Origin of the sequence: Halioxenophilus sp. WMMB6 (assembly GCF_033283405.1) — a bacterium.
Lineage (GTDB): Bacteria > Pseudomonadota > Gammaproteobacteria > Pseudomonadales > Cellvibrionaceae > Halioxenophilus.
The window spans coordinates 980,415-1,038,085 of record NZ_JAWMQR010000001.1 but is presented as its reverse complement, the minus strand read 5'-3'; the positions used below and the strand labels follow the sequence as shown (position 1 = coordinate 1,038,085).

The 57,671-nt window shown below is 50.0% G+C and carries 44 protein-coding genes, 1 tRNA gene and 7 pseudogenes (2 of these 52 cut by a window edge); 28 read left to right on the top strand and 24 right to left on the bottom strand.

Annotation, left to right across the window (positions count from 1 at the left end; genetic code table 11):
* Positions 1-954, bottom strand: partial view of a MaoC family dehydratase N-terminal domain-containing protein gene (locus tag SBL51_RS04440; protein WP_317929483.1) — the 5' portion only. The gene continues 213 nt to the left of window position 1, outside the view; 954 of the gene's 1,167 nt are visible here — the first part of the coding sequence; it begins with the start codon at positions 952-954; its stop codon lies off the left edge, out of view.
* 41 nt (positions 955-995) lie between these two features.
* Complete coding sequence (locus SBL51_RS04435) at positions 996-2,663, bottom strand: class I adenylate-forming enzyme family protein (protein ID WP_317929482.1); 1,668 nt, start codon at positions 2,661-2,663, stop codon at positions 996-998.
* A 663-nt stretch (positions 2,664-3,326) separates the two neighbouring features.
* Here SBL51_RS04435 and SBL51_RS04430 point away from each other — a divergent pair.
* Positions 3,327-4,112, top strand: coding sequence for a sterol desaturase family protein (locus SBL51_RS04430; protein ID WP_317929481.1), 786 nt, complete (start codon positions 3,327-3,329; stop codon positions 4,110-4,112).
* Positions 4,113-4,210: 98 nt separating this feature from the next.
* On the opposite strand, the gene SBL51_RS04425 is transcribed toward SBL51_RS04430, so the two are convergent.
* From SBL51_RS04425 to SBL51_RS04405, 6 genes and pseudogenes are all read right to left on the bottom strand, one after another.
* Complete coding sequence (locus SBL51_RS04425; RefSeq protein WP_317929938.1) at positions 4,211-4,393, bottom strand: transposase domain-containing protein; 183 nt, start codon at positions 4,391-4,393, stop codon at positions 4,211-4,213.
* Positions 4,376-4,885, bottom strand: a pseudogene (locus tag SBL51_RS04420) (IS66 family transposase); the annotation flags it as partial. The pseudogene SBL51_RS04420 and the gene SBL51_RS04425, both read right to left, overlap by 18 nt.
* 83 nt (positions 4,886-4,968) lie before the next feature.
* Positions 4,969-5,613: an IS66 family transposase gene (locus SBL51_RS04415; protein WP_317929480.1), complete on the bottom strand. Its 645-nt coding sequence runs from the start codon at positions 5,611-5,613 to the stop codon at positions 4,969-4,971.
* Positions 5,614-5,789: 176 nt separating this feature from the next.
* Positions 5,790-6,071: pseudogene (tnpB, locus tag SBL51_RS23260) on the bottom strand (IS66 family insertion sequence element accessory protein TnpB).
* A 22-nt stretch (positions 6,072-6,093) separates the two neighbouring features.
* Positions 6,094-6,360, bottom strand: a complete 267-nt coding sequence (gene tnpA / locus SBL51_RS04410) for an IS66 family insertion sequence element accessory protein TnpA (protein WP_317929479.1) — start codon at positions 6,358-6,360, stop codon at positions 6,094-6,096.
* A 244-nt stretch (positions 6,361-6,604) separates the two neighbouring features.
* Positions 6,605-8,236, bottom strand: coding sequence for a GMC family oxidoreductase (locus SBL51_RS04405; RefSeq protein WP_317929478.1), 1,632 nt, complete (start codon positions 8,234-8,236; stop codon positions 6,605-6,607).
* Positions 8,237-8,643: 407 nt separating this feature from the next.
* On the opposite strand from SBL51_RS04405, the gene SBL51_RS04400 reads away from it, so the two are divergent.
* A complete protein-coding gene (locus SBL51_RS04400) occupies positions 8,644-10,038 on the top strand; it encodes an aromatic ring-hydroxylating dioxygenase subunit alpha (RefSeq protein ID WP_317929476.1) in 1,395 nt (464 codons plus the stop codon).
* Positions 10,039-10,114: 76 nt separating this feature from the next.
* Here the strand turns inward: SBL51_RS04400 and SBL51_RS04395 are convergent, their stop codons facing one another.
* Together SBL51_RS04395 and SBL51_RS04390 are read right to left on the bottom strand one after the other, a co-directional pair.
* Positions 10,115-11,191, bottom strand: a complete 1,077-nt coding sequence (locus tag SBL51_RS04395) for a hypothetical protein (RefSeq protein ID WP_317929475.1) — start codon at positions 11,189-11,191, stop codon at positions 10,115-10,117.
* A gap of 30 nt (positions 11,192-11,221) precedes the next feature.
* Positions 11,222-12,541, bottom strand: a complete 1,320-nt coding sequence (locus tag SBL51_RS04390) for an MFS transporter (protein ID WP_317929474.1) — start codon at positions 12,539-12,541, stop codon at positions 11,222-11,224.
* A 449-nt stretch (positions 12,542-12,990) separates the two neighbouring features.
* Here SBL51_RS04390 and SBL51_RS04385 point away from each other — a divergent pair, with 449 nt between their 5' ends.
* The 5 genes from SBL51_RS04385 (at position 12,991) to SBL51_RS04365 (ending at position 16,603) form a co-directional block, all read left to right on the top strand.
* On the top strand, positions 12,991-13,830 hold the full coding sequence (locus tag SBL51_RS04385) for a TauD/TfdA family dioxygenase (protein WP_317929472.1): 840 nt from the start codon (positions 12,991-12,993) through the stop codon (positions 13,828-13,830).
* A 149-nt stretch (positions 13,831-13,979) separates the two neighbouring features.
* Positions 13,980-14,297, top strand: a complete 318-nt coding sequence (locus SBL51_RS04380; protein WP_317929470.1) for a 2Fe-2S iron-sulfur cluster-binding protein — start codon at positions 13,980-13,982, stop codon at positions 14,295-14,297.
* A gap of 38 nt (positions 14,298-14,335) precedes the next feature.
* Complete coding sequence (locus tag SBL51_RS04375; protein ID WP_317929469.1) at positions 14,336-15,616, top strand: cytochrome P450; 1,281 nt, start codon at positions 14,336-14,338, stop codon at positions 15,614-15,616.
* A 312-nt stretch (positions 15,617-15,928) separates the two neighbouring features.
* A complete protein-coding gene (locus tag SBL51_RS04370; RefSeq protein WP_317929467.1) occupies positions 15,929-16,282 on the top strand; it encodes a hypothetical protein in 354 nt (117 codons plus the stop codon).
* Positions 16,283-16,291: 9 nt separating this feature from the next.
* Entirely contained in the window at positions 16,292-16,603 is a 312-nt protein-coding gene (locus SBL51_RS04365; RefSeq protein ID WP_317929466.1) for a transposase, read from the top strand.
* Between the two features lie 308 nt (positions 16,604-16,911).
* Here SBL51_RS04365 and SBL51_RS04360 read toward each other — a convergent pair.
* Positions 16,912-18,061, bottom strand: a pseudogene (locus SBL51_RS04360) (IS4 family transposase).
* 99 nt (positions 18,062-18,160) lie between these two features.
* On the opposite strand from SBL51_RS04360, the pseudogene SBL51_RS04355 reads away from it, so the two are divergent.
* Positions 18,161-18,735: pseudogene (locus tag SBL51_RS04355) on the top strand (IS5 family transposase); the annotation flags it as partial.
* A 216-nt stretch (positions 18,736-18,951) separates the two neighbouring features.
* Positions 18,952-19,248 carry a hypothetical protein gene (locus SBL51_RS04350; protein WP_317929465.1) on the top strand — a complete coding sequence of 99 codons (297 nt, stop codon included), beginning with the start codon at positions 18,952-18,954 and terminating at the stop codon, positions 19,246-19,248.
* A gap of 255 nt (positions 19,249-19,503) precedes the next feature.
* Here SBL51_RS04350 and SBL51_RS04345 read toward each other — a convergent pair whose 3' ends face one another.
* Positions 19,504-21,756: a TonB-dependent receptor gene (locus tag SBL51_RS04345; protein WP_317929464.1), complete on the bottom strand. Its 2,253-nt coding sequence runs from the start codon at positions 21,754-21,756 to the stop codon at positions 19,504-19,506.
* Positions 21,757-22,655: 899 nt separating this feature from the next.
* Here SBL51_RS04345 and SBL51_RS04340 point away from each other — a divergent pair.
* The 6 genes and pseudogenes from SBL51_RS04340 (at position 22,656) to SBL51_RS04315 (ending at position 29,058) form a co-directional block, all read left to right on the top strand.
* Positions 22,656-23,078: pseudogene (locus SBL51_RS04340) on the top strand (aldehyde dehydrogenase family protein).
* Between the two features lie 153 nt (positions 23,079-23,231).
* Entirely contained in the window at positions 23,232-23,480 is a 249-nt protein-coding gene (locus tag SBL51_RS04335; protein WP_317929463.1) for a hypothetical protein, read from the top strand.
* 85 nt (positions 23,481-23,565) lie between these two features.
* On the top strand, positions 23,566-24,405 hold the full coding sequence (locus SBL51_RS04330) for an alanine:cation symporter family protein (protein WP_317929462.1): 840 nt from the start codon (positions 23,566-23,568) through the stop codon (positions 24,403-24,405).
* A gap of 13 nt (positions 24,406-24,418) precedes the next feature.
* A complete protein-coding gene (gene ald, locus SBL51_RS04325; RefSeq protein ID WP_317929461.1) occupies positions 24,419-25,528 on the top strand; it encodes an alanine dehydrogenase in 1,110 nt (369 codons plus the stop codon).
* An 11-nt stretch (positions 25,529-25,539) separates the two neighbouring features.
* The gene (locus tag SBL51_RS04320) at positions 25,540-27,297 is read left to right on the top strand and encodes an amidohydrolase (protein ID WP_317929459.1); all 1,758 of its coding nucleotides are present in this window, start codon (positions 25,540-25,542) and stop codon (positions 27,295-27,297) included.
* A 48-nt stretch (positions 27,298-27,345) separates the two neighbouring features.
* Complete coding sequence (locus SBL51_RS04315) at positions 27,346-29,058, top strand: amidohydrolase (RefSeq protein ID WP_317929458.1); 1,713 nt, start codon at positions 27,346-27,348, stop codon at positions 29,056-29,058.
* A gap of 996 nt (positions 29,059-30,054) precedes the next feature.
* Here the strand turns inward: SBL51_RS04315 and SBL51_RS04310 are convergent.
* Positions 30,055-30,141: transfer RNA gene (locus SBL51_RS04310), tRNA-Leu, on the bottom strand.
* A 97-nt stretch (positions 30,142-30,238) separates the two neighbouring features.
* Positions 30,239-30,928: a hypothetical protein gene (locus SBL51_RS04305; protein ID WP_317929457.1), complete on the bottom strand. Its 690-nt coding sequence runs from the start codon at positions 30,926-30,928 to the stop codon at positions 30,239-30,241.
* A 239-nt stretch (positions 30,929-31,167) separates the two neighbouring features.
* Here SBL51_RS04305 and rnr point away from each other — a divergent pair, with 239 nt between their 5' ends.
* The 4 genes from rnr (at position 31,168) to SBL51_RS04285 (ending at position 39,619) form a co-directional block, all read left to right on the top strand.
* Positions 31,168-33,789, top strand: a complete 2,622-nt coding sequence (gene rnr, locus SBL51_RS04300) for a ribonuclease R (protein ID WP_317929456.1) — start codon at positions 31,168-31,170, stop codon at positions 33,787-33,789.
* 3 nt (positions 33,790-33,792) lie between these two features.
* Positions 33,793-34,530: a 23S rRNA (guanosine(2251)-2'-O)-methyltransferase RlmB gene (gene rlmB, locus SBL51_RS04295; RefSeq protein WP_317929455.1), complete on the top strand. Its 738-nt coding sequence runs from the start codon at positions 33,793-33,795 to the stop codon at positions 34,528-34,530.
* Between the two features lie 699 nt (positions 34,531-35,229).
* On the top strand, positions 35,230-36,432 hold the full coding sequence (locus tag SBL51_RS04290) for an efflux RND transporter periplasmic adaptor subunit (protein WP_317929454.1): 1,203 nt from the start codon (positions 35,230-35,232) through the stop codon (positions 36,430-36,432).
* Positions 36,419-39,619 carry an efflux RND transporter permease subunit gene (locus SBL51_RS04285; protein ID WP_317929453.1) on the top strand — a complete coding sequence of 1,067 codons (3,201 nt, stop codon included), beginning with the start codon at positions 36,419-36,421 and terminating at the stop codon, positions 39,617-39,619. The genes SBL51_RS04290 and SBL51_RS04285 overlap by 14 nt, the downstream gene beginning before the upstream one ends.
* Before the next feature lie 81 nt (positions 39,620-39,700).
* Here the strand turns inward: SBL51_RS04285 and SBL51_RS04280 are convergent, their stop codons facing one another.
* A complete protein-coding gene (locus SBL51_RS04280) occupies positions 39,701-40,534 on the bottom strand; it encodes a universal stress protein (protein WP_317929451.1) in 834 nt (277 codons plus the stop codon).
* A 149-nt stretch (positions 40,535-40,683) separates the two neighbouring features.
* Here SBL51_RS04280 and SBL51_RS04275 point away from each other — a divergent pair, with 149 nt between their 5' ends.
* Entirely contained in the window at positions 40,684-41,175 is a 492-nt protein-coding gene (locus SBL51_RS04275; RefSeq protein WP_317929449.1) for a GNAT family N-acetyltransferase, read from the top strand.
* A 24-nt stretch (positions 41,176-41,199) separates the two neighbouring features.
* On the opposite strand, the gene SBL51_RS04270 is transcribed toward SBL51_RS04275, so the two are convergent.
* Positions 41,200-41,469 carry a hypothetical protein gene (locus SBL51_RS04270; RefSeq protein ID WP_317929448.1) on the bottom strand — a complete coding sequence of 90 codons (270 nt, stop codon included), beginning with the start codon at positions 41,467-41,469 and terminating at the stop codon, positions 41,200-41,202.
* A 180-nt stretch (positions 41,470-41,649) separates the two neighbouring features.
* Between SBL51_RS04270 and pdsR the strand changes: the two genes are divergently transcribed.
* The 3 genes from pdsR (at position 41,650) to SBL51_RS04255 (ending at position 47,238) form a co-directional block, all read left to right on the top strand.
* Entirely contained in the window at positions 41,650-42,345 is a 696-nt protein-coding gene (gene pdsR / locus SBL51_RS04265) for a proteobacterial dedicated sortase system response regulator (RefSeq protein ID WP_317929447.1), read from the top strand.
* A gap of 95 nt (positions 42,346-42,440) precedes the next feature.
* Entirely contained in the window at positions 42,441-44,537 is a 2,097-nt protein-coding gene (locus SBL51_RS04260; protein WP_317929446.1) for an ATP-binding protein, read from the top strand.
* Between the two features lie 208 nt (positions 44,538-44,745).
* Positions 44,746-47,238, top strand: coding sequence for an ExeM/NucH family extracellular endonuclease (locus SBL51_RS04255; protein ID WP_317929445.1), 2,493 nt, complete (start codon positions 44,746-44,748; stop codon positions 47,236-47,238).
* 79 nt (positions 47,239-47,317) lie between these two features.
* Here SBL51_RS04255 and SBL51_RS04250 read toward each other — a convergent pair whose 3' ends face one another.
* From SBL51_RS04250 to SBL51_RS04240, 3 genes are all read right to left on the bottom strand, one after another.
* A complete protein-coding gene (locus SBL51_RS04250; protein ID WP_317929444.1) occupies positions 47,318-48,136 on the bottom strand; it encodes a substrate-binding periplasmic protein in 819 nt (272 codons plus the stop codon).
* Between the two features lie 281 nt (positions 48,137-48,417).
* On the bottom strand, positions 48,418-48,984 hold the full coding sequence (locus SBL51_RS04245; RefSeq protein WP_317929443.1) for an NnrU family protein: 567 nt from the start codon (positions 48,982-48,984) through the stop codon (positions 48,418-48,420).
* 94 nt (positions 48,985-49,078) lie between these two features.
* On the bottom strand, positions 49,079-49,942 hold the full coding sequence (locus SBL51_RS04240) for a hypothetical protein (RefSeq protein ID WP_317929441.1): 864 nt from the start codon (positions 49,940-49,942) through the stop codon (positions 49,079-49,081).
* Between the two features lie 139 nt (positions 49,943-50,081).
* Here SBL51_RS04240 and SBL51_RS04235 point away from each other — a divergent pair, with 139 nt between their 5' ends.
* Positions 50,082-50,456: a DUF3192 domain-containing protein gene (locus SBL51_RS04235; protein WP_317929439.1), complete on the top strand. Its 375-nt coding sequence runs from the start codon at positions 50,082-50,084 to the stop codon at positions 50,454-50,456.
* A gap of 88 nt (positions 50,457-50,544) precedes the next feature.
* Here SBL51_RS04235 and SBL51_RS04230 read toward each other — a convergent pair whose 3' ends face one another.
* Positions 50,545-51,570, bottom strand: a complete 1,026-nt coding sequence (locus tag SBL51_RS04230) for a patatin-like phospholipase family protein (RefSeq protein ID WP_317929437.1) — start codon at positions 51,568-51,570, stop codon at positions 50,545-50,547.
* Positions 51,571-52,128: 558 nt separating this feature from the next.
* Between SBL51_RS04230 and SBL51_RS04225 the strand changes: the two genes are divergently transcribed.
* Both SBL51_RS04225 and SBL51_RS04220 read left to right on the top strand, forming a co-directional pair.
* Positions 52,129-53,181 (top strand): hypothetical protein, encoded by a 1,053-nt coding sequence (locus SBL51_RS04225; protein ID WP_317929436.1) that lies wholly within the window; start codon positions 52,129-52,131, stop codon positions 53,179-53,181.
* Positions 53,182-53,228: 47 nt separating this feature from the next.
* Positions 53,229-53,684: a hypothetical protein gene (locus SBL51_RS04220; protein ID WP_317929435.1), complete on the top strand. Its 456-nt coding sequence runs from the start codon at positions 53,229-53,231 to the stop codon at positions 53,682-53,684.
* A 34-nt stretch (positions 53,685-53,718) separates the two neighbouring features.
* Here the strand turns inward: SBL51_RS04220 and SBL51_RS04215 are convergent, their stop codons facing one another.
* Complete coding sequence (locus SBL51_RS04215; RefSeq protein ID WP_317929433.1) at positions 53,719-54,099, bottom strand: hypothetical protein; 381 nt, start codon at positions 54,097-54,099, stop codon at positions 53,719-53,721.
* 443 nt (positions 54,100-54,542) lie between these two features.
* On the opposite strand from SBL51_RS04215, the pseudogene SBL51_RS23255 reads away from it, so the two are divergent.
* Both SBL51_RS23255 and SBL51_RS23250 read left to right on the top strand, forming a co-directional pair.
* Positions 54,543-54,741, top strand: a pseudogene (locus SBL51_RS23255) (transposase); the annotation flags it as partial.
* A gap of 165 nt (positions 54,742-54,906) precedes the next feature.
* Positions 54,907-55,054, top strand: a pseudogene (locus SBL51_RS23250) (IS5/IS1182 family transposase); the annotation flags it as partial.
* A gap of 162 nt (positions 55,055-55,216) precedes the next feature.
* Here SBL51_RS23250 and SBL51_RS04205 read toward each other — a convergent pair.
* The 3 genes from SBL51_RS04205 to SBL51_RS04195 all read right to left on the bottom strand — a co-directional run.
* The gene (locus tag SBL51_RS04205; protein ID WP_317929431.1) at positions 55,217-56,431 is read right to left on the bottom strand and encodes a DUF58 domain-containing protein; all 1,215 of its coding nucleotides are present in this window, start codon (positions 56,429-56,431) and stop codon (positions 55,217-55,219) included.
* A gap of 110 nt (positions 56,432-56,541) precedes the next feature.
* Positions 56,542-57,501: a MoxR family ATPase gene (locus SBL51_RS04200; protein WP_317929430.1), complete on the bottom strand. Its 960-nt coding sequence runs from the start codon at positions 57,499-57,501 to the stop codon at positions 56,542-56,544.
* Positions 57,502-57,520: 19 nt separating this feature from the next.
* Positions 57,521-57,671, bottom strand: the 3' portion of a protein-coding gene (locus SBL51_RS04195; protein WP_317929429.1) for a DUF4350 domain-containing protein. The gene runs 1,211 nt beyond the window's last position; 151 of the gene's 1,362 nt are visible here — the last part of the coding sequence; the start codon falls outside the window, past its right edge; its stop codon occupies positions 57,521-57,523.

Sequence of the window (57,671 nt, the reverse complement as noted above, 5' to 3'; positions counted from 1 at the left end):
GCCTGCTAAATAATCTAAAATGTAAGCTCCCATGGATGCTCCGTAGCCATAGCCACGTGGCATGCCTATGCGCTGGGCGTACTGCGTGAAAAGATGTCCTCTTGACGGGCCGTAATAAGCGCCGTCGGTTAGTTCAGGGTTTATTTTTTCCATGCGACCGTCCTGTTCATAACCGCCCATTTCGTCGACCCAGCCCAGATCGGCTACTTCTTCTAGACGTTCCATCGCACCCCATAAATTTGTTGGAAATGCCCGCCATTCGGTTGTTAAGCTAGGAATGGTATGTGGTCCAAATATCCGTGTTGGTAGTTTATCGCCGACATTTACGCTGGCTAGCAAACGCTTATTGTGGCCAAGATCGTGTAATGTTTTTATCCACTCAAATTTCTTCTCTTCAAGTTCTAGGAGTTGTTTTTGTGTCCATTCTGGCTCGTGTTCATCAGCGGCTGATTGTGATTGCATATCTCGAGCGACATTGGGGTTGTAGCGAATACCAGTTGATCTCTGTGTCGCGATTTTATCGCCTTGGTCGTTGTAGTAAACATTATCCCCGCGTTGAAAACAGGTCGGCCCAGCGAAACTAGTTTCCTTCACAACATAATCGACGGAATAGCGTTCGTTGTGAATCAAATCTCCGGGTTTTATATGCGGGCCGTAAAACCACCACTCATCGCCGCCAAAGATTAGATGTGAGTCTGGTATCTTGCCGCAGCATGCCGGTACAGCACCGTGACCATCGTCCATCGCTACAGCAAATGATTGTGGTGCAATTAGCCCGCTAAAACGGCTTTCTGCTGAGTAGTTTCGATCATAGTGGAGTCTATTGGGGTAGTGCATTGCTTGTGCCCAACGTCGGATGTCATTGGCACCCACTGGCTCGTAAGCTATTGCGTCACGCAGTCTTTTGCCCACATAGTTATCTAGATCTGAGGTATCTAACGTAGTCTTACTCATAACTGATTCTCTTTGTTGTTATGCCCTTTGTAGAAAGTTAACTAACTCGTCTGATGTAAGCGATTACCAGCGAGTTCACGAAGTGCAGAGGTTTTTATTTTATTACTACCGGTTTTTGGCAGATCACTCTCATCAAAAAAGAGAACTTTCCTGGGTATTTTGTAACCGGATAAATAGCTTTTGCAGAATGCCCGTACCTCATCGTCTTGAATGTTATGTCCTTCTTTGGCAACGACACACGAGACCACCAACTCTCCTAATGAATCATCCGGGATTCCAACGGTGTGACTAGTTTGCACAGAGGGATGCTGACAAATAATGCTGTCTATTTCAGTGGGCGAAACATTAGCACCACCAGTTTTTATTATGTCGCTCAAACGACCACTCCAGTATAGATAACCATCTCCAGTAAAATAACCAGCATCTGCCGTATGGATAAAGCCCTCACGATCGAACGTATCTTCCGGAGCGTATTTTAGGTAGCCGGGCGTGAGTGTAGGGCCCTTAACAATAATTTCGCCTGACTGGCCAATGGGTACAATGACACCTGTTTCGGGATCTACTATGCGAACAATATTACCCGGCAAAACTGGACCTTGACCTTCTCTTTCCATAGCTTTACCAGAAATGACGGTAACAAAGGTAAAGGTCTCGGTCATACCATAGCCATTGAAACCAGGCCATGTAATATTGGTGCTTGGGTGATCTCGAAATGGGCTGCCAGCAACGACCCGACGTAATTTAGAAAAATCCGCAGTCTCCCAAGATTTACAGTCTTTTAGCCTCGCTTCTTGGTGCGGCCAGGCAATTACGCTAGTAACGTTCTGCTTTTCTATTAATTCGATTGCAGCTTCAGGATCAAAGTAACGAAGCATAACGATGCAGCCACCTCTACATAGCGTGCCGAACGCCATAGCAAAATTTCCGGAAAAGAAATATCCGTTGGCATTCCAGGTTCGTTCAGTATCGGAAAACTCAAACATTTTAGCGGTTCGCCAGCATTGTAGAGTTGCCGCTCTATGAGTTTGCCGGATGGCTTTCGGTAGTGCTGTTGTACCAGAGGAGAAGAAAATCAAAGAGTCGTCTACAGGGTCTGCCGTACTAGCGGCGGCAGTTACTAGCTCATCGGGAAAGCCATCGCCAGTCGAAAGAAACTCTTCCCAATTTTGGGTGCCATGTGAAGCTTTAATTGGATCAACACATATCGCTGATCGTAGAAAAGGCAACTCTGGATCTAGTTGAAAGTTTGCGGTTTCACCAAAGAGAGTGGGGCTTACTTGTTTAAGATCACTGTTAAAGTCTCGAGATGCGATACCTGCTTCAAAGAAAAAATGGGCTACATCCGCAACTTTAAGTTGATATTTTAGTTCGGGTACAGTTGAGAAGGTATTTAACGCAACTACGGTGGCTCCAGCCATGGAGGCGCCGAATAAACAAAATAACCATTCGGGACGGTTACTTATCAGAATTCCTATGCGAGTGCCTTTCGTTACCCCTCTCGATAAGAGTGCCTTTGCGACTTGCTGTGACCTCTGTAGGATGTCTAAATAGCTCCAGCTGGTCTGGATGCCCTCAGGTGAAGTCCACGTTACAGCTTCGCGCTGTTCAAACCGCTGTGCCAATTCTTGTATAAATGACGGGAGCGTTATTGCGCCAATATCGTCTTCTTGGGCCAGAGGAATGCCGGTAAATTCTGATATCTGTTTCATAATTTATTATTACGTATTTAAAGCGCTGATATCGGTCTAATAATGGTCAAACCGAGTCGCTATTAGCCGTGTCTTAAAGCGTGCTAACAAAATGACGAACCATGCATAGAGTAAATGTAATTATCGATGGAAACAAGTCTAAGAGCTTGGATCTAAGTTACTTTATGTCTCCTGCCTCATGCTAAAAGCTGGTGTGATTTTCGGATTTCTAGTGAAGGGATGGAATAGAAATAAAAAACAGGAATAATAGATATAATTATTATTGCGTTTAGTTCTGATTCCTGAATTTGATTGTATCTTCTTGCCTTAAATAGTGGATGTTGGTAACTTTGCTACCATGATGACGAACAACGTCTGGTTGGGCACGCCCCTAGAGTGACTAGGGCAAAGTCCTATGCAGCAATTGCAGAATGATTCTAGGAAACCTCTGATTAAGTCAGAGGTTCCGCTGGCACAGGCATGTATCAAAAACGTCGACTATTTTAAGTCGTTGATTTTGTGAGAAAACTAAAGATCAGTATTTTAGTATTCGTTATCTGACTAAGTCATGGATGACTTGTTCAGAGCTTTCCTAGTATTAAGCGTGTATTGACGCGTTTTGTTTATAAGAGTCTGGCTATTTATTATCAATAGAAGAAAAATAGAATAATTGGAGTATTCGCGATGTTGGACATTTTATATTCGGTCTTTCTAGATACGGGTAACAATATACTGAGCACCTGGATTGGTGTATTCATTGTATGGACTAGCTTTGTAGCGCTATCTCGTATTTTTAGCCAAGTAAAAACTATCAAAATACAAAAGCGGAAATACCGATCGGTAACCTTCAGGCACGAAATTATGTGGTCAGCCATTAATATTGGTATTACAGGATTTGTGCTGACGCAGTTTGGCGCTCTTATGGTTGACAAGGGATGGTTAATTTCGAACCCTGAGCCTGCTGCTTGGTATGTGGTTGTTATTGAATTTGCACTCTATTTCTTTATATTTGATCTATACTTCTATGGCATACATTGGCTGATACACAAAGAGCCTCTCTATAAATGGATCCATAAGACTCATCATTTTTCCACTAGCCCTAATCCATTAAGTTCTTCTTCAATGACTCCAATAGAGGGCATCGCTGAAGGTTTTATCGTTCCGTTATTTATGACCGTATTTACTGTCCATGAAACAACAGCTATGTTTATTATTCCCTTTGCAACTTTGATGGGATTGTATGTCCACTGTGGTTACGAGTTTTTGCCTCGTTGGTGGTACAAAAGTCGTTTGACGAATTGGTTTATTACTCCGATGTTTCACGATCAGCACCATCAGTACTTTACCTGTAATTATGGGGCGTATACGACTATTTGGGATCGAGTGTTCGGTACAGTTCGTCCGCGCTTTGAGCAGGACTTCGATAAGTTAAAAGCTAGAGCTGTCAAAAACGAATTGCCTGCGTCATAAATTTTCATTAACTTTCAATCTGTAGGAGCCACTGAATAACTCGGTGGCTCCTTTTGCATTTCTATGTGTAGTAAGGTAAGCGAGGATCGAACCGCGCCCTAGCCAAGCGCTACCTTCCAAGGTAGCAAAGCTTCAATATCCTTAACGCTTTGCGCGTTGGGCAGCTCTTTAAAAATAAATCTAAAGTACTCGTACACATTGGGATTATTAGCTTTAGTCGTTTCAATGAGGCTGTATAAGTTTACACTGGTTTTGGCTGCTGCTTGGCTTTTGCTAAACAACCAGTTTTCCCTTCCGATTGTAAAGGGGCGGATAGCCGGCTCCGCAGGATTATTATTGATAGGATAATTACCGTTTTCCAGATGGCCAACCAAGCAATCCCACTGGTTATTTAAAAACGTTGACGCTTTACCCAGAGCTGTCGCCGGCAATACGGTGTTGAGTCCTTTATCATTCTAAGCCTTGAGCTTCTCGATAATTGCCGCCGCTTCTTTCTGGCGGATTCGATAACGTTCACCAGGCGGCTGGCCTTTGATGCGTTTTTCATTGGCGTCAAGCTTTTGGATAAATGCTAAAGCCTGATCGGCCTTACCGGTATTTTTCTGGATTTTTTGCGAGTCGACGAACTTGCGACGGGCATGCGCCCAGAAACCTAACCGTTGGATTTGATAGGTACCGCACGCTTTTTGATACCACTCGTAGCGGTCCACCATGATTGCATCGACTTGCTTAGTCAGCAGTTCTATGGGGACTGGTTGTCTCGGTAGTGGCATACCACTGCTGGCTGCATAATGAGGGTGGCCATTAACCATGAGTAGTTTTTGCTTGCTGCCGATTTGCCAGGCTCATCGAGCACTTACAGTGTGGTTTCATCCGTGTGGATCAGCGGTTGTTGTTGGCTGTGCTCAGTGAGTAGATTGATCAGTGGTTGAACTAACTCACTACACTTTACTATCCAGTTGACTAGATTGGTTCGATCTAATGCGATGCCAATGTGCTTAAACATTTCGTTTTGGCGATACAGTGGTAAGGTATCGGCGTATTTTTGCACGTCGATATAGGCAAGTAACCGCAGGCTGGCGATGCTTTTCTCGATGGGCTGCTTGGGCTTGGCCACTGTTACACTATGTTGCTCACAATAAGGACAAGCGTATTTTAAACGGCAATGCACAAGCACTTTGATTTGTGCTGGAATAATATCGAGCTGTTCGTGATCTTCGCTGCCAATAACTTCCAGAACAGTACCGTCTTTGGGACAGAGTTTTTCAGACTCAGGTAGGTCGTGAATGATCTCTTCACGGAGTAATTCAGCAGGGATGCTGAAGCGCGGGCCAGATTGTCGTTCGTGACTTTTTACCGTGGTGGTTTCGGCGACAACTTCAGGTTCGACTTCATTTTTAAGCTCTTCAGCTTTATTAAATAAGCCTAGTTGGTCAACCGATATCTTCTCAGATGAAGCAGCGTATTTCTGAGAGAGCAGCAGATCTATTTTCTCTTGCAATAAAGAGTTTTTAACACGTTATTTAGAGGTTTGTTCGCGTAAAAGGGATACTTATTTTTCTAGGTCTGCCACATCAGTCATGGCACCGAGTTTACTAAAACCTAAACTACATCTCGATAGTAAATTAGTGAATGAGGATTAATTTTAGTGATATTTAAGCCGCGCAGTAGTCAGTATCACTGTTCGTGATTTAAGGTAACGACATCAAAGTGCGGATCTTTGGGCCATTTAAACTTATCGCGCTCTAGGCGCTTCTGCCAGAGTGCAAAGCCCGTTGTGTCCCAGTACAACACCTTAAGCTGTCGCCGAGATTTATTGCAAAACAGGAACAGACTAGGCTAAGTAATGGGTAGCTGCATTGACTCAGCGACAATGACGGATAAGCCCTTAATCGACTTGCGGAAGTCAACCGGGGCTTTGTGTAGATATATCGGAATGTCACTGTGCCAATCAATCATGCCAAGGCTCGAATCAAATTAATTAGGTACGCCGATGGTACTGATCCGAGAGTTTGAGTTTAATGGCTCCGACTTGGAGTTCTATCTCACTGCTGGGTTGACTTGAGGTTACCCGGGTAGATTGAATAAAGGGCGTGGCCGTATTGGTGTGCGGCAGATGCTTACTGCGCTTTAGGATAAAGTACTTCAGATTGAGGTTGTGCTGTTTGCAAAACTCAGTCTGGGTAAGGCGGCTCGATTCGTACTGCGTAATCAGGGATTGCCATTGTTCGCGAGTGAGTCGAGACATGATACTACTCCGAATATGATTTGCTCGGAGGGGAGTTCATGATTAACGTCAGCGGTAGGGCCTGGTTGGTTTGGCGGTTACGTAGTAAGAGTCGAAAAGCGTCGATTCCTGATCTCAAGAAACAGTTATTCAGTGATTCCTTTAGGCAAAAAAAAGCCTTCAACGAAACTGCTAAGTTGAAGGCAATTGCCAAATGCAACTTGATGATAACTTTGTAGTTAGTGTAGGCTACATATTCCTTTTCTTAGTTAACTGCTAGGGAAGTTCTAGCTAAAGATTCCTGCTTGATAAATTCAGCCGCACGATAACCTATCAACATGCTTGGTGCGTTAGTTGCCGAAACCGGGACTGTGGGGATTACAGACGCATCTGCTATCCGTACATTAGTAAAACCCTTCAGCTTGAGGTCTGTCGCAACAGGTTTATCCGCTTCTGGTCCCATCGAGCAAGTGCCGCTAAAATGAAAAGTTGTCATGGTGGCATTGTCTAGCCAGCGATTAATTTTTTCTAAATCGTTACTGGCGACAGCTTTTGATAACAGTGTGGATCCCCAGTCTAATCGCAGAGGTGTTTGTTCTGACATTTTATGGGCCAGTTCCACGGCCTTAAGCATGGTTTCTCTGTCTGTAGGATCCTCGTAGTAGGCTACGTCAATATAGGCTTGATCATCTGGATTGTTTGATTTTAATTTTACTACGCCACGAGATTCCGGTTTTCCTAAGATGACAATGATGCCGTAGATGTTGGCAATAAACTTCTGTAGAGGAGGCAGTCGAAACAAAATATTAACGAGACCCCTCACTCCGAAACGGATGGGTCGTATATTGTGTAGTCTTTTGGGGAGAATCATTTTTGGCACCATTTTCTTCATGGTTTCCTGAATGACAGAGGGCACAGAAAAAAAGGTGTAGCAAACATCCGCTTGCCCTTCGGGTAAACTGGTATTTCGATTTATTCGATCAAAACCATAAAGCTGAGGGTAAAAAAAATCGATAGGCTTATTGGTTTTATAGAAAATGCAGACATTAGGGTGATCTTGTAGATTTTTACCAATACTTTCTATGTACTCCACCGCTGGAATGGAGAATTTCTCTAGCTCTTCACGGGGCCCAATACCCGACAGCATAAGTAATTTAGGTGTTTCTAAGGCACCGGCACAGAGAATGACTTCTTTATTAGCTGTGATGGTCTGTAGCGTACCACTATCCGTCACCTCTACCGCAGTAGCTGTCTTGTTTTCGTCGAAGACTATGCGCTGGACTTTTACCTCAGTTTTGACGGTTAGATCTGGAAGCTCTGATTCTCGCCCGTGAATAAAAGACATATACGAACTGCGACGCTCTTGTCCGCGAAAGTTCATGTCATTGTAACCAATATATCCTCTTAAATTTCCGTCGTTTAAGCTGTTTTTATGTTCGAATCCAAGCTTCAATGCCGAATTGATGCAGGCTTCGGTAAAGTTTGTAGGCTCACGATATTGAATGCCCAGTCGATTTTCCAAGGATTCAAAAAACGGTTTAATATCCGGCCACCTCCAGCCCTCTGGCCATTGTGAAAAATCACCCACATCGCCACGCGTGTAGACCATCCCATTAACTGAGCCCGATCCACCTAATCCAGTTCCCGTGCCACAGTAGGCTGGCTTTTTACTGGTGCCAGTTGGCTTGGCTGCGTCTCTGTCCCACATGGTGTTTTCATTGGAGAAGGTATATTTAAAGCCGTCCGTGGTTGTTATTTCTGGATTCTGTTGTGCGTTTTGGCCTGCTTCTAATAGTAAGATAGTACCTTGCTGCTCCTCAGCTAAACGAGCTGCAACTACGCAGCCGGCGGACCCGCCTCCAATAATGACGTAATCGTAGTTATTGTTAGTCGTCATACTTAGATTCCTAGTGTAGTGGGTCGCTAACTCCGTGGACAGCCAAATGCGTAGATAGCAGAGTATAAGTTTAGCCTGTCTCGATATTTATCGACTGTAGATTTACGTGAATTATAGACTCTATAGCCTCTATGGTGGTATTGTTCGTCATAATGGTAGCATGTGTCAAGAATGCTGATTAATGTCAATTCCCAGGGTGAAAATATAGTCGTTGTTTCCCATACCGAAAACAAATACATCGACTCGCTTGTAAAAAACGCTCGCAATTTCTCAACACCGTAATCGGTAATATTTATGAGGCTATCTAGTTTGTAAAACCATAGAGATTTATATTGTAAAGGTAGCCTGCAGACTTAGTAGCAACTAAATAAATAACAATAAAGCTCGCAAATAGGGGGAGTTTTCTCGTGAATGCAAAAACAGATAACACTAGTATGGCTTCAGATGTGCCATTCAAAATAACTGATCCGGCCAAAATTCCTGCGAAACGATATTACGATGAGGGTTTTTATAGCAAAGAGTGTGAAGAACTCTGGCCGCACGTATGGCAAATGGCATGCCGCCTTGAATTGATTCCAAATATAGGTGACTGGGTCGAATATAGAATATTGGATAAATCGATTATTGTTGTACGCTCAGAAGAAGGCGTCAAATCCTTCCATAACGCTTGTCGCCATCGAGGAGTACCCCTTACCCAGGAGAGTCACGGCAACTGTGGTCAGAGGGGGTTCACCTGTTCGTTTCACGGCTGGCGCTGGAATACAAAAGGCGAAAATACCTTTGTTTATGGCAAGCACCTGTTTGATGAGGCTTTGCTAGACCCCAAAGACCTTGCACTCCATCCTTGTCGTGTAGAGGAGTTTGGTGGATGTGCGTTTATCAATCTCGATGATAATGCGCCTTCACTTCGCGAATGTTTAGGCGAGCTCGCTGATCGCTTGGAGGCGCATGGTATTGATAATCTCCGCGCCGAGTGGTGGTTTGCAGCAGAGTTGCCGGCCAACTGGAAGGTTGCTATGGAGGCGTTCCAAGAGGGTTACCATGTGATGCGTACCCATCCACAGCTACAGCATGCCGCGCCTTCGCTTTATAACGCACGCTACGCGGGCTTAGGCGATGCAATCGATACACAAAAAAGCACCAAGCAGAATGTCGATGCTCAATTTGCGCATATGGAACGTTTGGGAAGAGGCATGGCCGGTATGGTGCATAGCAAAGAGGTCGAAATTGCTCGTCAATTGCTGGATGTGGAGTTGCCCGAAGACCCGAACGAGGGGGTGATGATGTGGTTTGGCATGGTTCAAGATCAGATCACCAAACAGCTACAGGCGAAGGGTGAGCCTGTTCCAGATCTGAATAGTGTTGCTGTCTCCCATCCATTGGAGGCAGTGGAATTTATATTTCCACACTTCTTTCTGCTCCCGTTCTTCACCAGTATGTCATCCTATCGGGTGCGGCCCTTAGGGCCGGAAAAGTGTTTGTTTGAAATATGGTCTTTGACCAATTTCCCTGAAGGTGAGGAGCCAGAACCACCGCAAGAACCCTCCATTCTGCCCTACGACAGCAAAGATTTCCCCGAGGTACCCCAGCAGGATTTCTCAAATATACCGCATCAACAGAAAGGCCTGCATGCAGAGGGTTTCGAATATATGCGTTTGGCTAAGGATATTGAGGGGTTAATTAGCAACTACCAACGAATTATTGACGGTTATTTGGCGAAGGTAGAACCGGATAAGTTAGCAAAAGCAATTCAGCAGTTAGGTGGTAATTTTGATGGGAAGATCAAAGATCTAGGCTTTTAGTGACGCCGCTGAGTAGCAATGCTGAGAGTTACAGCGATAATCTTGAAAGGAATCGCTGCAACTTTCATTAATTCTTCTAAAGATTTAGTGAGCGAGGTGTTTTGCCGTTGCCTAAAGCGGAGATCACTGGGCTTAGTTCAGCGGTGGCGATAATTCCAGGTGGGGCAGCGCAAACGCTAGGAATTGCGTTGACAGGCCTGTGTGCCGTATAGCGAGCGGAAGCTCGGACTCCGTCTTCTTGAGGCATGGGTAGCTCAATGGTCATGCGCATTGGTGTATCGCCGTCTATGGTTACTCGCCAGCCGTCGTCTTCCAGTGCCCAAGTTGGCTCGACATCTTTGGTAACAAACCAATTGGAGCGAAACACAACTAATGGTTTTCCTAATCGGTAGCCTGTTATTGCCACTCGCTGTGCACCCACCGTTCCAGCAGCAATAGTTGATTTGTGCAGTTCTATGGGCTGACGACAAAAGGCAGGCTCGACAACTGTTTCAAAATTATCCACCGGCAAACCTATGGCTTCGGCAAAATGACCCAAGGAATATTCAAAAACTATATGTTCGGGGCAGTGGCGCTTTGCAAACTGCTCAGGTGTATCACCAAAGCCCATTAATTCAGTGAGCATCTCTTCAGAACAGCCGGCAAGGCAATTGGCAAACTCATCAATAGTTAGTAAGTCTAAGCGACGGCAGAGCGTTGTTAGCACAAATGGTAGAGCTTCTGTGATAAATCCAGGGCTGGAGCCTGTGGCATGAATGGAGGCCTGGCCTCGCGAGCAGGCGGCTTCTACGCGGGCGCGTACTAGAGGATCCATCATGGTCGGGTTAAAAAATTCTACCCTTGTGGTGACAATATTTATGCCGTTTTCTAACAGCATGCAAACGTCATCAAAATCTGTAGCTTCGGGTACATAAACCACGCAGTCGGGTTTTAGCGCTACGATACTGGCAATCTCCTTAGTGGCCCTTTCGCCAATTTTAGGGTAACCACACAACTCTCCTAAGTCGCGGCCAACCTTGTTGTCTGAATAGACTTTTCCGCCCACTAATTGCAATTGAGGGTGGTCAATAATAGCGCGCAGAGTAAAAAGGCCTACGGTACCTGTGGCCCACTGAACTACGCGTAGAGGAGGGGAGGCTATAGCATTTGACATTATTGTTTTCCGTTGTAGAGGAAAAGTTTCTCAGGCTTTACTAGTGGTTGAATTTAAATTTATCGGACTTTTAATTCTCCCCGGCTCATTTTTAGGTGGCCTATGTTCAGGTCGCAACAACCAGATCAAGGCAATGGCTAGCAGGGCCAGACCAACAAATGTAGAAAACGCAGTGAAATAACTGCCGGTTTTATCGTAGGAGTTGCCAACGAAATGCAGTGTAATTATGGCGAAAGGTTGAGTAACTATGGACATAAAGCCCATCACGGTACCATAGCTTTTGGCACCAAATAGCCAGGCCATAATGGTCGTCCATACCGGGAACACGCCGCCAACAGCAACACCTAGCATCGCAACAGCAACCAGTAACACCCAAAGGTTCGGTTGTAAAATATAGATAGTCATCAACAATGCATTACAACCCGCTACGTAGGTGAATAACCAGCGTAAATCTACTCGATCAGCAAAGTAGCCGATTGCTAATTTTCCGATTATGGCGGAAATAGTTTTAACGGATACCAGTAGTGCTGCTGTTGTTAGGTTGAACCCAATATCTTGGAAGTAGGGTACTTGGGAGACCAAAACGGCTTGGTCGATACCAAATAACATACCGACACAAATTGCTGTTAACCAAAAGTTGCGATTGCACAACAGTTCCGTTTTGCGCCAAGCTCGCTCGCTATTTGGTTCACTGTTAGATGCCGTCGGATCGCTAGTATTTGAGTGACTAAACTCCTCGGTAACGCCCGATTCGCCCTCACTTGGGCGGTCGCGCAAGAGCAGTAAACCAAAAGCGACGATTGTCAGAGCGGATACTAAGCCAATGGAGAATAGGGCGTTGCGCCAACCTAACCACTCTATCAATAGGGCAGTGGCTGGCTGAGCGACAAACCCGCCGACTGATGTGCTCAGGGCTAAAATTCCAAGCGCTCGACCACGTCGCCTTAAGAAGAATCTAACCGTAACGGTGTTGGCGCAGATCATGCCGCAAGTGGCAAAGGCAAAGGACAGAGGCAACGCTATGATCACCAGCATCCATTTGGGGTCAGTCAATCGGGAAATAGCCATCAGGCTGAGGCCAAAGCACACACCGCCCAGAGTAAGAAGCCATCGGGCAGAACGCCGATCTAGCATCGGACCGACTATGGGTGACATTCCGATCATTCCCAACATGAAGACAATCATGCCGGCGTTGTAGTTGGCTCGGTTGAGGTTGAACTCTTCGGTAAAGGGAACGGCAAACAGCCCAAAAATATAGGTAGTAAAACCGACTGTAAGCGCTGCACAGATAAACGATCCGATTAGGTTTTTCCAACCCGTGTAGAGGGAAAAAGAGCCGAGCAATTTCATAAATGGATGATCTGTTATTGTTATACATTGTTTGTGTATTGCTAGTGCATGAATACGCTAACATTATGACGAACGACTGGCAAGCGGATCGAGCTTGCTCCTTAGGTCCAGGTAACTCGGATGACTGGTGCTAGCGCATCAAAAGCTGGATCTTCTTTTGTTCGTTGACTAAGTAAACTGAGCATCGCTCAAGATATTTCCTCCATTAGTTTATTCTAATGAGTGCTCCTGGCTCGCCACCATAGCTGGTCCTTTAAATCGATTTGGCCGTCCCTGTTGTATCTACTCCAGTACCTACCGGGTGGTCCAATAATGCGACCATGTGGTCGGGAAAAGTTGATGTGGGTCAATTGAGCGTTTTGGGGCGAGTGGTAGCATCCATATTCATTAGCTCAAATATTAAAAGTCGGCGAAAAGTATACTTATAACTATCGGTCAGGAGAGCAGTCATGAGCATATTAGCAACACAGAAGGTAGCGCTGAAGTCTACTAACATTTCTAAAAATATAGGTGCCCGTGTCCTAAACACAAAAGAGGAGATACTTGGCGGGGACTTCGCAGAAGAGCTACAAGAATTACTGGCTCAACGTGGGGTGCTAGTCCTTCCTCAAATCAACTTCAACGACCAAGAACAACTAAAGTTTACCCATCTATTGGGTACTTTTATGCCTGATTTGGCGGGACAGCAACTATACAATATCTCTTTGGATAAAGAGAAGAATTCCAATCGTGATTATCTGAAGGGATCTCTATTCTGGCATATCGATGGCACGATGAACAAAGAACCAATCGGTGCGGCAGTCTTAAGTAGCAAAGTATTACCAACATGGGGTGGTAATACCGAATTTTGTAACACTTACGCAGCATACGAAGCATTACCCGACGCAACTAAACGCGAGATTGAAGACCTGCGTGTGATTCATTCAATGTGGAACACTCTTTTGTATCACACTCCTGAACCTACTAGGCAAGAGCTTGAGGATTACATGACAAAAGGTGAGGTAGAACTTCCTTTAGTTTGGACGCATAAGTCTGGCCGTAAATCACTCGTGCTCGGTAACACAGCAGCTAGAGTCGTCGGCAAAGAGCCAATGGAAAGCGCCTTGATTCTTCATGGGTTGCGAGAACATGCGACCAGTGAGCTGTTTCATTACACTCACGAGTGGTCTCTAGGCGATACTGTTATTTGGGATAATACAGGTACCATGCATCGGGCTATGCCTTACGACCCAGACTGTGGCCGACTGCTGGTACGAACTAAAACAGCCGGCATTGAACCTATTAAATAAAGCAACCGTCTGAGGCGGAGGCTTGCAGAGTTGCCTGATAACATACTGAAGTTGGTCCAAGCGTTTTAACAGAAAGCAGCCTCTATAGGTTCGGATAATGTGTCCGGGCTTGGCCAACATACACAAAATGATCGTCGGAATATTAAGAAATGGCTGAAATTATTGTAACAACCAGAGAGGGGGAAAATACGGTTCTTCCATTTACTCCCTCTATGTCATTAATGCAAACGATTTGTGATGGAGGCGTAGATGAACTTGCAGCACTTTGTGGAGGGGTCTGCTCATGCGCAACGTGTCATGTTTACATTGGTGATGATTTTTTGGATAGCTTGCCGGTGATGAGCGAAGATGAAGATCTTTTACTTGAAGGCGTGCCGCACCGGAAAGCTAACTCACGCCTATCTTGTCAGATTAGATTAACACCAGAACACAACGGTATGCATGTAACAATTGCAGAAGATGAATAAATGTTCGTCAAAATAATTCAGTATATAGAGAGAATAAAATGAATGCATTGTCCCCCGAAAAAAGAAATTTCTTTACTGATATTTCGATCTGTCGTGAACCTTACCAATACTTTAGCGACATGCTGAAAATTGGTCCTGTTGTAGAAATGAAATCACCAGATGCCCTAATGGTTACTGGTTACGATGAATGTATAGAGGTTTTGAGAAACCACAAAGACTTTTCGTCTTACAATTCCAGTGTTGGGGCGGGCTATCCGCTGCCTTTTACACCTGAAGGTGACGACATATCTGAGCAAATGGAGGCGCATAAAAGCGAAATGCCTCACGGTGATCTGTTGGTTAACCAGGATGGAATGAGACACAGTGAATTGCGCTCTTTAATGAATCCATTATTTACGCCGAGCCGACTAAAAGCTAATGAGGCATTCATCAAAGAATATGCTGCAGAAGTGGTTAAGCAAGCTGTAGAGAAAGGCCATGGAGAGATGGTAAATGAAATTTCTACCCCCTTTGTGACAATGGTTGTTGCCGATTTGCTGGGCGTGCCGACAGAAGATCGGGCGAAGTTTCGCGCGGTCATTGACTCGGCTCCCCGGCCAGGTAGCATGACGGAAAACTCCAATACTGAGGAATTTACCGGCCCGCTAGAGTATATGGCAAGGTTTTTTGCCGAATACATTATAGACCGTCGCAATACTCCCAAAGATGATGTGTTAACTAAGTTGGCCACGATTACTTACCCTGACGGTAATCTACCGGAATTGAAGGATTTGGTCACTTTAGCGGGTACCATATTCGGAGCGGGACAAGACACCAGTGCAAAGTTACTTAGTACCTCCATGCGTTTCCTGGTTGAAAATCAAGAACTTCAATCACAGTTGCGTAGTGATCCGACGCTGATCCCAGCATTTATTGAAGAGGTTCTTCGGCTTGAGGGGCCAACCAAAGCAACATTTAGACTTGCCCGCAGAAATACCAAAATTGGTGATGTGGAAGTTCCTGCCGGAAAACGAATTGTAGTGGCTCTGGCTGCAGCTAATCGTGACCCTAAACGCTGGGAAAATCCTCACGATTTTCAAATGGGACGCAAGCGAGCGCAAGAGCATTTATCCTTCAGTAGAGGCGCTCATGCATGTGCTGGGGCTCCACTTGCACGTGCAGAAATTAGGATGATCTTGGAAGAGTTTTTAGCGCAAACATTGCGTATCGAGTATTCGGCTGAGCACCATGGCTTGGAGAGCGAGCGCCAGGTCGAATATGATGCAAGTTTCTTTATCCGTGGTTTATCGTCCTTGCATGTAAACTTTATTCCAGCGTAACATTATATTCTAAATTAGTGAGTCGATTTGACTGCTAGCCGCGGTGATGTTAGATCTGATTTTGGCATTACTTCTAGTAAAGTTTATTGTTAAGCTTGGCTCACTGATTCAGAACCATAGAAAAGAGTTGTCCAATAAAACATTCATTTTTCAGAATAAACATTCGTTGGGTATTTTGAGACAAAGTTGTTGAAATCCGATCTCATTTCTAGTTCTATCTTATCCTTTAATTTAGGAAAAGATGTAACGATTAATTAGGTATTATGGCGGCCTGATTGAGGTTGTTCTAATGCAGTTTTAAAAGGGACTATTATGATCGCGTTCAGAGCTTTATTACTAATATGTTGGTTTGTAATTGTCATGGTAACAGCTAATGCTTTGGCTTCAGAGAGTTTAAAAGTTGCCATCGATGTATATTCTTTCGATTTGGCCGCCGGAAATTGGCGAACACAATATTGTAGCGATTTGTTGCTTCACTTGGGTTTGATTGGCTTATGGGCTTCATGGCGTTCAGGTTTTTCTGCTCGGGGTATTGTGCTTGGTTCGCTCTGTTTTCTGGGAGGGAGTTTGTTTAGTTTTGCTTATTTATCTATCTTGTTGTTTTATCACAAGGGAGACATTAAAAAGGTTGTTGTGGGCTGTAATATTGTAGAAGAAAATAGTTGATTATCTGCAATGTGCAGGCATGCATATCGGCAGGCATGTTTGTCAGTAAAGCGCGCTCGTCCACGGTTGAAGCATTATCGTGAGCTGCTAGAGCAACTAAATGTCAGTCCACTACGCGTACTGGCAAGGACACTGGAATCCTGGATGGAGCCGATAATCGACATGTGGCGGTTCAGTAAAAGTAACGGCATCACCGAAGGCTTCCACAACAACATGGAAATGATGTCGAGACGAGCGTATGGTTTTAGAAACTTTGAGAATTATCGATTACGAGTGCTGGCCCGTTGCGGTTGGGGCTGCGTGATAAATAGGGTGAGATGAGTACTATTCCCCGATAGTGTTGTAGATTCATTTAGTGGTTCTGTTGGGGGGGTATTCAGCCGAATTGGCTTGGGGGAATTAATGGTGCCCAGGAGAGGGTAGATAGGACCAGCCTTTGGGCTGTTTCAACCCTTCGGGGCGCCCTGTGAAGCGGGCGTCCAAACTTTGCCCTAGGCAAAGCTTGTGAACCTCCGAGGTTCAAGTCCCGGTTGAGCTATTGTGTTCTATTTGAATGTTTCCAGCCGAATAGACTCTGGAGCAATAAAAAAGGCTGATCAATGATCCACTGCTGTCCCACAGTTTGGGACTCAAAAGACCAGCCTCATTTGAGGCTGGTCTTTTTGCTTTGGGGGAGGACTTGGTTTGAATATTTCAGGCAATGTTTTTCGCTCAAAGAGATTGAATTGTAATACTCTGAGCATCCGTTGAACTGTCCAGCCCGCTTTAGCGCTGTGGCGGGCAAACGCTACTGGCAAATAGACAATCAAGGCAATCCACACCTGGGTGAGCACAGCATTTTTTGAGGTCCCTACAAACGCTTTGATTTTCAGGTTTTGTTTAATAGCTTTGAAGAATAACTCTACCTTCCAACGATCCTTGTATATGGCAGCGATGGTGGCTGCTGATAAACGAAAATTGTTGGTCAAAAACTCGTATTGACGCCTCGTCTCTGCGTCGTAAAAGCCTACCCGGCGAAGCTTGGGAGCGCCACGCTTGATCGCTGTGCACTGCTCAACTCAATGATTTGGTCGCTTGTGACACCGGTTTGCTTGTCTACAGGCTTGCTTTCCAGCACCCGGTAAACCGCCTTGGCGCGAAGTCGGGCAACAAAGCTAACCCCTTGTTTTGTAAGGCTTCCAAACCACTCGTAGTCGACATATCCCTTATCAAAAGCGACGATACTGCCTTTAGGAAGCTAAATTTTCTTCCCTCTACCATCTCATTCTCATTGCCGTCACTGAGTGCAACAAACTCGGGAATATCCGTGGCGTGATTCAAGCCAACACTCAGCTTCACATTCGCTGTGTCGTCCCGGTGGGCGGCCCAGGGAAACAGCTTCATCGACAAATCCAAGGCACTGGCATCCAATGAATAGAGTGCATTTTTGAAGCGAAATTTGTGCTTGCCGGGTTGAGCTGAGCACTGACCCAATAGCTTGTAGAAAAGTGATTCATACAGCTCAGCGGGTTGCCTTTCGTTGAGTCTTGCCAGCGTTGAGCGGGCAATAGGCTTACTGCCCAAGTGATAAAGCTTTTGCCTCTGAGCTTCCAGGTTGGATTGAATATCTCGAAGACTCTGCCGGCAAGAAAGCTGAGACATCGCCATGCCAATAAATTGATCCCAGCGAGACGCAGAACGTAATTTTGGCCCGTAATGGTGTGCTCTTGCCAGAGACTCAAAATCATGTCTCGACAGCGGTTTGAGCAGTTGATGGAAAGCAGTGTTATGATGTGTCAAAGCCTGAATCCCTTGTTGTTCAATAGTTTCTTCGCAGATCCATTGTAACAACAGAGATTCAGGCTTTCTTAGTTACCGCTTACTGTGGGACAGCAGTGTGTTTTGGACCATGTTTTTGGTGTCCTTCAAGATGCCGATGTCATAAATATCCAAGCTGATCAGGTTTCATTGGATAGCACGATCATTCAAGTCCATCCGGACGGTACAGGTGCGTTAAGAAAAACAGACCACAATCCATTGGTAAATCAAGAGGCGGATGGTCAACTAAAATTCACATGGTAGCAGCGGATGATCGAACAACCGTGACATTTTCGTTATCGCCGGGACAAGCAGGCGATGGTCCCAAAGGTCGCAACCTACTGAAAACGCTGGAAAACTACGACTGGGAAGGCGCAAGCGTTATCATGGATAAGGCTTATGAAGGGGATGATACTCGTCAGCTGATTTTGGATTTAGGGATGACGCCCGTTGTACCCCCAAGGATTAATCGCCTGACACCCTGGGAGTACGGCAAAGAAATGTATAAAAAGCGAAACGAAGTTGAGCGACTCTTTCGGCGACTAAAAGGATTCAGAAGTATCTTTATCCGCTTTGATAAGCTGGATGTGTTTTTTAAATTCTTTATCAATTTTTCATTGATTGCTGACAGGCTTATTAGTGTTAACAGTCCCTAAACAAAGTTAGTGAACCTCCACAGCCGTGAGGCCGCTAGCACGTGAAGCGATCCTCTCCTAGAGGCCTTAATTGGTGTCAATTGATTAAATTAGATAAAGTGTACAATTATCAAGGGGATAGATAATGTCTTTTTCTGCCGAAAAGGCCCGTTTAGCATCAATTTGAATGGGCAATCCATCTTTATGGGCACAAACAGTCTGACGGAGGCGGCTTGTATGACCATGAAAACCATGACCGATACACAAATAGAGGGAATAACGAGGCTGGTAAAGGCGGGTTATCTCCACGGTGACGAAACGACTATTTTGGTCGATATACCAGGTTTTAGTATGGCACACGCTTGGCTGAAAACAGATTACCCGCTGATGCGACATTCTCGCGATTCGAATTGTATGTACTGCGTGATTGCTGCTAGCTTAAAACTAGGTACGGAAGAGCTGGGCTCTAGAGACTGCTTTTTTGTTCCGGTCGATGTGCCTTACACCTATGTACCAGGTGGCGATGGTGTGTAAGTTTTGGAGTTCCGCCATAAGCCAGCATTTAATTTTGTATATTGGGTTAATAACGAAAGTTGGTTTAACAAAGCGGAAGAAGCCATTGCGGCTAACAGTGAGCTCTGGCAAAAGGCTCTGCCACCTTCGGGAAAATAGCGGTAGTGTTGCGCGACGCAAGGAATTTGCACTAAAGTTTTAAGAGGTGAAAAAAGGGTTCCAGCAGAGCTGGACCCTAAAGCCTATTAAACTAGGCGAGCGAGTCTTGAAGACCTGTTATAGCTTTTTCCATGTTAGCGAGAGACCGTAAGAGCGTGGCGTTGCCGCTATGTGGGTAGATCCAAAGCTGGGTGAGTTGAAGTTGTGTATATAGTATTCTTCGTCCAGTAGGTTTTTCCCCCACAAAGCCAGTTCCCAAGCTTCATTACTGCTGGTGTAGGCTATACGGCCATTGAACAGGCGGTATTCCGGAATGGCTGCTTCCTCATAATTTTCAAGGCTTTGATGCGCTTTTTCTTTGTGGATATATTCTAAGCGAGCTTTGAGGTAACCACCCTTAAGTTCGGTTTCGTAGCCCACGTTGGCCGTGTAGGCGTTTTTGGGAGCGTTACGTAAAACGTTACCCTCGTAGATGGATAGATCCCCACCTAACTCTTTGTAGGTTGCATCCAGGTAGGCATAGCTGCCTCCAAAGCTCAGGTGTTCTCCAACTAGATAGGTCATCTCTAACTCAAGCCCTTGAGAAACAGCTTCACCCGCATTCTTGGTAATCAGTGGAGGGAATGCGCCACACTCATCACAGGGGAATTGCTGTAACACTTGAAGATCTTGATAGTCCGTGCGGAACAGAGCCGCGTTGAGGCGTAGAGTCTTGTCGAGCAAAACGCTTTTCACACCCAGTTCGTAGTTGATGGCAGTCTCTTCATCAAACGGAACCAGTGGCTTGGTTTCGGTGGCACCAATGTAGTCGAAGCCGCCACTCTTAAAGCCCGATGCAATGCTCAAATAGCTCATTATGTCGTCGTCAAAGCGGTAGGTGACAACTGCTTTGTAGGTCGGTGAACGCCAAGTGTTGTCGTCTTCCAGATAGTTTTCAATGACTGGGGCAGTTGAAGCCAGAGCGGTCAGCGTGGCGTAGTTTTCGTATTCCTTGGTCTCTTCGGTGAAGCGTGCTCCAAGGATTAAATCGAGCTTATCACTCAGCATAAAGGTCATTTCACCAAACGCCGCGATGCTGGTGGTGACGTTATCTTGCACGGTACTGGACTGGTTGGGTGAGTAAGCCAGTGCGCCGCCAATCCCCAAGCTTGCAATGAAAAACGCCGGCGCGTTAGCGATAGCGCCTTCATCGCGCACGACATCCTCTACCGAGTAGTAAACGCCGGTCTGCCAGGTGAAGTTGTCGTTGCCACCCGACAATCTCAGCTCCTGGCTCATTAGCGAAGACTCTTCGGTCATGGTCGAGATCAAATCGACACCACCTAAGGGGCCGAGCACATTGGTCGCCAGTGGGCCGTAATTGCTAAACAGCTCCGGTGCAATACCAAAAGGGTTGAAAAAGAACGAAGCGCTGTTTTCGGTGTAGCTGGTCAGCGAGGTTACATCGAAATTTTCGAGCTGCCAGTCGGCCTGCAGGGAAACGCCTTTGTTGTCCGACGTGGTTGAGCCTGAGAAATTTGAGTAGTTTTCGTGGAAGTCGGCTCGCGGTACAAAGCCATCGGCCACGGCGGCATCGACGACCATACTGGTCATGCCGCCGTCGGTCATGGAGCCCGCGCCGGTACGCTCATCCTCACCGTAATTGGCCGTTAATAAAAATTCCAGGTTCTCGCTGGCCAGGAAGCTTAGCTGCCCGCGCAGGCTCTGCGAATCGACCTCACCAAATTCAGCATCTGGGTTATAGACACTGCTGATGTAGCTGTCGCGCTGTTTGGAATTGAAACTAACCTTCCCCGCCACTTCACCCATCAGTGGGCCATTTACCATACCGCGAACTTGTTTCAAGCCCAGGTTACCGGCGGTAACTTCAACGCCCGCCTCAAACTCTTGCGACGGCTTTTTGGTGGTGATGTTAATTGCCCCACCAATCGCATTTTTTCCCCACAGCGTTCCCTGCGGGCCTCGCAGCACTTCGATGGTCTGAATATCAAACAGCTCCAAGCCGGTACCTGCACTGCGCGGTACGTAGATGCCGTCGACGAACATGGCCACCGATTGTTCGCCGTTGGCCGCACCATCGCCGTTGGAACCAATGCCGCGGATATACAACTGCGGTTGGGTCGGGTTGAACTCGCCCATGCTGAAGCCCGGTGTGCGCACAGCCACGTCGTTAACGTTAGTAATGCCGGCTTCCTTAAGCATTTCCGCGTTCATGGCGGTCACGGCGATAGGAACATCCTGCATGTCTTGGGCGCGCTTTTGCGCGGTAACCACAACTTCCTCAAGAGATTGGCTAAGCGCATTCTGGGCACAAAGCGCAATGCCGATGGCGCCCACCAGGGCCTGTATTTTTATTCCAGAATCAGACATAACTTTACCTCTAAGAAATTGAAAAAGTCGTTCCCAGACACAATCGCATTGGCTAAGCGTGTTCGGTTTTCGAAATTATGGTTACTAAGCTAGCCCAGTAAATTTGGTGAACCATAGGGCCAGATTTGGATGATCAACGGGCCAGCCCAGGCCGCTCTTTGTTGGCGCTCGTTGCGCCTAAGAATTAGCTGGTCTGCACCTTCTTGGTGCACAAAATCAGGCGTTTTAACGGCTTTTGTCAGGAGCTTGCGATTAAGAGTTTTCAAAAAAAGATTCCGCTCGTGGTTGGACCTGTAATGTGTAGACAGCTGGTACTATAAAAAATGAGTACTAGAGCATAGGGTTTTCTCAGGGCTTGTGGGCCCGCTGTTATCTCTTTGGAATAGGGCTTTTATGACAGTGGTAAATTGGATACTTCGCGCAAGAAAATCCGGCTTTTACTTATACTCGTAGCGAGCTCTTTATGTGCGCTGGCGCTAGTAAAGACCAAACCCGCGGCAGCCACACAGGAATACCAGAGGTCTGTGCCGGTTGTTTGGGTGGTGAATGTAGCGCACACGACAGAGAGACTTGAGGTGCGCTCTCAGGGAATTGTCAATCCGCGGCATCAGTTGCATCTCTTGCCTGAGGTCCCCAGGCGTCTGACTTGGGTTAAGCCCTAATTTGATTCCGGTCGGTGTGTTCAGTAAAGGCGAAGTGTTGCAGCGTATCGACTGTGAAGAATACCTCACTAAAATGATGCAGGCTCGCGCTCGGGTGCAAAAGTCTCAAGTGGAACAACAATTCGCCCAATATGAACAACGGCGAGTGCAGAGCCTTTATGCGCGCAACCTGGTGAGCACGCCCGACGTATCCACGCACCTAATGTTTGTGTCCATGCATTGTCGTTGGCGGATGGTGTGCTGTTTTCGACGGTGGTCGAAACGATTGCGCGAGGGGATCGTGTCGCCACGGGTAACGTGTTAGAGGGGACATTGGTCTACCCCACAATTTTGGACGAGGTGCCCGCAGACTCACTGTTGATGGTAGAGGGGGCGTTTGGCCCAGTGGTGTCGCTGTATCGTTTTTCCGAACTTGACGAGATTATCCCGATCATTAATAACAGTCCCTACGGCCTGCAGGCGGGCGTTTTTACCCAAAATTTAGCGGATATTCGCTATCTGTTTGAGACGTTGGATGTTGGCACCTAGGCCTGTAACGATGGCCCCGGCTTTCGCTCGGAGCACTTCCCTTTTGGTGGCGTCGAGCAGAGCGGCACAGGCCGCGAGGGCATCAATTACGCTATCCGCGAGATGAGCTGTATTAATACCCTGGTGATTTAACGCAGGCAAGGCGGTTGGTCCTACCCATGAAACTCAACTGGACCTTATTCAACCGACAGCTATCCTCTACAGTGGCACCAGTGACAAATAAATTACAAAGACCAAACTTATGAGGTGTTCACTAGACATTATTGCATCGGTGATGTTCGAGGTATGGGTCTGTTTGCGGGCATTGAGTTGGTCTCCAATCGCGCCACAAAAGAACCCGTGCCGGAAAGCATTGCCATAACCATTGCCGGTGAGTGCACCAAGAGGGGGTTATTGATCGGCCGCACTAATCGAAGCTTCGATAACTTCAACAACACCTTGTGTTTGAGTCCGGCGTTGATTGCCGGTCGCAGCGACATTGAAGAGATTGTCGCCATCCTTGAGGATGTATTCTCTTCAATTAAGCTCCCTTAAAGATTGCGACGGATACCGATAGGAAAGGTTAATGGCCAGGCTTTATTTGCTAAGTAGTAGATTACTTTTTCCCTTTGGATTGCTTTTGGGGGCAGTTCTCTTTGCCTCCAGTGCACACGCCGGTATCGATCAGGCGCTCGACGATTTTGTTACGCCCATTTCGGGTGTTCTCTCTTTCGTGGTGTTTTACAGTTTCAACATTTTTGGGGCTCAGTTTCCGATTGTGGTGGTGTGGCTGATTATCGCCTCGGTATTTTTCACCTTCTATTTTAATTTTTTAAATGTTCGCGGCTTTCGTCACGCGTTACGAATTGTTCGCGGTGACTACAGCGACCCGAACCATCCCGGTGAGGTGAGCCATTTTCAAGCGCTGGCTACGGCGGTCTCTGGCACCGTGGGTATCGGTAATATTGGTGGTGTTGCCATAGCCATTTCCATCGGTGGACCGGGCGCGGCTTTTTGGATGGTGTTGGCCGGCATTCTCGGTATTTCCACCAAATTTGTTGAGTGCACCCTGGGGGCGATGTATCGCCACAACAATCCCGATGGCAGCGTCTCCGGTGGGCCCATGTACTACCTGGAGTACGCCTTTGCGCGCTTGGGATTGAAGCGCTTTGGCAAGTTTATTGGCAGCTTTTGCGCGCTCGGAATTGTTATCGGCTGCATGGGTATCGGCAATATGTTCCAGTCGAACCAGGCGTTTAATCAGGTGGTTAATATCACCGGTGTTTTTGACCATAGCTGGTTGGCCGATAAAGGTTGGCTGTTTGGTTCGGTGCTGGCCATTTCAGTCGCACTGGTGGTCTTGATCTGTGCGCCCAACATTCTTGGCCTCTATCTGCTTGCGCCCCAAGTGAAAAAACAGTTAACCCGTTACCAGATTTCGCTGGTCGAACGTCGGCAAGTGAAAAAATTCTCGATTTAAAAGGAGTTGCGTTATGCTAGTCGGCATCCCCAAAGAAATTAAAACCCACGAATATCGCGTTGGTATGACTCCCGCCTCGGTGGCGGAGTTGGTCTCCCGCGGTCACTCGGTGGTGGTCGAAACCGAAGCGGGCAGCGCCATCGATTTTAGTGATGACGCCTACGCGCAGGCGGGTGCGGAAATAGTCGCCACGGCGGAGGAAATTTTTGCCCGCGCCGATATGATCGTTAAGGTAAAAGAGCCACAACCGCAAGAGTGCCGGATGCTGCGCGCTGGCCAGATTCTCTACACCTACCTCCATTTAGCCCCGGACCCTCTGCAAACCGAATTGTTGTTGCAGTCCGGTGCCAGCTGTATCGCCTATGAGACGGTCACCGATGATCGAGGTGGCTTGCCGCTGTTGGCGCCCATGTCGGAAGTGGCCGGGCGTATGTCGGTTCAAGCCGGGGCTACCTTTTTAGAAAAATTCCACGGCGGTCGGGGCGTGTTGTTGGGTGGTGTACCCGGCGTTGCGCCCGCTAAAGTGTTAATTATCGGTGGCGGTTCCGTGGGTGAAAACGCGGCCATGATGGCTTGCGGCATGGGCGCCGATGTGACCATCCTCGATCGCTCCGTGCCGCGCTTGCGCGAACTGGAGCGGCAATTTTCTGGCCGCGCCCGCTGCCTCTACTCCACCCAATCGGCGATAGAAGAGTTGGCCGTGGAGGCCGACTTAATTATTGGAGCGGTATTAATTCCCGGTGCCGCCGCACCAAAATTATTAACCAAGGAGATAGTCAGCCGCATGAAGAAAGGTGCAGTGGTGGTTGATGTTGCCATCGACCAGGGCGGCTGTTTCGAAACCTCCAATCCGACCACGCACAGCGAGCCCACCTATATCGTCGATGGTGTGGTGCACTATTGTGTAGCCAATATGCCGGGGGCAGTCGCGCGTACCTCCACCATTGCTCTGAATAACGCCACCTTGGTTCATGCCATTGCGCTTGCTAATCACGGCTTGGAGGCGTTAATGCACAACCCCAATTTACGCAATGGGCTCAATATTCACGCCGGTGCGGTAACGTACAAGGCCGTGGCAGATGCACTGAATTTACCGTTTAAATTATTTGACAACGCGGCCTAAGGAGATAAGTGGTGACTAGACAAAAGATCACAGCGCCTGTGGCTAGCGGATTTTTTAATCGCATTATTCTGCTGGGCACGATTGTCTTGATGTCCTTGTTGGCCGCCTGTGATCGCTCTGCGTCCACAAGCGCCGATCAGATATTTTACGGCAGTAACATCATTAGTATGGACGAGAGTCTACCCAGCCCCGAGGCGGTGGCTATTCGGGGCGAAACCATTGTTTATGTGGGTGATAAATCCGGCGCGCAACAGTGGCAAGGTAAAAATACCCGGGTGGTGGAGTTGGGCGAGCGGGCGTTGATCCCCGGCTTTATCGACAGCCACGGCCACTTCCTGGGAGTTGCGAGCATTGTAAATTTTGTCAATGCCTCGTCACCGCCGGTAGGGCCTGCCGAAAAAATCGATGATATTTTGGATCTTCTTAGAGAGCGCATCGAAGCCGAGCAGCCGGGTGAGGATGATTGGGTAATCGCCTACGGTTACGACGACTCCTTGCTCGCGGAAAATCGCCATCCAACCCGAGATGATTTAGACAAGGTATCGAAAGATATTCCAATCTACATGATGCACGTCTCCGGCCATTTGGGCACGGCCAACTCCGCGGCGCTGGCGGCCGCTGGTATTGATGAAAATACGCAAGACCCACAGGGCGGAGTCTTCCGCCGCTACCCGGGCTCTAACAAACCCAACGGCGTGGTCGAGGAAGACGCTACCCACGAAGTGCTCGGCAACGAAATGTTCGGCTCGCTGATGAATCCGCTAAAGTTGGTCGCCACCGCAGAAAAAACTATCAACTACTACGCAAGCTACGGCATTACCACCATTCAAGATGGCGGCACCGATTATCGTGCGCAAAAAGTGATGCGCATACTCGACTGGTTTACCCCCATGGCGATGGATTTTGTCGGCTATCAAGGCGCTATGGATGAAGAGATGGCATTAACCATAGAAGAGCTGAAAGAAAAAATCGCCGACGGTTATCAAAGCCATGTGCGCATGGGCGGCGTTAAGATGATGATCGACGGCTCGCCCCAAGGCCGCACCGCCTGGATGACCGAACCCTACACCGAAAACCCCGAGGGTATCGAAGGCGACTACACCGCCTACCCACGTACCGACCCAGACGCATTTAAACAAAAAGCGATCGAGTTTCTACGCAACGGCATCCCGGTTATCTGCCACGCCAACGGCGATGCGGCAATCGACCTGTTAATGGATGCGGTAGAAGAGGCGTTTGCCGGGGAAGAGATACCGGACCATCGAACCGTAATTATTCACGCGCAGGTGATGCGCCCGGATCAAGTAGAGCGCGCAGCCAAACTGAAAATGGTGCCCTCGTTTTTTGCCTCCCACTCATTTTTTTGGGGCGACTGGCATCGTAAAAGTTTTGGCGAAGAGCGCGCGGCGCACATCAGCCCGGCCAAGGCAGCGTTGGCTAACGGCGTGCCCTTTACCATTCATAACGACACCCCGGTGGTACCGCCAGACATGATGCGTTTGATGTGGGCGGCGGTAAATCGCCAAACCCGCAGCGGCTATATTCTCGGCCCAGAGCAGCGTATCACGCCTTATCAAGCACTCTATTCCGTTACCCAGGGCGGTGCCTACCAATATTTTGAGGAAGATAAAAAAGGCTCTTTAACCGTAGGCAAACAGGCGGACCTCGTGATCCTAGGTGAAAACCCATTAACCGCGGACCCAATCACCATTAAGGATATTGCTATCGTGGAAACCATCGCCCACGGCAAAACCATTTTTCAACGTTAACCAGCTATTTTGGATGTAAGTGATCTCAGCACTTGGTGAGGAAAGAAGATGAAGTTTAAATCAACGCTCGGGGCCTGCGCCCTGGCAGTGACCACGTTGAGCGGACTGGTAAACGCAGCACCCACAGCCGATAAAATTTATTACGGCAACCATATTGTCACCATGGATGCCGCGCAACCCACGGCCGAAGCCGTTGCCATTGAAGACAATACCATTATTTATGTGGGCAGCCGCGAAGGTGCCAAGGATTTGTTGAGCGAAACCACCGAGACGGTAGAGCTAGGCGATAAGGCGTTAATTCCCGGGATGATCGACAGCCACGGCCATGTCACCATGGCGGCGCGCTTGATTGATTACGTCAATGTCTCTTCGCCACCAGTAGGTACGGCCGAAACCGTAGACGATATTCTGCAACTATTAAAAACACGCTTAGCCACCAACCCGCCCGCCAAAGGCCAGTGGTTGATGGCGTACGGCTATGACGACTCGCTGTTAAAAGAGAACCGCCACCCAACCCGTGAAGACCTGGATAAGGTCTCCACTGAGGTGCCTATCTATTTAATGCATGTCTCCGGCCACCTGGGTACCTCCAACTCGGCGGCACTGGCCATCGCCGGTGTAGATAAAGAGACCGTAAACCCAGAGGGAGGCGTGTTTCGACGTTTGCCAGGGACCACCATTCCCAACGGCGTGGTTGAAGAGAAGGCGATGTACAAATTGCTGATGCCGCAATTTATGGCCGCAAGCCAAGACCCACAGCAATACATCGAAAAACTGTTTAAAGCCATCGACTATTTTGCCCAGTACGGCATCACCACCATCCAAGACGGCGCGTCGCAAATGGGCGATGTAAAACTGCTGACCAAGCTCGGTGATGAAGGCAAATTAAAAGCCGACATTATTGCTTTTCCCACCACCATGATCGACCATCTGCCGGATAATATTCTGGGCTTATACAAAGAGGGTTACCACGGTGGCTTTCGAGTGGGCGGCGTTAAGTTTGTGTTGGATGGCTCACCGCAAGGGCGCACCGCCTGGACAACCAAACCCTACAACGAAAACCCCGACGGCGTCACCGGCCACTACCACGCCTACCCCACCGTTGAGATCGATGTCTTTAAGGCGCAAGCCAAAGTGCTGTTGAGCAATGGTGTACCCGTGTACATGCATGGCAATGGCGACGCGGCGATCGATCTCTCGATGGATGCCATCGACGAGGCCTTCGCCGGCAAAAAAATTCCCGACCACCGCTCGGTTATTATTCACTCGCAAGTCATGCGCCCAGACCAAGTTGATCGTGCGGCAGAATTAAAAATGGTGCCGTCGTTTTTTGCCTCCCACGTATTTTTCTGGGGCGACTGGCATCGAAAAAGTTTTGGCGAAGCGCGCGCGGCACACATCAGCCCCGGGCAGGATGCATTGGATAAAGGTGTGCACTTCACCATCCACAACGACAGCCCCGTGGTGCCGCCCGATATGATGCGCCTGATGTGGGCCGCGGTAAATCGCCAGACACGCAGCGGCTACGTTTTGGGCCCAGACCAACGCATCTCCGCCTACGACGCCCTTTACGCCATGACCATGGGCGGTGCTTACCAATATTTTGAAGAGGACAAAAAAGGTTCGCTTACCGTCGGCAAGCAGGCCGATATGGTGATCTTGGGTGCGAACCCATTAACCGTTGATCCCACCACTATTAAAGACATTCCAATTTTGGAAACCATTGCCCGGGGTAAAACCATTTATCAAAAAGTTCAATAAAGCACCAATGATTTTGCTTTTCTGTCAACCATAGATTATGGCATCGCCCACAGCAACCCATTGCATTAAAAGCGCTTCTATATAAGTAGGTGGGGCCGCCCACTCTTTAACGGGTGGGCAACAGGCTAATAGGTCGGAACTATGCACTTATCAGTTTTGGCTAGTGCTTGGAATTCTACCGGCGAGCCCGGGCACAGAATGGGAACAAAATCGAAATCTCCTGGGTCATCAAAGCGGGCGTCCTAACTTTGTCTTAGACAAAGTTAGTGAACCTCCGAGGCTCAAGGTCCCGGATTAAATTTAGTGGTTCTGTTGGAGTGTATTCAGCCGAATCGGCTTGGGGGAATTAATGGTGCCCAGGAGAGGGCGTTTCGGATTGTGTGAAGATTAAGTATCTTCACCCCGAAACGCGCCAAGCTATGGATGGCTTGGCCGGGGGTTGGAAGAGCTATGTTGCCTCGGCAGGGATGCCAGCTTAGATCTATCTTACGAAGTCCGATCAAGTCCGGCTTGGGCAAGGTATAAACAGAAAAGGCTGATCAAAGATCAGCCTTTTTTAAATTTGGTGCCCAGGAGAGGGCGTTTCGGATTGAGTGAAGATTAAGTATCTTCGCGCCGAAACGCGCCAAGCTATGGATGGCTTGGCCGGGGGTTGGAAGAGCTATGTTGCCTCGGCAGGGATGCCAGCTTAGATCTATCTTACGAAGTCCGATCAAGTCCGGCTTGGGCAAGGTATAAACAGAAAAGGCTGATCAATGATCAGCCTTTTTTTAATTTGGTGCCCAGGAGAGGGTAGATAGAACCAGCCTTTAGGCTGTTTCTACCCCTTCGGGGCGCCCTGTGAAGCGGGCGTCCAAACTTTGCCCTAGGCAAAGCTTGTGAACCTCCGAGGTTCAAGTCCCGGCTTAGCTATAGGGGTTCTTGTTAAGAACGTTCAGCCGAATTGGCATCGGAGATACAAAAAAGGCTGATCGATTGATCAGCCTTTTTTTAATTTGGTGCCCAGGAGAGGACTTGAACCTCCACGGCCGTGAGGCCACTAGCACCTGAAGCTAGCGTGTCTACCAATTTCACCACCTGGGCATTTCTTGTGGCCACCGGGGCCGTCAAGAGGCGCGTAATATACTGATTGGGTTGGGGGCTGTCAATGCCAGCTCCAGCTCCAAATTAATAAATTTTATTAGTAGGTGCGGCCAAGGGTGAGCAGCCATTGCAGTTGGTTAATTTTTATCTCACCGTATTCGTCAAAGTCCCATTGGTTGTCCGTCCACTGGGCTGTTAGGCCAACGGTGGCGTCACCTTGGAAGGTGTATATCAGGCCGACACGGGCGTAGGGGCTGAGGTCGAGTGCCTGTTTAGTGCTGGTATCGCTTTGGTTGTTTTCGGCCGTGGAGAGCTGCTCGCGCTGCAGGTTTGCGGAGGCGATGCCAAGGTAGGGGCCGGCCGCGGCAAAAGCCCGCACGCCATGGCCGAAGCGGTAGCTGGCAAAGGCGCCCAGGTAGAGGTTAACCAGCCAGAACTGGCTCTCTATTCTTACTTTGCCACTGAGCTCGCCATTCTCCTGCTTGAGCCAGAAGGCGTGTCGGTCGCCCGTGAATGCCAGGCCTCCACCGGTTTCATAGCCAAACTCCAAGGGGCCTGTGCTTCGGGTAAATTGGCCGATAACATCCGCGCGATAGAGCTTTTCGATATCGGCGGTACCGGTTGTGGAGTTGTCTGCTGCCACACTCCAGGCATCATTGGGGCTGCTCCACCCCAAATAGGCGTGCAGATAGCGCATATCACTATCGGTTTGGGCCATACAGGGTAGGGTGATTGTGGCCAACAGAAGAGCCAGGGCGACGCGGACGGGAGTTGCTTGAATTACCATGTTGATGTCATTGGCTGTGTAAGGTGGTGTAAATCTACCGCAGAAGCCCAGGAATTTAAGCTGCTGCGGGCGGTTGATAGCGAATGTATCGGCCGATCAGTTGGGCTATACTTGCGAATATTTTCGCCGGGTTGTTGTCTTATTGAACTATATGTCGACGCCAGCGCCTTTCGCCTCAGGCCAAATGATCGCACCGGCGGTCGAATTTACCCATCATACCCATAAAAGGAATTGATCTCTTGCCCCGCAAAAAGGCTAAAAGCCGCAGTCCTATCTCCGTCGACCTCCCCGCCAGCGATCCCTACGCCGCTCGAGAAGCCAAAAATTACGAGAATCCCATCCCCAGTCGCGAATACCTGCTTGAGGTGATTACCAATCACCAGGGGCCAGTTACCCACGAGCAGATGTGCGAACTGTTGAATATTACCGATCCTGACGGCATTGAGGGAGTGCGCCGGCGCCTGATCGCCATGAGCCGGGATGGCCAGTTGATCAGTAACCGCCGTGGCGCCTTTGGTGCAATCAACAAGATGGACTTGGTGCGCGGCCGGGTGCAGGGCCACAAAGAGGGTTTTGGCTTTGTGATTGATACCGAAGGTGGTGAGGATATCTACCTCTCCAACCGGCAGATGCGCCAGGTGTTTGATGGTGACGAGGTGGTGGTGCGCAGCAATACCCGTGACCACCGGGGCCGCAAGGAGGGCTCGATTGTTGAGGTGTTGGCCCGCAACACCAAACAGCTGGTGGGCCGGGTGTTCAGTGAGTCTGGCATCAACTTCGTGCGGCCCGACAACAGCCGTTTATGCCACGATGTGATGGTCACCAAAGAGAAGTTGAAAGGGGCCAAACGCGGCCAGTACGTGGTAGTCGGCATTGTTCAGCAGCCCGACAGGAACAATCTGCCCACCGGTGAAGTGATTGAGATCCTCGGCGAACACATGGCGCCGGGTATGGAGATCGATGTGGCGATTCGCAGCCACGATATCCCCTGTCAGTGGCCATCTGATGTGCTCGCCGAAGCCGAGACCCTGCCGGACCAGGTGGACGACCTCGATAAGCGCAAGCGGGTCGATCTGCGTAAGCTGCCCTTTGTCACCATTGATGGTGAAGATGCCCGCGATTTTGACGACGCCGTCTATGCCGAGCGTAAGAAGGGGGGCGGATGGCGCCTGTTTGTGGCTATTGCCGATGTCTCTCACTACGTAATGCCGGAGTCGGCGCTGGACCGGGAGGCCATCAACCGCGGTAATTCGGTCTATTTCCCGGATTACGTGGTGCCCATGCTTCCCGAGGCGCTCTCTAATGGTCTCTGCTCATTGAACCCGCAAGTTGATCGCCTGGTGATGGTGTGCGAAATGACCGTCAGCGCCGCCGGTAAGGTGAGTGGCTACAAGTTTTACGAGGGCGTTATCCACTCCCACGAGCGGCTTACCTACACCAAGGTTGGCCAAATGATTGCCGAGCGCGCCGATGAGAGGAGCGGCATACGCAAGCAGTATCACCATGTACTGCCGGCCATCGATACCTTACATGAACTCTACCTAATGTTCCGTCGTGAGCGCGATTTGCGCGGAGCCATCGATTTTGAAACGGTCGAGACCCGCATTCTGTTTGATGCCGAACGCAAAATAGAACGCATTGTGCCAGTGCACCGCAACGATGCTCACAAGCTGATTGAGGAGTGCATGCTGGCCGCCAACGTCTGTGCCGCCAGATTGCTGGAGAAAGCCGAGATAGAGGCGCTCTACCGGGTACACGAGGGGCCTTCGGGCGAGAAGCTCGAAAACTTGCGGGCCTACCTGGGCGAGTTGGGCCTCTCCATGCGTGGTAAAGGCGGGCCTAAACCCGGGGATTACCAAAAGATTCTGGAGCTCGTTCAGGATCGCCCGGATGCCCATATCATCCAGATGGTGATGCTGCGCAGTATGTCCCAGGCCAAGTATCAGCCCGATAACAACGGCCACTTTGGATTGGCCTATTCGGCCTATGCCCACTTCACCTCACCCATTCGCCGCTACCCAGATTTGTTGGTGCACCGAGCCATCCGTTTTCTGTTGCGCAGTGGGGTGGAGGGTGAGGAGCTGCGGGAGCGGGTAAGCCGGCAGCTGGCGCCAGTTAAAAGTGCCCCCAAGCTGAAGCGCAAGCAGATCTACCCCTACGACATGGCGGCCATTCTGCAGCTGGGTGAACAGTGCTCGCTCACCGAGCGCCGCGCCGACGACGCCACCCGCGAGGTGGTGAGCTGGCTCAAGTGTGAGTACCTGAGCGACCGGGTGGGCGAGGTTTTTGAGGGGGTAGTGAGTGCCGTTACCAACTTTGGCCTGTTCGTGGAGCTGAAAGATCTCTACGTGGAGGGGCTGGTGCATGTGACGGCACTGCCCGGCGACTACTACCACTATGAGCAGGCACACCACCGTTTAGTGGGCGAGCGCACCCGAGTGGTCTATCGCCTGGGGGATGAGTTAACTGTTTCGGTAGTTAACGTTAACCTGGACGACCGCAAGATCGACTTCGAGCTGGTGGCAGCCAAGCCGAGCAAGGTAAAGGTAAGCGCTAAAGCCAAGCTTATGGCGCAGATGCACGCTGAAGATCAGGCCAGGAAAGCGGGTTCGAAAGGTAAAAAAACTAAGCATACCGCGACCGCTGCTGCCACACCCCGCAAACGGCCTGCCCAAGTAGCCAGCAAGGCCAGCAGCCGCGAGCTGAAGCAGAACCTTATGAAAGAGGCGGCCAGGGCCGAAAGGGCTCCGGCTAAAGCAGGTAAGCAAACCGCTGCGAAGGCGGCCAAAAAGTCACCGACGCGCGCTTCCGCTAAAGCGGCCAGTAAACCCGCCAGTAACACCAGCAAGAAGAAACGTTAAGCCATGGCCAAGCAGGAGCTGATTTATGGCCTGCACTCGGTGCAGGCGTTGTTAAAGTCGACGCCCGAACGGGTGTTGGAGCTGCGTATTTTGAAAGATCGGCAGGATCGGCGCCTGCAGCAGATCATCAGCCTGGCTGAGCAGAACCAGATTGCCATTCAGCATCAGAATCGTAACAGCCTCGATAAACTGGTGGATGGCAACCACCAGGGGGTGGTGGCCGTCGCCATCCCCGGTAAAACCCACACGGAAGAGGATCTGGAAGCGCTGGTCACCGGGGCGGGCAACACCCTGCTGTTGTTGGTTTTGGATGGCGTTACCGACCCGCACAACCTGGGTGCCTGCCTACGCAGTGCCGAAGCCGCCGGCGCTGCTGCCGTTATTGCCCCCAAAGACAACTCGGCCAGCCTGAATGCGGTGGCCCGTAAAACCGCCAGTGGTGCCGCCGATACCGTCCCCTACGTTACGGTTACCAACCTGGCTCGTACGTTGAAGGAGCTGCAGGAGCAGGGGGTGTGGGTAATTGGTGCCGCCGGTGAAGCGGAGCAGGAGCTCTACCAGTGCGACCTTAAGGGGCCAATAGCCCTGGTGATGGGTGCCGAGGGTAAGGGTTTACGGCGCCTCACCCGGGAGACCTGTGATTACCTCGCTAAATTGCCGATGGCGGGCACCGTGAGCAGCCTTAATGTATCTGTAGCGGCGGGTATTTTTCTGTTTGAGGCTGTTCGCCAACGCCGTTAATCGGCGCCTCTCTAAGATATTGGGACGGATTGCCGAGCCTTGGTTGTCGGGTGTAAACTCGGCGACCGGTTGGGCAATTTGCGATCGGTTATCTTGTTGCTTTCAATCAAGTGATCTTTTCAACGTACCATTGTCATCAATTAGCTGTTGTTATCAATCAAGTGGGGCAATAGCTGTAGTTGGTTATTAATCAATCTTGCCTAAAATAGGCTGCACAAAGTTTGGTTGCCCTGCCACCCTGTGGGTGATCTGGATTTTTTACCTGGCGTAATAGATCTTTGCCCATAAGGCCTTGGCGAATGCTCCAACATTGGTGAACTATTCGCTGTTGCTATTTATCCAATAGCGGTTTGGCAGGTGTCGCTGAGCAGTGGTTGTTCGCGTAGCCGAATTTCTGTGGCCACAGGAAAACTTTTTTATAGCTGTCAACCAAACTGCGGTTGTAGGCGTCTACCTACCGGTATCGACACTCATTTTTTTTGGTCGCTGGTTGATAAGCAGATGCGGGATTTGCCTCTGCTGTTCGTCACTAGTAGTGGCTGGTGAGTCGATCGGCTATTGGCTTCTGTAAATACCTTTTTTGATGTCATTAATCTCTAACATATCATCAAAATATAATACGAAAAGGATAATTACAGGGTAGAGTCTCCGCCTTAGGTGGTTAGAAAGTGGCCCAATAAATTTAGATTGAAAAATTATATGAACCCCAAGTCTTTAAAAATTATTCTCCCTGTTGCAGTGATTGCCATCAGTGCATTCGGTTTTTATGCAATCAATGCGTTTGCCAAGCGCACGATAGAAGAGGTCGCTGTTGATACCAAGCCAACGGTCAACATTGAAATGGCTGAAACAGAAGATTACCAAATCGTGATCACTGCTTATGGTGCTGTTGAGCCTATCGAAATTACACCGCTGGCCGCGCAGGTGTCGGGCGAGGTGGTTGCCTGGAATCCTGTCTTTCTGGATGGTGGGCGTATCCAGCGTGGTGAGCTGCTCTTCTCTATTGAAAAGGATGCTTACCTTGCTGCTTATCTACAGGCAGAGGCCAATGTGAATTCGGCAGAAGCCAACCTCATTGAGCAGCAGGCTCTGGCTGAGGTGGCCGCCGATGAGGCACGCCGCAATCCCGGTAAAAAATATACCGATCTCTTTCTGCGTAAACCGCAGTTATTGAGTGCACAAGCGGGGGTTAAATCGGCGCAGGCGGCACTCAAAATCGCCAAACGCGACTTGGATAACTGCGAGGTCTATGCGCCATTCGATGCCCTGGTGGTTGATCGGAACATTGGTGTTGGCCAGTACCTTACGGTGGGCAGCCAGGTGGCCAAACTCTACAACATTGAGCGGGCTAAAATCGTTTTGCCTATTCCGGGTTTTGATAGTGCGTTCATGCCCGACGAAGTTGCCGGACTCACCGCCGAAATCGAACAGCAACACGTTTTGGGGGTTACCCGGCAAGGGGTGTTAATGCACGACTTGGGCATTATCGATGAGGCCACCCGTATGTCGCACCTGATGGTGGAGGTGGATGATCCCTATGGTTTCGACACCAACTTGCCGGCGCTTAAATTTGGCAGCTATGTCAAGGTGAGCTTTGCCGGCAAGACCTTGGCCAATGTCTATCGCTTACCCCAGGAGCTGGTCAATAACCGCACCGTCTGGGTGGTGAACGAAGCTTCGGAACTGGAGCCCAGGCAGGTAGAGGTTATCCGTGAGGAGGGGGGCTATTTCCTGATTAGGAGTGGCTTGGAAAACAGCGATCGCATCGTTACCACTCTGCCCGAATACCCACAGCCCGGTATGGCCGTGAAAGTCGTTAAAACCGCCGAGGATGATCAGGTCTCTTCGACAAACAGTGGCAATGATCAGTACGTGGCAGGAGGCAGCCATGTCGGATTCTGATAAACCCGTGGTCGATGAAGAGCCTATCGAAATACCAGAGGAGGAGGTCTCCAGTACCGATACCCGCACCGGATTAATTGGCTTTTTTGCCTACAATCCTGTGGCGGCCAACCTGCTGATGTTTTTTATATTGGTGATGGGGTTGGTTACCTATTTCACCATCCAGCGGCAGATGTTTCCCAATTTTGAGTTGAATTACATTCAGATTCAGGCCACCTATCCCGGGGCTTCACCCAAAGAGATTGAAGAGGGGATATTGGTAAAAATTGAAGAGAAACTCAAAGACGTTACCGAAATCGATAAAACGGTATCGCGCGCTTTTCGTAACTCTGGGCGGGTCACCCTGGAGGTTGATCCCGATGCCGATTTGGCGGAGGTTCTTGATAAGGTCAAATTGCGCGTCGATGGCATCGCCACCTTCCCGGCCGGCATGGAACCCTTGGTGATTTATCAAGAGGAGTTCCGCCAGGAAATTATCGAGATGGGGTTAACCGGCGACTTGCCGCTCTACAAGTTAAAACCCCTGGCCAAACAGCTGGAGGATGAGCTATTGGCGCTGGGAAATGTCTCCCTGGTGGATCTCTACGCGCCGGACGACGAAATTGCGGTGGAGGTTCACCCCGAGGTGCTGCGTCAGTACAACCTCACCATCAACGATGTTGCCAATGCCATCAATCGTTATTCCACTAATTTATCCGCCGGCCAACTCCGCTCTGATTCGGGCATCATCTCTGTTCGGGTAGAGAACCAGTACTATCACGGTGATGAGTTTAATCAGATTCCGGTAAAAATCGGGGACGGTGGTGCCAAGGTCTTGCTGGGTGATATTGCCACTGTACGGGATAACTTTGTTGAGGGGGAGCACTACTTTAAGTACTCTGGCAAAAATGCCATCTATATTTCGGTTAAGGCGACCAACGAACAGAATATGGTGCCGGTGGCCGAGACGGTGAATCAGTGGGTTCAGGCGCGCAATAAAACCCTGCCGCATGGGCTGGAATTAAAGGTGCTGGTGGATATGACCTACTACCTCAATGGCCGCCTGGATATGATGCTGAAAAACCTGCTGATGGGCGCGGTGCTGGTGGCGGTGCTACTGACGGTATTCCTGCGCTTTAACGTGGCTATGTGGGTGATGGCGGGCTTGCCGGTCTGTTTCCTGGGGGCGGTGATGCTGATGCCCCTGTTTGATGTGACCATCAATGTGGTCTCGCTGTTTGGCTTTATTATGGTGCTGGGTATTGTCGTCGACGATGCTATTGTCATTGGCGAGAGTGTCTATACCGAGGTGGAAAAGAACGGTGGCGGTACTCGCAATGTGGTGGTTGGCGCACGTAGGGTGGCAACGCCGGCGACCTTTGGCGTGTTAACAACTATCGCGGTGTTTGCACCGTTTACCCTCTCATCCGGGCCCGATGGTACCTTCTTTACCAATATTGCCATGATCGTGATGGCATGCCTGTTTTTCAGTTTGGTTGAATCCAAGTTAATTTTGCCGGCCCACCTTGCCAAAATTGACTTTGCCAAAAAGAAAGAGTCTGGCTGGCGTAGCCGGTTTAATCGCAGATATACCCATTTTATCAATCATCACTACCGCGGCTTCGTCACGCTCTGTACCGAGTGGCGCTGGCTGGTCCTGTGTGTCTTTGTTGGCTTGTTGGTGCTGAGTGTATCGATGGTTACCGCCAACCTGGTGCGCTTTATCCCCTCGCCCGCCGTACCCCATGACTTTCCCTCCATTAAAATTGAGATGAACGAAAACGTGGCAGACAGGCAGGTGATTGATGCTTTGGTTGCCATCGAGAAAGTGGTTCGATCTGTCGACCAGAAGATGATCGATCAATACGGCCGGGGGATGGTTAAAGATATCTTGACCTTCAATACCAGTCGTAATGAAGGTCAGTTGCTGATCGCTCTAGTAGACGAAGATCAGCGCCAGTTCACCGCGTTTGATCTCTCCCGTTTGTGGCGCGAACAGTTGCCCGATATCCCCGGTTTGAAATCGATCAACATTTACGATGACGTGAACTCCAATCAGGGCGGAGATGGTGAGCTGGGTTATCTGCTTTATGGCTCGGATTTGGAAACACTGAATGCCGCAGGCCGACTGTTTATGGACTTATTGCGGCAGCAGACGGGGATCTTTGATGTGAGTTCTACCATCGACCCGGTCAGTAAAGAGATTCAGTTGCGGCTGTTACCGGTGGCTTACGATTTAGGGTTAAGCCTGGCGGATATTGCCAGCCAGGTGGGGCTCAGCTTCTATGGCGACGAGGCACAACGGGTGATTCGCGATGGCGATGAGATCAAAGTGATGGTGCGCTACCCAGAATTAACGCGTAAAACCTTTAGTTCATTAAAATACGCGCTTATCAAAACACCAGCCGGTGGCGAGGTGATGCTGGGCGATGTGGTGCAATTAATTGAGAAGCCTGGAATCAGCTATATTCGCCGGGAAAATGGTTTTCGCAGTGTCTATATTTGGGGGGCGATTGACGAGCAGGTCATCGAACCATCGGCCGTGGAGAAACTGATCAAAGAGACACTGCTACCCCAGGTATTTGCCCAATACCCCAGTGTTAGAACCAAACTGGGTGGTAGTCTTGAGGATCAGAAAGATCAGGCCAACGAACAGATTCTCTTTTTTATCGCCGGGCTTATCGTGGTTTATATGTTATTGGCAATCCCGCTGCGCAGTTATTCGCACCCGTTTATTATTATGTCGGTCATTCCGTTCAGTTTAACGGGGGCAATATGGGGCCATTTTGCTTTGGGCATGGACCTCAGCATGATGTCAACTTTCGGGCTGATTGCCGCTGCCGGGGTGGTTATTAACGATAGCCTGGTGATGACCGACTACACCAACCAGCTACGTAAAATGGGTGTACATACTCTGCGCGCGGTGGTCGATGCCGGTTGTGCCCGTTTTCGGGCGATTACGCTCACATCGATTACTACCTTTGCCGGGGTTATGCCAATTCTGTTTGAAACCAGCCTGCAGGCGCGGTTTGTTATTCCCATGGCGGTTTCATTGGGCTGCGCTGTCCTCTATGCCACGCTGGTTACTCTGCTGTTAGTGCCTTGCCTTTATCTGATTTTTGAAGATATTGGGGCGGCAATTAAGCAATTTTATGGATGGATAGTACGGTTAATCACTGCGACTTTTGGGCGGTCAGCTTCCTCCTAAAAAGTTAATAGATTTTGAAAACAAAGAAAGGGCCTTAGGCCCTTTCTTTGTTAATGAGCAGTGCTTGGTGATTGATAGGCGTTAATTGACCGGTTTAATAATCAGTAGATCTTCACGCAGGTTGGCGATGGTCTTTTCGGCCGTGTTGCCCAGCAGCAACCCTTTGATTCCCTTCCGGCCGACGCTGCCCATAATGACCAGGTCCACCTTTAATTTGTTGGCGAGGCTGCTCACCTCCTCATCGACACACCCGGCTAATACGTGGGGGGTGGCTGTTGCCAGATTATAGTCATTGGCTAATTGTTTCAGTTTGCGCAAATTCTCATCGCCATGGTGATGCAGGGTGTCTTGGCTCTCTTTGATGGAGAGTTCACTCAGTGCTTTGGCAATGGCAATGACATAAGTGAGATGAACGCTCGCCCCAAGCTTAGTCTCTGCCGTTTGGGCGATGGTGATAACCGATTGATTGATCGACTGTTGCAGTGGGTTGTTGTCAGATATATCCACGGTCGCTAAAACTGAAAAGTTCTGCAGGTTCCATTGCCGCCCCATGGAGAGCAGTAGTGGGCAGGTGAGTTCCCGTATCAGTTGCCAGTCGGTGCTATCGCGAATTAATTCGGACTCTTTGGCTGCGGTTTTTACCACCATGTGAAAGGTGTTGCTCTGTTGCGCGTTCAGCAGCCAGGGATTGATCTCTGTGGGGGAGAGGCAGTGAATAGCATTGATGACGACATCGTCACCCGCCGCTGCGGCAACCGTATCGGCCAGCTCCTGTTCTGAAATTGCGGAGGTGTCGGCGCTAAATGCCAATACAGTCAGTTTTGATTCGCCAATCCTGGCCATTGCAGCCGCTTTGGCCAGGGCTAAGTCTGTTGGATTGTTATATTGCCAAACTACCAGAATGTCTTCGTTCATGGGTTGGTACCTTTTCCAGCCAGAGTGCTTAATGCACCGATAGTAGAATGGACCGTCAGCAATGGATTAGAGTTCAACATGGGGCTTTACACGGGCCGATTAACGCTAATAATTTGAGTTTTGTTTGAGCACGGCAGCAGGAGTGTTTTGTGCAGATTCATAGCATACGCCGATACCAACCCAAAGATTTCCCAGCCCTGGTTCCCATGATGGCGGAGCTGCAGGAGTTGGAACGGGCGCAGAGTGGGGACCGCACCCGGGGTGAAGTGATGGCCGAGGCTCACCTGCACTACCTTCTGCAGTTGAGTAGTTCAACCGGCGGGGCAACTTGGGTGGCTGAAAACAATAAAGGGGTTGTGCAGGGCTTTTTGGTGTTGGCGATAGAGTCAACCGACCCGGGTGATGAATACCTCCTTGAGCGGTACCGCAAGGTTGGCAACATCACCGATCTGTTTGTGCTGCCGGCAGTGCGCAGCCAAGGGGTTGGCCGGCTACTGGTCAATACCGCAGAAGATTATTGCCGCGGTCTTGGGCTTGCCAGAGTTGTGGTTTCAACCTTGCAGAGTAATCAGTCCGCAATTGCCTTCTATCGCCAATCCGCCTACCAGCCGCATACGCTGCTGCTCAGCAAAGAGTTGTAGCGGCTGCCAACGGCCGTCACCCTGCTACAGTTTGGCATCCACCAGCGCCCATACCAACAGTACTAGTGTGCTGACCAGCAGTAGCAGGCTCACGGTTAGCAGCCGTTGCCACCATCTCTTTTGGGGTTGTTTGCTGAGATAGAGGTGCTTGGGGATCGCCTTGGGCTTGGCTTTTAACCGCTCAAAACGCTGGCTGGAAGGAGAGTAGAGGTAGTCTAATGCGGGGTGGCACCGGTGACTAAAACGCGCAATAAGCAGTGATTTAGCGAGTCTGGTTAGGGATGCGATTTTCATGGGTTAACGGCCTCCGGGTGAACTGACCAAGCCATTAAATGGCAACAGAACGACCTAGAGGTGGGGCTTTCTTGGCAAACTGGCGGCCAATTGTGATCAATTATGGCAATCAACGCGGCGTGGTTGATCGAATCGCCATTGGGGTTAAACTGCCATGGCAGTCACTTGATGGAACATAGAATGGCCCGCCATATAGCTATCGTGGAAGATGAACCGGCTATTGCCGAAAACTATCGTGATTTTCTCGCCCGCCACGGATTTAAAGTCTCTCTCTATAGTTCGCGCAAAAGTGCCGAACAGGCTTTTGCCAATAAACTACCCGATTTGGCGATTATCGATGTTGGCCTGGGGGAGGAGATTGAAGGGGGGTTCGATCTCTGCCGCAACTTGCGGGCGCAGGCGCCGCAACTTCCCATCATCTTTCTGACCGCCAGAGACAGTGATTTCGATGTGGTTTCCGGTTTGCGCCTGGGCGCTGACGACTACCTTAGTAAAGATATTTCGCAACAGCACATGCTTGCCAGAATCATTGCGCTTTTCCGCCGGGTGGAGGCGTTAACGGAGAGTCTCTCCAACTCCGATAACCAACTGCAGCGGGGGGAGCTGTCGCTGGATATGGATCGCCTTTCAGCCAGCTGGCAGGGGGCCATGCTGGAGCTGACCATAACCGAGCTCTGGATAGTGCACTGTCTCGCCCGGCATCCAGGCCATGTGAAGAATCGTCAGCAACTGATGGACGCTGCCAATGTGGTCCTGGATGACAATACCATCACCTCGCATATCAAGCGTATCCGCAAGAAATTTACCCGTATCGACGGCCAGTTTAAGGCCATTCAAACCGCCTATGGCATGGGCTACCGGTGGGACGCAAAATGACGCCAGTGGGACGGTTGCTGCGCAGAGATTTCCGTTGTCACTCGCTATTTGCCAGCGTGCCTGGCTTGGCCTCGGTCGTTGAGCTGTAGCTGGCCATGCCGTTAAGACGCCAACTATTGCTGCTGGGCCTACTGTTCCTGCTATTGCCTGTGGCCGGATTCCTTTTCATTCGTGAGGTAGAACAGCTGCTACGGGTGGGGCAAGAGCAGGCACTACTGGCCAGCAGCCAGGCGCTGGCGGATCGAATCCGTAGTGAACCCAGCCTGCTCGAACAGCTGCAAAATTCCTCTGTAGCCGGCGCCGGCGAGGGGCTTTATGCCCTGCAACGGGAGCTGCCCATCGCACTTGACGGTTACGAGGACGATTGGTTATCGCTGTATTTGCAGGCTCAGCGCTATTCAATGCCGGGGCTTGCCTGGTCTTTGCGGCTGTTGCGCAGCGGCGACAGCTTTTACGGGTTTATCACCGTCTATGACAACCGGTTTCAATTTCACGAGCCAAGTATTGCATTCCCCGCCAGCGGCGACTTTCTGGCACTGGCGCTGGGCCAAGGACAACAGCGTAGGGTTATGGTGCTGCGCACCAGCGCTCCGGGGGAGATGCAGGTGGTTGCCTGGCAGGGGCAACAGCAGCGGCCCGAGCACCGCGTGCGTGCCGTCTGGCGGGAGCAGGAGAACGGCTACCAGGTGGAGTTCGAGCTGCCGCTCACCTGGGTAGGCAGCGGCCTGACACTGGGTGTGTATGACGCCGACAATCAGCTTTGGCTTAGTAATGTCTCGGGCCAGTCGCTCTTGGCAGAGGCGGCCGTAGGGCAGCTGGCCAATTCAGCCATTCGGCCGGTAATTACCGTTATGCCACCGCTGCAGGCCATTGCAGACCAATTTGTGCACCCCAACAGCCACATCAGCCTGCTCAGCAGCGAGCGCTGGCTATTGGCCGACAGTAATCAGCTTTCGGCATCGGGCGAGCAGGCTCCCGCCATGGCTTGGCTGGTGCGTTGGTTATTGAATGACCGGCCACTGACCAAGGTCGATATGAGTGAGTATCTGATACGTTGGTCGGAGCCGGAGATTCGTACCGCGCTCAGTGAGGGTATCAGTACCACCAGTTGGTATCAGTTTGATCAGAGCAGCAATCTGTTGCGGGTAGTTGTACCAATCTTATCGGCTGATGAATTGGCGTCTGGCGAGCCGGGCTCCCCGCCTCGGGTTGCCGGCCTGGTGGTGGTGGAGCAGGGCACCCGGCAGTGGTTGGGCCTGGCCGATCACGCATTTCGGCGCTTGCTGTTCTATTCCGGGTTGGTCTTGGCCTTCTTCGCCGTGGTGTTGTTCAGTTACGCCACCTGGTTGAGCGTTCGTATCCGGCGTTTAAGCCGGGCGGCGGCCTCGGCGGTGAATAGTGATGGCTCCATCAATCTGGCCTTTCCCCGCTCCGCCATGAGGGATGAGATTGGCGACCTCAATCGCCATTATCGTGAACTGCTGCTGCGTGTAGCTGAGTATCACGACTATCTGCGCACCCTGGCCAGTAAACTCTCCCACGAGCTGCGCACCCCTTTGGCCATCGTCAAGAGCTCACTTGATAACCTGGCAACCGGAGAGCTGCCAGAAGCCCAGGTGAATTATCTGCAGCGGGCGCAATCCGGCGCGGATCGGTTGTCGAAAATTCTTACGGCGATGAACTCTGCACAGCGCATTGAGGAGACGATTACCCAAACCGAACTGGAACCTGTGAATTTGTGGGAGCTGGTGGCAGAGTTGGTGGCGGCCTACCAGGCATTAACCGAGCAGCAACTATTCACGGTTAGTGTTCAACTGCCGGCTAATCCTGTTTGGGTGATGGCCTCCCCGGAGCTGATTGTGCAGATGCTCGATAAGCTGTTTGATAATGCGGTTGATTTTTGTGACGCCGAAGGCGAAATAACTATTCAACTTCTTGGCGGGGAAAAAAATTGCCAATTCAGTGTGAGCAATAGCGGGCCACTGTTGCCGGCCACCATGGCCGACCAGCTATTTTCCTCTATGGTTTCGGTCAGAGCTCAAAAGGGCGATGAGCCTCATTTGGGCTTAGGCCTGCACATTGTTAAGCTGGTGGCCGATTTCCATGGTGGGCAGGTAACGGCTGGCAACCGCGACGATGGAAAGGGCGTAACATTCACGGTGCGTATGCCAGTGATTTCACCGCAAGATTGAAACAAGCCTGTCACATAGCTTCCTGCTAATTTTCAAATTCCGACACTCGTAAGCAAATACGTCACAAAAACGACAAGCCAGACAACTACACTTCTTCCCCGGTTTCCCATGGGTATACTGCGTGAACAATCATCGGGCCCCCTTGTGTGTTTGGGGCTGATAGCTATTCAACTGGCATTGGACTTTACAAAATTTAAAGGAATTGAAAATGAAAAACTGGTTGCTGACGGTTCCGCTATTGGCGGCATCGGTGGCGGTTAACGCCGATATGATGCTGACCGCCGTCTACGATGGGCCACTGACTGGCGGGGTGCCGAAAGGCGTCGAGATTTATGTCACTGCGGATATTCCCGACCTAAGCATTTACGGTATTGGCTCGGCCAATAATGGCGGTGGCAGTGATGGCGAAGAGCTGACCTTTTCCGGTTCTGCCAGTGCCGGCAGCTATATTTATGTCGCTACCGAAAGCGCCGGCTTTGAAACATTCTTTGGTTTTTCCCCCGATCTGATTTTTGTTGGCAACGCTGCCAGTATCAACGGCGATGATGCTATTGAGTTGTTTAAAAACGGCGAGGTTATCGACGTTTACGGCGATATTAATGTCGATGGCACCGGCCAGGTGTGGGATCACCTGGATGGTTGGGCTTATCGCAACAGTTATACCGCGCCCAACCTGGGCAGTTTTGTCGCCGGTGAATGGACTTACAGCGGCACCAATGTCTGGGATAACGAAGTCAGTAATTTGAGTGCGGCCAGCATGATGCCCATTGGCACCTTTACCACCGATTTTACAACCATCGGCGATGGCCCGGTGGAGCCGCCACCGCCAGCCGTGGAACTCGGCGCCTGCTTTGAAGAGGCAACCTTGATCAGTACCGTGCAGGGCAGTGGCTCCGCCGTTGCCGTTGCCGGCGCTGTGGTGGTTGAAGGTATTGTTACCGCTTTTAACGAAGGCGGATTTTTCCTGCAGGAAGAGCCCAGCGATAGCGATGCTGATAGCACCACCTCGGAAGGCATCTTTATTTTCAGCCTGGCAACGGACTCTGTCGCTGTCGGCGACTTGGTGCGTGTATTGGGCGACACCACAGAATATTTCGGCAATAGCGAAATTGCAGCCCAATCGCTATTGAATTGTGGCCTGGCTGGTGAGTCGATTAGCCCTGTGACCATTCCAATGCCGTACGCGGGCATTCTGGACTTGGAGAGTGTGGAGGGTATGGTTGCCGCGGTAACCGATGCCACTATCTTTACCCTGGACAACTTTACCCGTTACGGTGAGATCATGTTGAGTGACGGGCTCAAATGGTCCCCCACTGATGTGGCTGTACCCTTAAGTGCCGAGTACGATGCGGCCGTGGCTAACGCCAGTGCCAATATCCTGTTGCTGGCAGACGATAACAGCCAGAGTTACCCGGCGACTATTAGCTATTACACTACCCCAGGGTTTGATGGGCTGAACTACAGCAATGCCCCACGTGTGGGTGATAAGGTCTCGGCCAGCGGCCCGGTGCTCTACTCGTTCAGCAATTACCGCATTATTCCCACCAAAGAGAGCTTTGCGATCACCAGTAGCCGTACTCCGGCCCCCGTGGTTGTAGAGGGGGACGTTAAAGTAGCCAGCTTTAATGTACTCAACTACTTCAATGGCCTACGCCAGGAAGATGGAACAGTAACTTTCGACTACCCGGCCAATCGCGGTGCAGAAAGTGCCGAGGCATTTGCCCTGCAGCAGGCCCGTATTGTGGCGGCGCTGTTGGCCCTGGATGCCGATGTGGTGGGTTTGTTGGAAATTGAAAACGACGGCTTTGGTTCAGACAGCGCCATTAAGCAGCTGGTATCAGAGTTGAATACTGCATTAGGCAAGAAGGTCTACCGCTTTGCCCACTCACCCGATACCAGCATTACCGGCAGCGACGCCATCAGTAACGCCGTTATCTATAAAAAGGATGCCGTCTCGGCGATGGGCTTGTTGCAGGCTGTCCCAATGCCCGTGCAGGACAACAACGGCAGCACTGTGGCGATGCGCAACACCTTGGTTCAGAGCTTTGTGCACAAAGCCACAGGCGATAAATTTGCGGTTGCCGTCAACCACTTTAAATCCAAAGGCTCTGGTTGCTACGAAGACAGTAATTCGCCAACCGCCTTGGATACCATTCAGGGTAGCTGTAATGCTCTGCGGGTTTCCGCGGCGGTCACTTTGGGCAATGGCTTGGCAGCCATGAATCTGCCGGCCAAGGTATTGATTTTGGGTGACCTCAACAGTTATAGCATGGAGGACCCGGTTGCCGTGTTAACGGATTACAGCCCGGAGCAACGCGGTTACACCATTACCACGGCACACAACACTAACCTGGATGGCGGGCTGTCGGTTCCGGTTAGCAAAGGCTTTGGCTATCTGCCTGTGAAGGAGCTGTTTGATGCCGATGGTTTCTCGTACTTCTTTTATGGCACTGACCAAGTGGGTTCGTTAGACCATATTCTGGCCTCGCCTGAGGCAATGGCTTCTGTTGTGGATTTAAGCCACTGGAATATCAACAGCGTAGAGTTGTACCAGCTGGAATACCACCAAGCACTCTCTTATTACAATGGTGCAGAGGGCGATTTGATCGACTTTACCGCGGTTGGGCCTTACCGTAGTTCTGACCATGATCCGGTGGTGGTCACGTTGGAAATGCAGCACTGCGAAGGCCAAACGGAGTAAACCTTAATAGTAGGTTCGACCTATCGGAAAATAGAAAGGGGAGCGAAAGCTCCCCTTTTTGCGATTACTAGATCGTTATTTAAGGCTGGGCAATATTACGCTCTATATATTCCTCAATAATTTTATCCATCTCGCCACTGGCCTTTAATGCCTCCAGGCCTTGATCAAAGGCTGCCATTTTCCTCTCGACATCACTTACCGCCCTGGAGAACATACCGTAGACCTTCATGTGGGAGATGGGGGGCTGTACCACCGTAAAAAAGTTTTTGTACTCCGTTGGTAGCCTGGTGGCGATAATATAACGCCCCTGGAGTTCCGCCATGACTGCCAAATCGATTCGACCACTGGCCAGCAGATAGAAAATCTGGGTGTTTCGATTATCGGAGGCTATGGGTATTTTGGTGAGGTAGTCGGCCTGGTCAAACTCCTCCGAGACGGTATGACCATCGCCATAGCCTATGCGATAGCCGACCAGATCCTCCAGTTTGGTCCAGGAGATGGGGTTGTCTTTGCGGGTAAAAAGTACTACGTCGGTCTCTGCGATTGGCTCTTTTGAAAACAGGTAGCTCTCTGCGCGTTTATCACTATAAATTGCACCCCCCATCATATCGCATTGGCCTAGGAGTACCTCCTGCAGCGCGCGTTTGTGGGGTAGGGCCCGGAACTCCACCTGATAATTCGAGTAGGCATAGGCTTCGGAAATAATCCTCTCCATGGCTTCACTCAAGCCGGACTGCTGGGCGGTGGAGGTGTGATAGGCAGAGGTGGCAATGCAAACCCGGGATTTTTGCTCGGTGTCGGTGGGGCCCGCGAGGGCTGACGTCGAACAGACCATGAGCAAGGTAATGGCAAGCGATTGCACTTTATGTAATGGCCGGCAGAAAGCGTTCTGGTTCAAGGTAGTTGTAGCGCTCCTAACTGTTTGAATTATGTTTGAGGTAGCGATAACCCGATGATTCCCGCTTTATAGCGCAGATGGCGTAGAGAGAGAAGGGTGTGTGACTAGTAGAAAAGTTGGACGATGTCCCGATAACATCGTGTTACTGCTGGATTCAGCTTACTAACCAGGATTCTTGTTATTTTCAGATGATTAATTACTCAAACAGTAGTAGGCATATTCAAAATACATATATGAATGCGCCGGGAGAATCTGTTTTTAAGTCGGCGTTATCATCTTATTTAAGGCAATAAAGGCACACCCGTAAAATAGACGTGCGTGAAGGCCAATACAGCGCTAACAATTAGGCCTATGACTGATGAGGCCAGGGTTTTAAACCAGCCATAGGGTTTGGCCTCAGTCCAGCTTCTTCCCGCATAACGTTTTGTAAAGATCAGCTGCAGTACCGCCCAAAATAAAAATCCGCCAAACAGTATGATCGATCTCAACTCGCCATTACATAATAGATGGGCAGTGGCCCACAGTTTTAGACCGGCCAGCTGAGGTTGGCGAATAAAACGTTTTAAATCGGTGGGCAGAAAGGTAGCGCTAAGCAGAATGATCGCAATCGGCACTAGCAGCATGGTGATATGGCGTGTCCATGTTGGCGGTAACCACACCGGTGTTGGCACGATTGAACGCCAGCCGGTCACAATCAGGAATAGTGCGCTGAATACGATGGTGGCAAATAGCACCCGCCAGAGGGGCTGGCCAATATTGACGATCGCAGCCTGGCGAAAGTGGGGGGCCAATACGGGAACGAAGTGGATAACTGCCCATAAGAGCAGCCCTGATACGAGTAAGAGCATCAATATAAGCTCGGTTATTGTTATTGGGGCGCCAGCCTACCACAACTCTTATCGGCCGGTCGAAGTCGGGATATCGGCTTCTGGTGCGTTCCGGTTAATTGCCGTCTGTACAACGGGCAAACAGCTGCTCTAACCAGGACTCTGCTTCCGGGTACTCATTTGCCTGTAAAACAAACTCCTGTCCCCTTGCCGCAGCTTTAAGCAGGCAATGGCTCTGCTCTTGCTGCCACCGATCAGCCCGGTGGTGATAGCTGAGTGGCGTTCTGCTCTTGCCGGGTAATAACCAACGGAGTAATTGCCAATGGCTCGGGCTTGGAGCGTTTGGTGCGGTCAGTTGTAGCTCCTCCATTGCGCTGGGGAAGAGGCCCGCTGCGGGTATGCCACCCTCCTTTTTGGATAGTTGCAGGCGATCAGCCGCTAGATAGAGTGTGTTGTTGAGCAAGGATCTGCTCTGGCAGTGAGGGTGGTAGCGCAACCAGGCGGGAATAGCGCATGGACTTGCTTCCGGCTTAAGTATCTCTCCCACCTGCAGCCATCCCCAAAGCCGGTGATGGGCCGGGGAGGCCGTGTCCCATTGGTAGCGACCGGCTGATTTTTTGACCGCCCGAAAAAGGCCAAAGAAGAGGAACAGGTCTCCTCTGCCCACACCTTGATTGCGCAAATGGGCCTGTGCCGCGCCGTGCTGGCCAAGTACCGGTCGCCAGCCGGTCGACCGCTTTAACGTCTGATGGGAGAGGTCTGGATCCAGGTGTGCTCCTTGCCGGGCGCTGATGTGGCCCTTGGTTAATGCCCTCAGTAGTTTGCTTGGGGGTGCTTGTGGCCATTGTAAATCCTGATATCGGATCACAGAAGCGGAGTCGGGTATCGGTAATGAAAGGAGCGTACCGTCTGGAAATATTGGGCTGGGAACGCCACCGGCGCTGGAATCGAATCCTTTACGGCTGAAAATAACCTTCAAATCTTATCGCTCACGGCCGGGTTGAGGAGTGCAACCTTTTTATTTCTGGCTGCGTCTGAGGTGGAAGTAACCATAGTGGTTAATCAGAAACAGAGTGCCTTCTGTCGATAGTCAACTCAAGTAAATCAGGAGTATCTATATGAGATCTGTCCCGTTGATGACATTAGCTGTCATGTTAACGCTATTAAGTGGATGTGTAATTATTGATAAGGATGATAGCTGGGATGAAGAGTCGGCTTGGCACTCTCGGCAGGAGAGCAATAACCAGATTATTAGTCAGTTAGACATTGGGGCTGAACGTGATCGGGTTGTCGAGCAGTTGGGAACGCCGGACTTTACCGAGGCGTTCAGCCTGGCCGGTAACAACTACTATGTGCTCTATTATCGTACGCATTGGGTTAAGTCCGACGGCGAAACGAAAAAGAACGAGACTACGCCGCTTATTTTTCTTAATGGAGACTTAATTGGTTGGGGGAATACGGCCTTGGAAAATATTATTGCCTCTGGAAACTGAGCCGTACGCCAGGGATAGGTGTGGGAGTGGCCGGCTTGCAAAATCGGTAGCCCCAGCTATTGAAACGGCTGGGACCACCGTTATCCGATCACTTTTCTATCGGTAATCCGGTTCTAGGGTCAATTCTATCCAGTGATGGACCATTGTAGTCGCCTAACAAAAATTTAATCACCGATTCCCCATAGCGGTTGTACCAAAAATCCCCCATCGCTTTCAGCTTTTTAATATTGCTGTTGCTGATATCGTCCATAGCGTCATCCGGGGCGGAATCGAGCCCAGGCTGGCGCTTCATTTCAGAATTGACGCGTATATAATTGCCGGGGTTGATAATGGTTTGTGCCTGGTAAGCAACCACCCGTTCATCGGATAGCAGATCCAGGATCGAGCCTTTGGTAACCCAACCCAATGCCCCCCATTTACGGGATTCCGGACCATTGATTTTGCGGGTGCGGTAACCGGTACCGATGGAGAGTACGCGCAGTTGCTCCATTGGCGTTGTGGCAGCCCAAATTTTACGTGCCTCAGCAACGGCGCACATGGTTGGATTATTGGCTGTGACTCCACCATCAACCAACCAGGCCTCATCGACAGCGCCGCCGAGGCGCAACTCTTTAGTGGGGAAATAGGTTGGTGCTGCGCTGGAAGCGTCGGCCACATCGCAGGAGAGCAGTTTCAGGTGGGTTGGTTCGGTCGACTTTATGACTTCTGGTCTGCGTGTTTCGATACTGTAGGTAACCGCCAACACATGTTTATCGCTGGCAACATCACCGATTTTGGCGGGCCCCATATTTTTCTTCAGTAGCTCAGATTTGCCTTTGGCTTCGTATTTTGGGGAGTTGATACCGTCTAACTCAAACCAACCTTTGTTGTCTGCGAATATCTTTCGGGCGTTGGTCACATTGTAGAGCTCATTGATCTCGCTGACGGTCAGCTGGGTTGTCGCTAACGCCAGTGCGATGATGGCACCAGTACTGGTACCCGCATAAAAGTCGACACAGTCACGGAGGCTTTTTCCGTAGCTGTCTTGTAGCTCTTTTTCTACGTGACTTAGAAATTGTGTTGTGGCGGCACCGCGGATACCACCGCCGTCCAGTGACAGTATTATTTTTGACATGGTCTATCCTTTGCCGGATCGGCATTACATTATTGTTTTGTATTTGGATTGCCGTTTAGTGGCGGCCAATAATCGTTTCAGGATACTGTGATGCAATGGACCGAATTATCTCAACTCAGCCGTGTTGCAATTGGGAAAACAGAAATTGCTGCAATTGGTAGGCTCTGATATTAGCCTAATCGGTAGGTCGGGAAAACCGCTTTGCCAGGTGCATTATTCAAAGTGGGAATTAAAACCGCAATCGTCCGGTAACAGGCGCCCGGCTATCACCCGCTAGCCAGCTTGGTGCCTTCCTCAACGGCCAAGTTTACTGCGAAGATCGGCTCTGGGTGGATTAATAGGCGGGCGCTGAGGCTCCCATAGCCGTTTAAACTAAGCCTTGTTCACAAAGTACTTGTGTTGCGTGGAGCCAGTCTATGTGGAAAACCCAACATCGGTTAGCGGGATGGTTTGTCATGGTTATTACATTCCACTAAGAATTTCTGGCAAAAAGCGGTTGCTACCCTGCTATAACCCATCTTCTTCCCTTCGCAGCTGCGATAGTGGGTGGCATGGTTCATGAAAGCACTTCCCGAGCAAGCAAGGGTATTTCTCTCACGAGCTCACTTATGTTGGGTGAGCGTTGCGCTGTTCCCGGAATGTCTGGCTTTAAAAAGAGATTGTTCGATGGCTGAGCCACCTAAAATGCGTCTACCTTATGCGCCCAATGGATTGCGTTTGGTGGAAAATTCGCGGCCAGAAACGAGCTCGTCAGCCGCTCTCAGTGGCGATCAAGCGGATGCGAAGCTTAAATTTCTCCCCGGCATGGCATTGCCAGCCGCTGTATGGTCCGATTATTGGCCAATAGGGCCTACTCGGGATGAATTGGTCAGCTGCTACACTTTAACCAGTAGTAGTGGGCAGGCTCAGCCTGCGATTGAAGGTGATATTGCTTACGCCTGGGATACGCAAAGTGGTGGTAATCAATCGTTTAGTGAAAACGAATTTACGCTGCGTCAAGCCACACTCAAAGATTTAACTATCGAACCTATAGCGGGTGGGCACTTTATTTCGATAACGCCCAGTTTCACCATAGGCTACAACAGCTGTGGTTTCGCAGCCGAGCTCGCGGAAGTTCGCTTGGTGGAGTCCAAGCGTACCATTTTGCTGGATGATGGCTCTCTACTCGATTTATTGGATACTGATCCAGCAGAAGCACCGGTGCTTTACCTGTGCAATGAGCAAGATGCCAGTGTGCTAAGTAGACTAGGACGTGGTCAAAGCCTTGGTATCGAACAGGATTACTGTTACGAAGATAGAGTAGGGCAGGCATTGGCAAAAAGGGCCAATGGTGAGGTAGTGGCGAGCTATACGCTGCTGGAACGCTACACCAGCTTCTTTATGCAACGGCCACTCACCACAAATGGCTCTGACAGTATCTGGGTACCGGCCTATTTTCCGATCAGCTGGGGTTGGAGTATCAGAGTGGAACCGGAAGCGGGCGATTGGGTCATAACCCGCCGTAAACTGATCATGCCAGTTGTTGGCCACGAAGGTTTACAACTGCCCCGCTGGCAAGGGAATTCCATCGATTATTCAGCATCGGTCGAATATACCGATAGTGAACTATAAGGGATTTTATTTAGTCAGAGCACAATAGCAGTATTATGGTGGAAAAAATGACACAGTCAAAAAGCGGTACTACGTCACAAATGCATACAATTGGTGACTCTTTATCAAGGTTGATACCGGGTTTACAGCGGGAATATAACCGCGGAATCAACCGCGATTTATCTCGCGGCCAATCTGAAGGTGTGTTTGCTCGTCAACTCCTAGCGGTTGAAAAACAGTTGTTAGAGCAGGCTATTGATCTGGTTGAGCAGGTGAGCGCCGATGGTCAGTTATCATCTGAAGAGAAATTACAGTGGTTGGCTTGGTATATTGAGCAAATCGGGGTCTACAAAGATACCCTGATTGAGTACGCACTGCGATTCAACAGAAGCTCTTGTGCGCTCTCTAACTTCAAGCAGGAACATCTGCCCAGCGGTGAATATCTGTCTGAAGTGCTCACCAACATTGAGTTGAGCTGGCAGGCTTGGTGCACCAATATTCAAGGCAGTGATAAGGTCGCTTAAGATTCGACTACCCTAATCGCCACTATCCAGATGTTTAGCTGGTGGCCTTTAAGCACTCTTCTTCTCTGTGCGGTAACCCAGCGGGTAAACTCCCTTCCAAATAGGCGATTACCGCAGCCAGTGGTTCCGTCTCTGTTGTGGTTGTCAACACGGTATTGCGTTCAGCTAAGCGCCGTGTAACACCTTCCCCTCCCGATCCGGCAATAGCGACATCCACGCTGTGCAGCGGATGACGGTTGCCATCACCTCGGACATGCCACTCATGCAAGCTGCCCAACTCGGTGAGGGTTAGGTCCCAAACATGAGTGGGTTGCTGCCCTTCAATGGAGTAAACCCGCCAACTCAGCGCGCGGCCGGCATGGGGAGAAATAGTACCGTCTGTGTCGAGAGCAACTGCGATAATGGGAAAAGCCATAGTTTTCACTTCCGGAAAGAACCTGAACCAATATGGGTTACCGTTGAATATTGCTTAATTTACTGAAAGGCGCCAACACTCCGGTTGATCTCAGACAAACCCGGTCAATAAATGGTGGGGTATTAATTGCACAATGGCCAGTTTGTAGAAAGTGTGCGGCAGGAGAGCCTGCCTGACTCATACACACTCAAATTTTTATCGAAGCAGCGCAAGCCTTTCAGCCATATAGCAGGCTGTTGAAAAACTAAAAAAATTTAGACAATACCGGCATCTTATCTCGGGTGACCATCCATGCGCGGCGACTCAATAAATCAGGGTGAAACTTTTCAGCTATGTCAGCCTGGAATCCCGTATTCCAGATAATCGCCCCATATGCAATGGTACGCAAAATCGTCGATACCGCACCGGCAGAGATCGAACCTGCTTTTGATGAGATTTACTCCTCAGTCGGCAGACCATCCATTCCGCCAGAGCAACTGATTCGAGCTATGCTACTCCAGATATTATTCACCCTTCGATCAGAGCGGCAGTTGGTGGAACGACTGGACTACGACCTGATGTTTCGCTGGTTTGTTGGCTTGGCTATGGATGATCGCGTCTGGAACCACTCGGTATTTTCCAAAAACCGGGATCGTCTGATGCGGGGCAATATTGATGAGCTGTTTTTTCGACGCTATCAAAAAGCTGGCGCATGCCAAGAAACTGATGTCCCGCGATCACTTTTCTGTGGATGGCACCCTCCTGGAAGCTTGTGTGTCGATGAAGTCCTTTAAGCCCAGGGATAGTTCAGATGATGACGATGGCGAGAACTTTCACGGGCAGAAGCGCAGCATTAAAACTCATGCCTCCACAACAGACGGTGATGCCAAGCTGTATAGAAAGAGTGCAGGCAAGGAATCTCGTCTGTGCCACATGGGGTATTTATTGACCGAGAATCGAAACGGTCTAATTGTTGAGGTAGAAGCCACAGAATCCGGCACTCGACTGAAGTGGGATGCCGGTACAACCCTGTCGGCCGATTAGGGTTCGCGCCCTGGAATGACGGTTGGTGCGGACAAGGGCTATGACACGGGAGAGTTCGTCGATGGCTGTCGAGGCTTATTGGCTGCTGTAGACGTTATAGCCTGTGGCTTCTTTTTAGCCGGAAATATTCATTTACCAGGCGAATGTGAAGCTGCTCTGGTAATGAGTCGACTACAACGACACCTGCATTAACGAGTTTGTGTAGTACTTGTTGGCGTTCGGCCATAAATTGATGAGTGGCAGCATAGGCCAGGGAGTCTGAAAAATTGGTCGCGGGGCGATTCAGTGTTTCATCCAACAGGTGTTCCCGTAAACTGGCGACCATGACTACATGGCTTTTGGAGAGGAGACGAGTCGCTTTGATCAGGTCTTCGCTGTCTTCCTCGCGTATATTGCTGACGATAATCACCAGGGAACGGCGCCGATGCCGTGCTTGGAACTTCTCCGCCACCTGTAAAAAATCACTGTTTTCCAGTGTGCTTTGTAGATCGAATAGCAAATTAAGCAGCCGATTAACGCCCATACTGCCTTTTACCGGGCTTAACCATCGCTCCTGCCCGGCGAAACTTGCGAAACCAGCGCTATCCCCCTGTCGTATTGCGATGTAGGCTGTTAACAAAATGGCATTGAGGGCATGGTCGAAGTGGCTAAGTTCACCATCCTTGTGGCGCAATCGACGGCCGCAATCCAGTAGGAAAAATATTTCCTGGTTGCGTTCATCCTGATACTCGCGTGAGATGGGTTTACGTTGCCGGGCGGTTGTTTTCCAGTCTATCTGGCGTAACGCGTCACCTTCGATAAACTCTCGCAACTGCTTGAACTCCATCCCCTCTCCCCGACGCTGGGAGAGGTGTATGCCTAATTGCCGTACATGTTGTTCCACTCCCAGAGCGGCGATATGTGCAATAGGGGAGAAGTTTGGATAGATTTTTACCGTGCTGTGATTACCTATTCTTATTTTGTGTTGCCACAAGAGCCAGGGGGAATCGACCCGTACGATGAACTCTTGCAGTGTTTCAACACCTCTGTCTGTTGGTATGACGCTGTAAAGGACTTCACTCTTTTGGTTGGGTTTTAAGCGTAGCTTAACGGGTAACTGCTTGATGTTCAGTTTGTCCGACGGCGCCTCCGCCAGAATAAGTGTTAATTCACGCGGCAATTGATTATGGAGCACTGCTCTCGCTTTACAGTTAACGCCTAATCCCAAAGACCCGGGTAACTCTCTTTCTATGCTGAGCTTTTGGTTTAGTGGCCCGGGGCGAAAGGCATCTATCAGAGCGGCAATGGTCAGTAAAATGCCTAATCCCAACCACACCTTATCCAGGTAGCCAAAGGGCAGTCCGCTGATTCGAGCGGCACTTATGGCCAGTGCCAATAGCGCCCAAGCGCTAAGCAACAGCAGTAAGAATTTTCCAGGCCTCATATGCGGGGAGCGTCCACCGAGCTGATTACCTGCATAAGTACCTGATCGCTGGTGAGCCCTTCAATTTCCATCTCGGCAGCCAACTGAATTCGATGACGCATTACGGGTAAAGCCATTGACTTGATGTCATCCGGTGTAACGTAGTTCATACCCCGCATCAGCGCGCGGGCACGTGCCCCACGCAGCAGTGCCAGGCTGGCGCGTGGGCCTGCTCCCCGTTGAATGGCAGCGCTCTCCCGGCTGGCTCGCACCAGGCGGACTCCGTACTCCAGCACCTGCTGGTCCACTTCAATATTGGCAGCAACCGCCTGCATGGCTTGTATATCCTCGGCGCTGATGATCGCTTCGCTGGCTCCGAAAGCGTGTTGATCGTCTGTATGGCCGCTGGTGATAACGCTAGTGATATGTAGTTCATCTTCCAAACTGGGGTAGTCGATGAATATTTTCATGAAGAAGCGATCAAGTTCAGCCTCTGGAAGGGGGTAGGTTCCCTCCTGGTCGATGGGGTTTTGTGTTGCCAGCACCATAAAGGGTTTGGGCATAACTTTGGAGGTGCCCTCCAACGTAACTTGACGCTCCTGCATTACTTCAAGTAGGGCTGCTTGGGTTTTAGCCGGTGCCCGGTTGATCTCATCAGCCAGCAGCAGGTTGGTAAATATTGGCCCGGTGCGCAGCCGGAAGCGGCTGTTTTCCATATCGTACATAACGTGGCCAGTAATATCGGCCGGCATCAGATCCGGGGTGAACTGAATACGTTTGAATTCTCCAGCAAAACACTCGGCTAATGCACGAACTAGCAAGGTTTTGCCAAGCCCAGGTATGCCTTCGATCAATACGTGGCCATTGGAGAGGAGTGCTACCAATACCTGGTCAACCACTTCGGGTTGGCCGAGTAACTTACTGTTTAATTGCGCGCGAATTTTGGCGAGAAGGGCGCCGGCTTGTTCTATATCCATACTATTTACTCTGCTGTCGTTATAGCTTCGCTTTTATCGTTTGAAGGGATTGAATGGTCTCGGTAAACACCAGCTCGCTGATGATGTCGGTTTGCGCCATAGCGCTGGCTACTCGTTCCATCGGCAGTTGTGCCAACTCTGCTAGTTTTTGGTACTGCTGTGCTTGGGAG

Coding starts and splice junctions, on each gene's coding strand:
- SBL51_RS04335 (WP_317929463.1), top strand. CDS start 23,232: ATGGGTCTGTTTGCGGGCATTGAGTTGGTCTCCAATCGCGCCACAAAA.
- SBL51_RS04260 (WP_317929446.1), top strand. CDS start 42,441: ATGCCGTTAAGACGCCAACTATTGCTGCTGGGCCTACTGTTCCTGCTA.
- SBL51_RS04365 (WP_317929466.1), top strand. CDS start 16,292: ATGTGCAGGCATGCATATCGGCAGGCATGTTTGTCAGTAAAGCGCGCT.
- SBL51_RS04370 (WP_317929467.1), top strand. CDS start 15,929: ATGATCGCGTTCAGAGCTTTATTACTAATATGTTGGTTTGTAATTGTC.
- SBL51_RS04305 (WP_317929457.1), bottom strand. CDS start 30,928: ATGGTAATTCAAGCAACTCCCGTCCGCGTCGCCCTGGCTCTTCTGTTG.
- SBL51_RS04385 (WP_317929472.1), top strand. CDS start 12,991: ATGAGCATATTAGCAACACAGAAGGTAGCGCTGAAGTCTACTAACATT.
- SBL51_RS04280 (WP_317929451.1), bottom strand. CDS start 40,534: ATGAACGAAGACATTCTGGTAGTTTGGCAATATAACAATCCAACAGAC.
- SBL51_RS04345 (WP_317929464.1), bottom strand. CDS start 21,756: ATGTCTGATTCTGGAATAAAAATACAGGCCCTGGTGGGCGCCATCGGC.
- SBL51_RS04290 (WP_317929454.1), top strand. CDS start 35,230: ATGAACCCCAAGTCTTTAAAAATTATTCTCCCTGTTGCAGTGATTGCC.
- SBL51_RS04285 (WP_317929453.1), top strand. CDS start 36,419: ATGTCGGATTCTGATAAACCCGTGGTCGATGAAGAGCCTATCGAAATA.
- SBL51_RS04215 (WP_317929433.1), bottom strand. CDS start 54,099: ATGGCTTTTCCCATTATCGCAGTTGCTCTCGACACAGACGGTACTATT.
- ald (WP_317929461.1), top strand. CDS start 24,419: ATGCTAGTCGGCATCCCCAAAGAAATTAAAACCCACGAATATCGCGTT.
- SBL51_RS04380 (WP_317929470.1), top strand. CDS start 13,980: ATGGCTGAAATTATTGTAACAACCAGAGAGGGGGAAAATACGGTTCTT.
- SBL51_RS04405 (WP_317929478.1), bottom strand. CDS start 8,236: ATGACGACTAACAATAACTACGATTACGTCATTATTGGAGGCGGGTCC.
- SBL51_RS04435 (WP_317929482.1), bottom strand. CDS start 2,663: ATGAAACAGATATCAGAATTTACCGGCATTCCTCTGGCCCAAGAAGAC.
- SBL51_RS04225 (WP_317929436.1), top strand. CDS start 52,129: ATGAAAGCACTTCCCGAGCAAGCAAGGGTATTTCTCTCACGAGCTCAC.
- SBL51_RS04255 (WP_317929445.1), top strand. CDS start 44,746: ATGAAAAACTGGTTGCTGACGGTTCCGCTATTGGCGGCATCGGTGGCG.
- SBL51_RS04390 (WP_317929474.1), bottom strand. CDS start 12,541: ATGAAATTGCTCGGCTCTTTTTCCCTCTACACGGGTTGGAAAAACCTA.
- pdsR (WP_317929447.1), top strand. CDS start 41,650: ATGGCCCGCCATATAGCTATCGTGGAAGATGAACCGGCTATTGCCGAA.
- SBL51_RS04245 (WP_317929443.1), bottom strand. CDS start 48,984: ATGCTCTTACTCGTATCAGGGCTGCTCTTATGGGCAGTTATCCACTTC.
- tnpA (WP_317929479.1), bottom strand. CDS start 6,360: ATGTCTCGACTCACTCGCGAACAATGGCAATCCCTGATTACGCAGTAC.
- SBL51_RS04430 (WP_317929481.1), top strand. CDS start 3,327: ATGTTGGACATTTTATATTCGGTCTTTCTAGATACGGGTAACAATATA.
- SBL51_RS04230 (WP_317929437.1), bottom strand. CDS start 51,570: ATGTCAAAAATAATACTGTCACTGGACGGCGGTGGTATCCGCGGTGCC.
- SBL51_RS04220 (WP_317929435.1), top strand. CDS start 53,229: ATGACACAGTCAAAAAGCGGTACTACGTCACAAATGCATACAATTGGT.
- rlmB (WP_317929455.1), top strand. CDS start 33,793: ATGGCCAAGCAGGAGCTGATTTATGGCCTGCACTCGGTGCAGGCGTTG.
- SBL51_RS04270 (WP_317929448.1), bottom strand. CDS start 41,469: ATGAAAATCGCATCCCTAACCAGACTCGCTAAATCACTGCTTATTGCG.
- SBL51_RS04235 (WP_317929439.1), top strand. CDS start 50,082: ATGAGATCTGTCCCGTTGATGACATTAGCTGTCATGTTAACGCTATTA.
- SBL51_RS04350 (WP_317929465.1), top strand. CDS start 18,952: ATGACCATGAAAACCATGACCGATACACAAATAGAGGGAATAACGAGG.
- SBL51_RS04315 (WP_317929458.1), top strand. CDS start 27,346: ATGAAGTTTAAATCAACGCTCGGGGCCTGCGCCCTGGCAGTGACCACG.
- SBL51_RS04375 (WP_317929469.1), top strand. CDS start 14,336: ATGAATGCATTGTCCCCCGAAAAAAGAAATTTCTTTACTGATATTTCG.
- SBL51_RS04200 (WP_317929430.1), bottom strand. CDS start 57,501: ATGGATATAGAACAAGCCGGCGCCCTTCTCGCCAAAATTCGCGCGCAA.
- SBL51_RS04395 (WP_317929475.1), bottom strand. CDS start 11,191: ATGTCAAATGCTATAGCCTCCCCTCCTCTACGCGTAGTTCAGTGGGCC.